The 46141-nt window shown below is 43.9% G+C and carries 24 protein-coding genes and 1 pseudogene; 14 read left to right on the top strand and 11 right to left on the bottom strand.

What is annotated here, in order from left to right; genetic code table 11:
- The 9 genes from Q0502_RS11770 to Q0502_RS11730 form a co-directional block, all read left to right on the top strand.
- On the top strand, positions 1 to 224 hold a 224-nt coding region (locus Q0502_RS11770), incomplete at its 5' end, for a hypothetical protein (protein WP_298650938.1).
- Positions 225 to 272: 48 nt separating this feature from the next.
- Positions 273 to 2084, top strand: a complete 1812-nt coding sequence (locus Q0502_RS11765) for a hypothetical protein (RefSeq protein WP_298650936.1) — start codon at positions 273 to 275, stop codon at positions 2082 to 2084.
- A 15-nt stretch (positions 2085 to 2099) separates the two neighbouring features.
- Positions 2100 to 4226 carry a DUF5722 domain-containing protein gene (locus Q0502_RS11760; RefSeq protein WP_298650934.1) on the top strand — a complete coding sequence of 709 codons (2127 nt, stop codon included), beginning with the start codon at positions 2100 to 2102 and terminating at the stop codon, positions 4224 to 4226.
- Between the two features lie 18 nt (positions 4227 to 4244).
- On the top strand, positions 4245 to 7088 hold the full coding sequence (locus tag Q0502_RS11755; RefSeq protein WP_298650932.1) for a hypothetical protein: 2844 nt from the start codon (positions 4245 to 4247) through the stop codon (positions 7086 to 7088).
- Between the two features lie 125 nt (positions 7089 to 7213).
- Positions 7214 to 9949 (top strand): alpha-L-rhamnosidase, encoded by a 2736-nt coding sequence (locus tag Q0502_RS11750; RefSeq protein WP_298650930.1) that lies wholly within the window; start codon positions 7214 to 7216, stop codon positions 9947 to 9949.
- A 13-nt stretch (positions 9950 to 9962) separates the two neighbouring features.
- A complete protein-coding gene (locus tag Q0502_RS11745) occupies positions 9963 to 12377 on the top strand; it encodes a family 20 glycosylhydrolase (protein WP_298650928.1) in 2415 nt (804 codons plus the stop codon).
- A 104-nt stretch (positions 12378 to 12481) separates the two neighbouring features.
- Positions 12482 to 14794, top strand: a complete 2313-nt coding sequence (locus Q0502_RS11740) for a hypothetical protein (protein WP_298650927.1) — start codon at positions 12482 to 12484, stop codon at positions 14792 to 14794.
- Positions 14795 to 14865: 71 nt separating this feature from the next.
- On the top strand, positions 14866 to 15180 hold the full coding sequence (rhaM, locus tag Q0502_RS11735) for an L-rhamnose mutarotase (protein WP_298650926.1): 315 nt from the start codon (positions 14866 to 14868) through the stop codon (positions 15178 to 15180).
- 85 nt (positions 15181 to 15265) lie between these two features.
- Positions 15266 to 17356, top strand: a complete 2091-nt coding sequence (locus tag Q0502_RS11730) for a hypothetical protein (protein ID WP_298650925.1) — start codon at positions 15266 to 15268, stop codon at positions 17354 to 17356.
- Between the two features lie 205 nt (positions 17357 to 17561).
- On the opposite strand, the gene Q0502_RS11725 is transcribed toward Q0502_RS11730, so the two are convergent.
- The 10 genes from Q0502_RS11725 to Q0502_RS11680 are packed head-to-tail and all read right to left on the bottom strand — an operon-like array spanning position 17562 to position 37256.
- Positions 17562 to 20366: an alpha-L-rhamnosidase gene (locus Q0502_RS11725; protein WP_298650924.1), complete on the bottom strand. Its 2805-nt coding sequence runs from the start codon at positions 20364 to 20366 to the stop codon at positions 17562 to 17564.
- A gap of 55 nt (positions 20367 to 20421) precedes the next feature.
- Complete coding sequence (locus tag Q0502_RS11720) at positions 20422 to 22212, bottom strand: hypothetical protein (protein WP_298650923.1); 1791 nt, start codon at positions 22210 to 22212, stop codon at positions 20422 to 20424.
- Positions 22213 to 22262: 50 nt separating this feature from the next.
- On the bottom strand, positions 22263 to 23234 hold the full coding sequence (locus tag Q0502_RS11715) for a sugar phosphate isomerase/epimerase family protein (protein ID WP_298650922.1): 972 nt from the start codon (positions 23232 to 23234) through the stop codon (positions 22263 to 22265).
- Positions 23235 to 23270: 36 nt separating this feature from the next.
- The gene (locus Q0502_RS11710) at positions 23271 to 24734 is read right to left on the bottom strand and encodes an Ig-like domain-containing protein (protein ID WP_298650921.1); all 1464 of its coding nucleotides are present in this window, start codon (positions 24732 to 24734) and stop codon (positions 23271 to 23273) included.
- Positions 24735 to 24748: 14 nt separating this feature from the next.
- A complete protein-coding gene (locus Q0502_RS11705) occupies positions 24749 to 26050 on the bottom strand; it encodes an alpha/beta hydrolase (protein WP_298650920.1) in 1302 nt (433 codons plus the stop codon).
- 51 nt (positions 26051 to 26101) lie between these two features.
- Positions 26102 to 27748 carry a DUF4998 domain-containing protein gene (locus Q0502_RS11700; RefSeq protein ID WP_298650919.1) on the bottom strand — a complete coding sequence of 549 codons (1647 nt, stop codon included), beginning with the start codon at positions 27746 to 27748 and terminating at the stop codon, positions 26102 to 26104.
- A gap of 9 nt (positions 27749 to 27757) precedes the next feature.
- A complete protein-coding gene (locus tag Q0502_RS11695; RefSeq protein ID WP_298650918.1) occupies positions 27758 to 29533 on the bottom strand; it encodes a RagB/SusD family nutrient uptake outer membrane protein in 1776 nt (591 codons plus the stop codon).
- Between the two features lie 30 nt (positions 29534 to 29563).
- The gene (locus Q0502_RS11690; protein WP_298650917.1) at positions 29564 to 32620 is read right to left on the bottom strand and encodes a TonB-dependent receptor; all 3057 of its coding nucleotides are present in this window, start codon (positions 32618 to 32620) and stop codon (positions 29564 to 29566) included.
- A 53-nt stretch (positions 32621 to 32673) separates the two neighbouring features.
- Positions 32674 to 34518 carry a hypothetical protein gene (locus Q0502_RS11685; RefSeq protein WP_298650915.1) on the bottom strand — a complete coding sequence of 615 codons (1845 nt, stop codon included), beginning with the start codon at positions 34516 to 34518 and terminating at the stop codon, positions 32674 to 32676.
- A gap of 41 nt (positions 34519 to 34559) precedes the next feature.
- Positions 34560 to 37256, bottom strand: coding sequence for an alpha-L-rhamnosidase (locus Q0502_RS11680; protein ID WP_298650914.1), 2697 nt, complete (start codon positions 37254 to 37256; stop codon positions 34560 to 34562).
- A 340-nt stretch (positions 37257 to 37596) separates the two neighbouring features.
- Here Q0502_RS11680 and Q0502_RS11675 point away from each other — a divergent pair, with 340 nt between their 5' ends.
- From Q0502_RS11675 to Q0502_RS11660, 4 genes and pseudogenes are all read left to right on the top strand, one after another.
- Positions 37597 to 41541 carry a hybrid sensor histidine kinase/response regulator transcription factor gene (locus tag Q0502_RS11675; RefSeq protein WP_298650912.1) on the top strand — a complete coding sequence of 1315 codons (3945 nt, stop codon included), beginning with the start codon at positions 37597 to 37599 and terminating at the stop codon, positions 41539 to 41541.
- Between the two features lie 337 nt (positions 41542 to 41878).
- The gene (locus Q0502_RS11670; RefSeq protein WP_298650910.1) at positions 41879 to 43078 is read left to right on the top strand and encodes a glycoside hydrolase family 99-like domain-containing protein; all 1200 of its coding nucleotides are present in this window, start codon (positions 41879 to 41881) and stop codon (positions 43076 to 43078) included.
- A 113-nt stretch (positions 43079 to 43191) separates the two neighbouring features.
- Positions 43192 to 43461, top strand: coding sequence for a hypothetical protein (locus Q0502_RS11665; protein WP_298650909.1), 270 nt, complete (start codon positions 43192 to 43194; stop codon positions 43459 to 43461).
- A gap of 51 nt (positions 43462 to 43512) precedes the next feature.
- Positions 43513 to 43735, top strand: a pseudogene (locus Q0502_RS11660) (arabinose isomerase); the annotation flags it as partial.
- A gap of 8 nt (positions 43736 to 43743) precedes the next feature.
- Here the strand turns inward: Q0502_RS11660 and ilvD are convergent.
- On the bottom strand, positions 43744 to 45471 hold the full coding sequence (gene ilvD, locus Q0502_RS11655) for a dihydroxy-acid dehydratase (RefSeq protein WP_298650907.1): 1728 nt from the start codon (positions 45469 to 45471) through the stop codon (positions 43744 to 43746).
- Positions 45472 to 45598: 127 nt separating this feature from the next.
- On the opposite strand from ilvD, the gene Q0502_RS11650 reads away from it, so the two are divergent.
- Complete coding sequence (locus Q0502_RS11650; protein ID WP_298650905.1) at positions 45599 to 45784, top strand: hypothetical protein; 186 nt, start codon at positions 45599 to 45601, stop codon at positions 45782 to 45784.
- Positions 45785 to 46141: the final 357 nt, after the last annotated feature.

The following is a 46141-nucleotide window of genomic DNA, read 5'->3' as shown; positions in this document are numbered from 1 at the left end:
ATGAGAATATAGAGGCAGACTATAATCAGCCTGTTTCTTTGAAGATCCAAAATGGATATATTGAAGCTGTTCCTGTAACTCCCACACAGCAAAACACAAAACTTCAATTGTTGATTCCAACTCAAAACGGAAAAACCATTACTATGGTCGATTACGCTTCCGTGAATAATTGGGATAACGGGAACCATGTTTGCACATGGTTGCCAATAGATGAAAATCAATAACTTCTAATTTGATTACAAAGGAAAATAATCAGTTAAACACAAACAATTATGTTATTCAATTTAAAAAAAATCATCGGAATAGGCTATTTAATGGCATGGATGGCATATCTCCCGACCAATGCTCAACAGATAAACAGCGACCAGTGGGTCGCTACAGATGGGCTTGGGAGAGAATTGCGCAATTATTCGGATACGGGAAGCCCAAAGGATAAATACGTGGCTATGTTTTACTGGACATGGCATCAGGGGAATGACGACACGACAACCACTGTGAAAAACATCACTGAGATTGTAAGAAATCATCCCGAAGCAATGAAAGATTATAACCACCCGGCTTGGGGCAAACGAAAACCGGGATTCTTTTTCTGGGAAGAACCGTTACTCGGTTATTACAAAACCACCGATCCGTGGGTTCTCCGGAAACATGCTGAAATGCTTGCAGATGCTAAGGTGGATGTCGTTTTCTTTGATTGCACGAACGGGTCCCTGACCTGGGGTGAATCGTATGAAGCATTGATGAAGACATGGGATCAGGCACAGAAAGATGGGGTAGAGGTTCCCAAGATCGCTTTTATGCTTCCATTCGGTCCCGTGCCGCATTCGTTGGTTTCCCTCCGTCAACTTTATAACGACATCTATAAAGCCGGGAGATATGAAAATTTATGGTTCTATTGGAAAGGGAAACCCTGTATCATGGCTTACCCGGATAATTTAACCGACCAACAGGAAGACAGGGAAATAGCCGGTTTCTTCACCTTCAGGCCGGGACAACCGGATTATGTAGATGGGCCGGGGAGGGACGACCAATGGGGATGGTTGGAAAATTATCCGCAACACGGGTATATAAAACAAGCCAATGGAAGTTACGAACAAGTGACGGTGGGCGTGGCGCAAAACGCTGCACCCGAAACCAACGGGCATTGCAGCGCCTTTAATCTGCCGGGATCGCAGGGACGTAGTTTCTCCCAAAGGAATGGGTTCGATCCCAGGGTGGACGGATACCTGTATGGATGGAATTTTCAGGAACAATGGGAAAGAGCGTTTGAACTCGACCCGGAACTCGTTTTCGTCACGGGCTGGAACGAATTTACCGCCGGGCAATGGCTTCCCGAACACAATTGGACCGGTGATCCCTTTTCATTTGTCGATCAATTCGACTGGGAGCACAGCCGGGATATTGAACCCAACAAAGGATGGGGAGACAAGGGCGATGTGTATTACCTGCAGCTGGTAGATAAGGTCAGGAAATTCAAAGGCATGTCTCCCCAGGCCGATGTATCTGCCCCAAAGACCATCACGATAGGAAAATCCTCCGGTCAGTGGGACAGCGTATCACCCGAGTACAATCATTATAAGGGAAACACCTCTCACCGCGACCATCGGGGAAGGAACAACACCTATTATGTCAATACTACCGGGCGCAATGATATCGTGAAAGCCAAAGTAGCGAGAGACAACAAAAACCTGTATTTTTATGTGGAAACGGCCGACAAACTAACATCCCCCAAAGACAGGAACTGGATGATGCTCTTTATCGATGTCGATCGGGATAAATCGACCGGATGGAACGGATATGATATTATCGTAAACAGGCAGAGCCCGGACAAGAAGAAAGTGATCGTGGAGAAAAATGTGGGAAACCGATGGGAATGGGAAAAAGTGGCTGAATGCCCGTATGCAGTAAAAGAGAATCGTCTCGAGATCGAAATCGACCGGGATATCCTTTCACTGAAAAATACGAGGATCAATGTTGAATTCAAATGGAATGACAACATGCAGGAGAACGGCAATATCATGGATTTTTATGTAAACGGCGATACCGCCCCCGGGGGACGGTTTAACTTTGTTTTCTCTGAATAAAAAACTTGAAAGAAAATGATGAAATCAAGATATCCCCTTATTCTATCCACGCTTATCTATCTATTCGCCGGAGGCTGTAATACCGGAGGTTCCGAATACCTGCGCTTCGATCTCTCTACTGTCCACCATATGGAAATAGATTCCCTCGAGGAATACGGGTATAGCATAACCACGAAAGGAGGAGATCCGTACATTTCCCTGAAAGGATTGAACAAACCGTTGGGCAAAGAACAATCGGTACTTACCTTTGAATACAGTTCGGCAGAGGGAATTAATTTTCTGGAAGTTTTCTTCCTTTCAAAGGAAACAGGGTCTTTCGGCTCCAACGTCGCCGGCAGCCAAAAATGCCCCGGAATGGAGCCCACCGGGGAGATGGCGGTCTATTCCGTCGACTTAAGTGAATCCATTGAACACTTTAACTGGAACCCGGAAACAGATTTGCTCCGGCTGGATTTCGGTGATCGTCCCAACGCGGAATTAGTGATACGTAATATTCGTTTCCGTAAACGCAATGAGGCAGAAAATGCGCTTGTCATGGAAAAAGAGGCTTTCAGGAACCTCGACAAGCAAGCGAACGACCAATCAGCAAGTTATTTATCGAACACTTACGAGTCCTTTATTACCCGTGTCGAAGTACAGGATTCCACGGTCCTTATAGAGGGGAATTACCTTTCCGACGGTGGTAAGGCAATGCTTCATGCGGTGAAACCGTGGGAAGATATCATCAAACCTGAACAGTTCAAGGGCGAGGAGCTGCCTCCATCACCTTTCTCCATTGAAATGGAAAGGTATGTGGATATCGATGGGTTTCGTTACGACCAGGCTCTCTCCAAATGGGTCGTGACCAAGCATGGTAAAATTCTTTCGTCGGCCAGGTACGCCGATCATATCAAGCCGGAACGAACCATGCCGAAAGGAGTACTTGCCGGAAGAAAAGGAATTGGAGGGTATCATATCGGCAGAGGACACACCTCCGATCTGACCGATTTCCCGGTTACCAGCATCACGGTCAATATATGGATCACCCGCTTCATGTACCTCGAAGAACAGGAGAACACGATAGCGCACGAGTACGATGGCAAGATATACTATTTCAATACCGCCTCGGTTGAGGGATTCGACCGCACGATGCTTGAAGCGTTAAAGCATAACATTATTGTGGCAGCCATCATCTTGGTTAATCCGGAAAGCCAATCTGCCGACCCGGCCATCGGGCGGTTACTCCAGGATGAACATTTCGGAGGAGAGAGTGCTTTTTATACCATGCCGAATATGACCTCCGTGGAAAGCGTCCATTGTTACGCGGCCGCGCTCGACTTTCTGGCCAACCGTTATAACAGGGAAGACAATAAATACGGACGCATCCACCACTGGATCATGCACAACGAAGTAGACGCGGGAAATGTATGGACAAACATGGGGCAGGACCGGCCGCTGCATGTTTTCCTCAACGCGTATCATAAATCGATGCGCCTGTGCTACAATATCGCCCGCCAATACGATGAAAACAGCGAGGTGTTCGCATCATTCACCCATTCATGGGCTGAACCGGTCCCTGTTGACGGGGATTATTCCACCCTCGACCTTCTGAACGGGTTACTCCGCTATTCGGAGGTAGAAGGCGATTTCCAATGGGGGATAGCCTACCATCCCTATCCGGAAGACCTGAACGAGCCAAAAACGTGGAACGACCGATCGGCCACTTTTGCAATGAATTCGCCGATGGTTACCTTCAAAAACCTCGAGGTGCTGGATAAATGGATCAAGCTGCCTGAAAATAAATACCTCGGCACGCAAAAAAGAACCGTCTGGCTATCGGAAAACGGTACGAATTCACGCTCCTATTCCGGGAAGGATCTTGCCGAACAGGCGGCCGGATTCGCCTATGCCTGGAAAAAAATGAAGTACCTCGATGGGATCGATGCTTTCCAGTGGCATAACTGGATGGACGCGCGCGGGGAATTTGGGCTTCGCATCGGACTCCGCAAATATCCGGACGACGAAACGGACCCTGCCGGGAAAAAACCGGTTTGGCATCTTTATCAGGCAGCCGACACCCCCTGGGAAGACAAAGCTTTCGATCCATATAAATCGATCATCGGTATCAACGACTGGTCGGAAGTGTTACACGAAGTTGAATAACTAATATATAATTCAATCATGAAAACGATAAAAAGTTTCTTTTTACTCTGTTTATTGAGCTCCCTCTGCGGAGTAGGATCCTCCGCCTGGGCTCAGTCAATTATCCTCACCAGTGACCAGCAACTGAAAGATTTGACCGATCCTGACAAGGAGATGGATTTATCTCTCGGCTATAACAAGTACGTCCGGAGTCTGAGGCAGATTTGCGAGGAGGGTAGCCGGCAAGGGTCCAAAGAACTTATCATCGCATTCGATGAGTTTTTCCGGCAATACCGCAACGATACGGGTGATAAAAGACAACTTACACCTGATACCGAGGAATATGTGGATAATATCAAGATCGTGAGTGATTTCGCGAAGCAATACGATATGGGACTTTGCCTAAGCCTGCTGAGCCCTCTGGAACTGGGACCCGCTTACAAGAAGCAAACCGGTAACAGCGGACGCTGGCTGGCTTACAAAGTAGGCTTCCGGGATGCTAAAACCGGTAAATTTCACCTTCCTATCTGGCATCAGGTATATTGGACCAATAACAAGGGTAAATCGCCGGTAACTTTGAAAAGCGTGAAGGCGTATGCCTTTAAGGAAAGCGGAGGTTTCGTCCCTTACCGGGTGGTAAAGCCGGAAGATATTGTCCCGTTAACCCGGATCAGGTACGAAGCGACCGATACGATGAACTACGAAGCACGCGGAGTGGGGCAAAGCATCGAGATGCGGCTGCTGCACGTTTCCGGCGAGGAGCCTGAAGTAGAGGGATACGACCGTGTCATGGTAATGCTTGAATATGAAACCCAGGAGATGGATTACTTCAACGCAGACGCCCCCGGCTTTCTCAAAACGTTGATGAAAAAATACCACGATAAAGGGGTGAATCTGACCGCGCTCTACTCCGACGAGATGCATATCCAGCAAGACTGGAGTTATTTTAGCCACCACGAGAACGGACAGTTCAACTCGCTCTATCTTACCGAAAGCATGTCTGAAACATATACACGGAAGTACGGGCAACCCTTCGACGACAGATACCTGCTGTATTTCGCCTACGGTGCACCTAATTACGAGCCGTTTGCACACTCGGTGCTCAACATTCAGTACGTAATGGGGCCGGCTGCGGAGGATATCCACCGTACCTATCTGCTTCGCGACCGTTATTACAAGTTACTGAACAACGGCGTTGTCGACCTTTTCAACGGCGCCAAAAAGTATGCCGAGTCTCTGTTCAAACGTGAATTGAAAACCGGCGCTCACGCGTCATGGGCAGAGAGTCCCACGATCGACCTGTGGAATACCGAGAAACTACCTGCGATCCCTTCCCAGTACGAGTATACCTCGAACTTCGTCTGGAGCAATACGGTGCATCAGGCGGCAGCAGCCTGTTACGATTACTTCAAATGGGGTGAATACCTGCAACCGACGGGTAACGACTTTGCGGAATGCGGTTGGGGCGATCGTAACTATTACGGTGCGGCCATGGCCACATCCATAGGGGTAGTCAATAAATACCCGAATGCCTACGCGGCTGCATGGGGTTTCCCTGCCGAGGCCCTGAAGCGCCGGATGGCAATCAACTATGCTTTCGGCGCGCAACCGCCCCGTGACATCTCCATGATAACGGGGGGAGTCCATCGTGATGTGGATGTACTGACACTCTACCCGTTAAGCCTGGTAGCCGTGGAGGAACGCTTCGGGAGCTGGATGACCCAATATGGCTATACCAATTATCTTACCGCTCAAAAACTAATGGAATGGGGCGAAGTGTTGTCCGATGGCAAACTAAAGGTAAAAGACAAAACGTACGGTACGTTGGTAGTGCTCTTTGAACCGTTGCCGGAAAAAGGATTACTCGATATGCTGGCACAATTCATGGAAAATGGCGGTAAAGTGCTCTGGTTTGGCACCCCGCCTCTGCTCGACTCACAGGGTAAGGATTGTACCGCACAATGGCAGCAACTGTCGGGAATCCGCTACCAACACGACGGGTATAGAGGTGAAATCGCGGCGGGCAAGGAAATCACTTTCAGCGGGAGTTTTGCCGGCGTATCACCTCAAACCATCCTGACCGATTTCCTTGTGGACCGGATATATCCGGCGGATCCAAACGGGAGTGAGGTTGTTGCACGGTGCGATGGTAAAACCGTCGGGGTAAAAACCGATCACGGGAAAGGAGCATTCTACTATCTTGGATTCCGCCCGCGTGACGACCAGTCACAGAGCCTCGGATATGAAGCCCGCACGCTGTTCGAACTGCTTCATGCAGCCGATGCTTATCCCGCCACGGGGCGTGTGGCGAATGCCAACGATAACCCTTCGGTGGTATCCCGTACTTCGGATTACTTTGTAACGACGTTTCCCAACACCACGACGATGGTAGTACGGCACTATCGCACCCATCGCGAAAATTGGCACGAGGGCTTCTCCCGCGATGCCGAAAGGGATGCACAGGCCCTCGCTGTTAACCCATTGCCTACCGATACCATTGAACTCGATAATATGGCTGTCAACGGACACAGGGTCACGTATAACGGAAAACTTTCAATGGCTTTCAGAACGGATGATAAAAACCACCTGACAGCCTTTATCGGCAACCATTGCAAGGACATTATTATCGATGGCCGTAAATACATTTTTGCCAAACAACCCCTGGCGAAAATTGTCTTTATTCCCGAGACGAAAGAGGGAACGACTGTTTACCAGATACAGATTACGGGGACAGGCCAGGTGGCATTGCCCATCGCGCCGGGCGGTAAAACACCGGTGGTAAAATTAGGGGAAAAGATTATTCCGTCGAAAGTGAAGGGAGAGCAATTATTGCTTGATATCGATGGTACCCTGTCGGGAAAATGGCTTCAGGCAACACATTAAGACAGTTAAATTGACAATATTCAAGATTCATGTTTAAAAAAGATACATACTCGCGTTATAGTAGATTCAGCTATCCAATCATCCTGGTTCTTTTTGCTGCCCTATTCCTGTCGATTTCATGTCAGATGAAGTCAAGCCGGGATATCGTGGTCGACACACTGCAGTGTCGGAATTTAACTAATCCCGAAGGAATCGATTTCCCTTTATTAAGTTGGGAAATATCAACTTCGGAAGAAGGAGTTTTTCAAACTGCCTGGGAAATTGAAATAGCTTCCCGTGAAAATCTGCTGCGAAAAGGAAAAGCGGACGTATGGAAGTCGGGAAAGCAACTTTCCGGCGAACAATTCAACATCAAGCCGGAGTTGCCCTTAAAAGAAGCAACCCCTTATTACTGGCGGGTAAGGATCTGGGACAATTCCGGCAGCGTCAGCGGTTGGAGTGATCCTGCCTACTTTTCTACCGGCCTGTTAAGCGAAGCGTCCTGGGACGCCCAATGGATCACCTACCCACGGTCGGAAAAACAAGCCCTACCCTACTTTCGGAAAGAGTTTAGTTTAGACCGGGGTGTTCCGGTGAAAGCACTGGCCTATTTCTGTGGGCTGGGCGCGGGCGAACTTTACCTCAATGGAAAACAGGTCGATTCCACCCGCTTTTTAGATCCCGCACAAACCGATTACGAACAGTATGCATTATACAGTACGTTGGATGTGACCGAGTACCTGCAAAAAGAGAATAACTGTCTCGGCGTCATGTTGGGTAACGGATGGTTTTCACAAAAGGAGGCCTGGGGAGGCGCCCCGTTTTCGTATGGCGACCCCATGTTCCGTGTTCAACTGATAATGTTTTTTGACGACGACAGCCGTGTAGTGCTCCGAAGCGACGAAACCTGGGCCTGGCAAGAAGGTCCGGTTTCCAAAACAAATATTTATTTGGGAGAAAGTTACGATGCGCGCCGGGAAGTAACAGCCTGGAGTGAACCGGGTATCTCTCCCGACGGTTGGCAACCTGCAATACCAGCTTCAAAAAATATTCCACCCTGCCTGATACCTCAACTGACAGACCCCATCAGAAAAAAGGAAGTATTATCCGCCAAAAAGATTTGGAAAGACCCGTCCGGCAACTGGATTTACGATTTTGGCGGGAACGTGGCGGGAATTCCATTGTTGGAGATTCAACAACCGGAAGGTGCCCATCTCACTATCCGCTTCTCGGAAGAAATCGACACGGACGGAAGTTTGAATTTCGCGTCTACCGGTTGGATTCACCATGGCGATATATTCAAGGACGAATATATCTGTAAAGGGAGTCCGGTTGAACGATGGTCTCCCCGGTTTACTTACCACGGTTATCGGTATGCCGAACTATCCGGGATCTCCGGGGAGCCGGATGAAACAACCCTGAAGCTGGTGGTGGTCCATACCGATATTGAGAACAGTGGCTCCTTCGAGTGCGCGGACGAACAGATTAACAAGCTACACGAGATGGCGGTGCGCACGGTGAAAAACAATCTTCACGGTATACCCACCGATTGCCCCATACGGGAGAAATGCGGATGGCTGGGCGATGTGCATGCCTACGTGAAGATGGCCAATCTGAACTTCCGGATGGATAATTTTTGGCAAAAATACCTGGGGGACATCCGTTCCGGTGCTTCAAAAGAGGAGAAGAATACCTTGTTCCATGAAAGGTACAACAACACATTCTATTTTGACGATAAGCCATCCGGAATACCCTATATGATCGCTCCGGGAAAACGCCTCTGCGGGGTGGCATCGCCCGACTGGGGAACGGTGATAGTACAACTCCCCTGGTGGATGTACGTGTATAATGGAAACAAGGCAGTGCTTGAAGAGTATTACCCCATGATGAAACAATGGACGGAATACGTGGGATCACTGGCAAAGAACGAGGAACGTACGAAGAAATACAGTTCGGAAACAACGTCCATCGTTTATCAGGGACTTGGCGATTGGTGTCCGCCCGCGTATAAATCTGCAGACAATACCCCGGTTGAATTCACCTCCACGGCATTCCATTATCTTGATACCCATATCATGGAGCAAGTGGCCTCTCTGCTGGGTAAAGAAGAAGACGCGAAAACATTTGCCTCAATGAAGGAAGAGATAGCGCGTGAGATCGTGGCTATCCTATACAACCCGGTTGAGAAGACCTTCGGCACCCAAACGGCCGACGCCATGGCCCTTGATTTGGGTTTGGTTCCCGCGGGAGATGAAAAGGCCGTCGCGGACGCCATCGTGCGGAACATGAACGAAAGAAGCGAGGGATTCATGCATACCGGAATATTCGGAATAGGCCGGCTCGGAAGCATGCTCGCCCGTAACGGAAACGTTCAGGCAGCATGGAATATGTTCACGAAAAAAGGAGAAAACAGTTTCGAGTGGATGTGGAAATCGGCAAATGCAACCTCCCTTTGGGAGACCTTGCCGGTAAATGAAATAAGTCGGAAATCTGCCGCGGTAGCATCGCACAACCACCCGATGCAGGCAGGCTACGATGTTGCCTTTTTTGAAGATATCGCCGGGATACGTCCCGACCCCACGGGTTACGGCTTTAAGACCATTCGTTTCGAACCCCTATTTTGCGATTATCTTCCCTGGGCCAAGGCAACCATTCACACGCCCTACGGAGAAGTAACCAGCAGCTGGAAAAATGAAGATAACAGGTTCGATTGGGAAATTTCAATCCCCCCCAATTCAACGGGCCTGGTAACAATCCCGTTCGAAGGAGAATTCACCGTCAACGGGAAAACGTGGGACGATCATCAATTCCCGCGGGTAGAATCGCCCGCAGGGGTTGCGAGTTACACCTTCCCTTCCGGTCGTTTTCACATCACGAATTAACAAACAATTAAGAATGAGGAATACTGATATGAGTTTTCGATTGATTTATTTCGCGTGCGCGCTCTTCCTTTCTGCAATCAATCTATCCGCGCATAACAGCAGTACGTTGCCGGTTGTTCCCAAACCTTTGCACGCAACCGTTTCGGGGAATGTAATCCTTTTCGACAACACCTGGACCGTGTACGTTGATTTGCGGGCGACGATCGACACCGCATATATCTCATCCGTCCTGAAAGAACACGGTGTTCACACTCGTTTTACCGACAAGAAAAGCAATGCCGTATTCATCCTGCACATCGATAATAAAATTTCGAAAAATCCGGAAGCGTATCAATTGACGGTATCGGAGAAAAAAACAATTACCGCTTTGGCATCGGCAGACAACGGGTTATTGCATGCCCTTCAAACCATCCGGCAGATTATTTCCTGGAAGGGTAACCAGGTAGCCATTCCTTCCTGCAAGGTCATGGATGAGCCGGCCCTCTCATGGCGTGCATTTATGCTGGATGAGAGCCGGCATTTTCATGGAATGGAAGCGGTGAAGAAGCTACTGGACGAGATGGCCTACCTGAAAATGAATACTTTTCATTGGCATTTGGTGGATGATCCGGGATGGAGGATCGAAATAAAAACATATCCGAAGTTGACGGCTATAGGATCCAAACGCGATTTCTCGCATCGCGACCTATCGCCCGGACAATGGGATGAAAAGTTTCCTGAGAGAAAAATGTTTTATACCCAGGATGAGATTCGCGAAATCGTGAAATACGCCGAAGTGCGCGGCATAAAGATAATTCCCGAGATTGAAGTACCCGGCCATGCATCCGCCTCTATCGCGGCATACCCCTGGCTGGGAGCCAGCAGCAGTCAACAGGACAAAGGAATCTGGGGCGACCTTTACAACGTGACCGATCCCAGGGTAGAAGCATTCATTCAGGATATACTGAATGAAGTGATCGGGCTATTCCCTTCAAAGATCGTCCATATAGGTGGTGATGAAGCCGATTATACCCATTGGCAGAATAATCCGGGGATCGTGCAGTTCATGAAGGATAACAGCATTCCCACCTTCTCCGACTTACAGGTATGGTCCATCAACCGGTATTCCAATTACCTGGCGTCAAAAGATGTCCGCATGATGGGATGGAACGAGATTACCGGTGACAATATCCGTGGTGAAGCGCATAGGGAGGCGAGCCAAACCGAACAGTTGGCTAAGGGAACGCTGGTTCACTTTTGGGATGGGGACATCAGCCTGGTAAACAAAGCAATTGACAAAGGGTACGACGTGGTGAACTCGAACCGCCATTTCACTTACCTGGATTATCCCTACCAGGTCATCCCTTTGGATAAAGCCTATTCATTCAACCCGATCCCCGAGGGATTAGGAAAAGAAAAAGAGTCGAAGATCGTGGGATTGGGTTGTCAGATGTGGGGCGAATTTACACCGAATCTCACCCGGATATACTATCAAACCTTTCCGCGTATCGCCGCCTACGCGGAGTGCGGATGGACAAAAGCCGAAAACAAGGATTATGAAGAGTTCTGCTATCGTATGAAGAACACCGAACGTCGCTGGCGTAAATCAGGGTACTTCAACCGGCAACCCTCCTATTCAAAGCAGGATGACACCTTCACACTCTGGCAACTGCCCTCGCAAATTAACACGATAGGAAACTCTTACGTAATACGTACCGACGATGGCAAGATCATCGTGATGGACGGGGGCGTAACAGAGGAAGAAGGCTATCTCCGTGGATTTATCGCTGCATTAGGCAATAAAGTCGACTGTTGGTTCGTGACACATCCCCACCCCGATCACATCGGAGCCTTGACGCGTATACTGGAAAAACCCATGGATATCGATATTCGCCAGATCTGCCAATCGACCTTCTCGGACAAACTGTTAGACCGGGAACCTGCTTATAAAGATGCAGCGGTTGCCTATTATGAAGCGGCTAAAAAGTCGGGCGTACAGCTAATCGAAGCCGAACCAGGGATGACATTCACGTTCGGCCAGACCTCGTTCAAAATACTGGGGATTAAAAATGAGGAAATAACGGCCAATCCTTATAACAATTCGAGTATGGTAATAAAAGCGGGGGATGCCGTTAAATCGGTATTATTCCTTGCCGACGTGGGAGCAGAAGCGGGGAATAAATTACTAAACGGCCCCTACCGGAACGAACTGGATTGCGATTACATGCAGGTGTCGCACCATGGACAGACTGGCGTGAGCATGGATTTCTATCGCACGGTGAGATTCCGTGCCTGCCTGTGGCCCACCCCATCATGGGTATACGATAATGATGCGGGAGGAGGTTTCAACACGCATACCCTGACCACGATTGAAACACGCGATACGATGGACGCCCTGAATATCACGGAGCACTACTTGAGTTTTCAAGGATTAACAAAGATCGAGTAGTCAAATTATATATGTCAAGAACTCGTATATGCTACCCATCTTCTCAGATCATCGTGAACCAACTATTCTAAATTCAGAGATTCTGCAATATGAAAAATCTATTTTTGAAATACGTTCTTTTATTATTTATAGCCCACTCTATGACGATGATCGCGATAGGTGGAACACCCTTTGAATCAAAACAAAATTTCGAGTCATTGTTTCCCTCGGAAGATCAGGGATATATCCCCTACCAGGTTCCTCCTGTAATTGGTGCATGGTTCTGGGGAGAAGAACAATTTGCACCCGGCGGTTATAAAGAGTTTATCGACATAGTCAGTATGCACTCTCCCTACAATTTATTGACGACAGGTTTCAGGGTACGCGGTAGGGATATCACCGATATCGATGTGCATAACCAGGTAAAGCTGGCAGTAGAATACGCGAATGAAAAGGGGATTAAAATTGCCTTGGAGCTGGATCCTCGAACAGCTATCCGAAAATTCGAGGCATTATATCCAGACGAGCTTCAAGAGTCATTATGGCTCGAGGAAGTGCCTCTTTTCAGCAGCACCCCGGTTGATGCCGTTGTACGGAGTATTAGCCTCAACGATCATATGACAGGAAGCAGGACCCCTTATATTTCGCTGACAGGTTCTTTGAGGCGTGTATATGCTTACCATAAAACAACGGGGGAAATTGATCCGAAAACTCTGAAAGAGATAACGGATGAATGCGAGGTGGTGTTCTCTTCGAGTGACTCGATGGTAGTCCGCCTTCCCGCTGGCAAAGGAGATAAACCATTACATGCTTGTGTGATAGTCACGTATACGCATCTCGCGCCCGATGTTTTTGCTCCGCATCTGATGGAGTTTACACGCCAAATCCTTCGAAGCTATTCCGATATTCCATTGGCAGGCGCCATGCGTGACGAGTGGGGATTTCCCCCCAGCTTTCCTGCCGACCGGATGGCCTCGGGGAACCATTTTTGGTATTCTCAACATTATGCTGCCGCTTATGCCGAAAAAACCGGGGGAAGGGAATTATTGAAGGACTGTTTATTAATGTTTGCCGGCATCAAAGGGAAAGAGCAGGAAAGGTATCTGGCAATCAATCATTACATGGAACTGAATTGGCAGCAAAATAAAATGTTAGAAGACGATTATTATCAAACCGTGAAAGAGATATTCGGGGCCAATGCGGCGGTGGTTACCCACCCTACCTGGTACCCTTACCCCAATCGTCTGGAAAGCAAGAAAAACGGTTTATATTGGTGGGTTGCACGACGCGATTGGGCACAAACGGATGAAATAACCCCTTTTGGCGTACGAACCGCTCTTTCAAAGAAATGGAACAGCCCGATCTGGTACAACCAGTACTATTCGACCGATGGGGCTAATTATGAAGGAGAAATATGGAGTGCTGCACTTGCCGGGGGAAGGATCAATTACCATCCCTTGTATCCAAGCAGCAAAAATCGTCTGGATAAGCACACGCTACTTTTTACCGATAACCTGGTGCAGGCAGAAAGCAAAGTTCGGTTGTTAAATTTTATCAGTAAAAGCCCCTTGGATTGCCCGGTAGCGGTTATTTTCGGCCATGCTGCCACGATGAATACCATGAGCCCGTCATTCGAAGAGGTGGGGATGGAATTGGTCAACCGTCTATGGCAAATGGGCATTCCCACGGACTTAATTCCCTCGAGTGAAATAGAAGGCGGCAGTGTATACATAGACGAAAACGGCTGGATACGATACGGGCCACAGCGGTACGCGGCGGTCGTACTATATAATCCCGAATTTGAAAAAATAACCACTGCCGATTTTTTTAACTCGGCCTCCCGGGGGCAGAGTAAACTCTTCCGCGTGGGCAATTGGACGATGGATTTCGACGGCAATAGCTTTGATGGCAACACTGTTTTATCGAAACAAATGGTTACGGGTAAATCTTTAGATGTTATTTGCTCGTCAATCAACGCCCAACTGAAAAAACAAAATATTGATCTTCAGACTCCGGCAACACGCTTGATAGAGGGATTCGGACACGTTTCTAATGCTCCTCCGGTACAGGGATCTGCACGTTTAATTGATGGCACGTTGATCCAAGTATCGGGAAAAGATAATCCCGCGGGCGACGTGATCCGTTCGGGCAAGAGAGTTGGAAAACATACCGTGAATTTCGACGCGATCGGGGTTGCCGCGGTCCGTCTCGATAAGAACGGAGAGGTGGAGGCACTGGCGGCAGGTGGGTTAAAGTATTTTAAAACCGGGGACTTTATCATTGATTTGGAAGAGCGTATCGATCTTGCGTTCCGGAAAAACGATCGGGGGGAGATCGAAGGGATCATTCAGGGACATGATCGTGAAATCCCCGAACCGTTGTTAGCAATAACAAAGAACTGGACCTTATTAAAAGTTCCTGTCGCGTATCACGAGTAAGTAATTAATAAACGCTCTCATTAGCAACTATGTGGGAACGATTACGTATTCACATTTAACAAAAGGATAGTATGAAACGAGTAGCATTTAAGATGTTTTTGAAGCCGGGATTTGAAGAAGAGTATGAAAAGAGGCATTCCGCGATCTGGCCTGAACTCAAACAACTTCTGGAGGATACCGGAGTGAATGATTATTCCATATTTTGGGATAAAGAGACGAATATTCTGTTCGCGGTGCAAAAGATCGATGGTGAACAATCATCCCAGGAGATCGGCACAACCCCCATCGTACAGAAATGGTGGGATTATATGGCGGATATCATGGAGGTGAACGAGAATAATTCCCCTGTTTCCATACCTTTAAAGGAACTGTTTTACATGGAATAGAAACTCCGCCAAACTGCTTACCCGGTATGGCGAGTTGTCTATCAAATAGGGATTCGAAGTGAATAATAATTTAAAAAACACGCAAATGGACAAGCTGATAAACATTTTACAACAAACGACAGTCATCTTGTTGATGACAGTACTATTTGGGGCGTGCATAGGGTCACAAGAAGGATCCCGTATTCCCGATCCCAAAGAAATCGACAGGAAGTTCGAATACGGAAATACCTATCCCGACTACCGGGATCTGTACCCGGATACCTGGGTTGCGACCGATGCATTAGGCCGGAAGATGCCTTCCTTCGAGGAGGTAGGCCCTATGAAAGATGACAAGCGAAGGGTGGTGGGAATTTTTTACATTACATGGCACACCCAGGGCTTAAAAAATCTGGCACAACCCTACCGTGCCAATGTAACCGCGATCCTCGAAGAAGATCCCTCCGCCAGGTTCGACGCCGCTCACGCGTTGTGGTATACCAATTCATACCACTGGGGTGAACCGGAAATGGGTTACTTTCTGAGTCAGGATGAATGGGTCATCCGTAAAGACATGTCCATGCTTGCCGATGCGGGAGTAGACCTTTTGGTGATGGATGTCACCAATGCCGTGCGCTACTGGGATGAGTGGGACGTTACCTTTAAGGTAATGCAGGAAATGATTGAAGAAGGCAACAAAGTGCCCCGCTTCTGCTTCTGGGCATTCAACGGACCTGTGATCACGGTGGTGCAGGACCTGTACGACCGTGTTTACAAAGAGGAGAAGTACAAAGATCTGTGGTTCTATTGGGACGGGAAACCCTTACTGCTCTACAATGGAAGGCCTGATTTTGACGCGAACAGAAACGGCATCACGCATCCCAACCCCCATTATGATCCTGCGGCAAAAACCGATCCTGATCATCCTCACTATCAGGATCCCGATTACGCAGAAGAATTTTACCTGGATTACACCAAAGAGGTGAAATCCTTTTTCACGCTGAGGACCATGTGGTGGGGTTACTATGAATGGGGAGGCGAACGATTTGTAGGGACAGAAGATAACTGGAGTTTCGGTTACAGTATGGCTGATCAGAGAGTAAAGGCCATGAAGCCCGGGGAACTTCTCTCTCTGCACGACGGAAAACGGGAACAGGCGGCCGTGACCACAGCCCAGCATCCGGTCACGATGACGGACGAGAATATGGGAGTCGGAAAGTCCTGGTCGCGTGAAAACGGACAACCCCAGCTGAATGAATACGACATGCCGGAACCGACCTATGTTCCGTGGCTGGGTAAAACGGTTGAAAACCCTGAAAGTTATGGCATCTATTTCCAGGAACGGTGGGATGAGGCTATCGCTGCCGATCCTGATTTCCTATATGTCAACGACTGGAACGAATGGACCGCGGGCAAGTACCAACCGGATGGAGGAGGCACTACCCCCTGGCTGGGCCGCGACAATCCTTTTTTCTTTGTAGATCAGTACAATGCCGAATTCAATCGTGGCATCCATCCCATGAAAGGAGGCTACACCGACAATTATTATATGCAGATGGCACAAAATATCCGCAAATACAAAGGTGTAAGGCCAATCCCGGTACAACAGGGATACCAGTCTATCGAAACGGATGGGGATTTTACCGACTGGAAAAAGGTTAAAAACGAGTTCCGGGATACCAGAGGCGACACTTTCCATCGGGATGCTCTCGGCTATGCAGGCATTCATTATACCAATACTTCGGGACGGAATGATTTTATCACGGCCAAGGTGGCTGTTGACAAAAAAATGATCGGTTTTTATGTCGAAACAGCAGAAGAGATCACATCCCATACCGGAAACAACTGGATGCTGTTATGGATCGATTCCGATAATAATTCTGAAACAGGCTGGTATGGTTATGATTTTCTGATCAACAAGAGCATTGTAGATGAGAAAACGACCTCGCTGATGAGGTATGATGAAAACGACAGGGAGGATCCATGGAAACTGGTTGCCCACGTGAATTATCATTATACCGGCACTGGGTTGGAAGTGGTTATTCCACGCGATTTGCTTGGGTTGATGAAGGATCATTTTATCTTTGATTTTAAATGGTCGGACAATCCGGCAGACTTAAACGATCCCATTTCTTTGTGTACCGACGGTGACACGGCTCCTAACCGGAGGTTTAATTACAGGCTGATCTGGGAAAAATAACATTCGATTTTTACTGAAAGCTATATTAAACCCCTATTGACGAAAGTTACCGAGTGGTAATTAAAAAAACCAAAACACCACTTGAAAGACTGGACCAATGGGACTTGATTTGAAGGGTTGAAGTCCGGACTTCAACCCTTCAAATTACCAACTTACACAGTTCGTGGGATACTCCCTTTTTGGTTATACTTGTGGGAGGGTAAAATCAATCAACTACTTTAAACCGGTAATCTCCTGAACCGACTTCAAACACAAAAAACTCCTTTTCCTGTCTTAAAAATTTAATTCCCCGGGCTTTTGAAATATTATCCCCGGTTTCTGTGATCTGTTTCATCTCTTTTGCCGGAATATAAACAACGGCACTACTATTTCCCGGGATAGTAATATCCCATTCAAATGAGTTTTCATTTTTTCTCCACGCGCTTTTTATTAATCCTTGCATAGAATGGTGGGAGGCGGTAACATAATCCAAACCATCTACAACATAGGGTTGCATGTGTATATCACGGAAGCCGATACTTCCCGATAAGTTTTGAATGCCGGCCAAGTACTCGTAAAACCATACGATAAGATCCCCCAGAAGCATTACATGATTATGGGAATTCATGGTGGGATCGGCGGTATTACCGTTCCAAAGTTCCCAGATGGTGGTAGCCCCGTTTTCGATCATATACCCCCAGCTTGGGTAATCACGATTGGTCGCTATTTTATACGCTATATCGCCACGCCCATGGTCGGACAATCCGCGCATAAGCCATTGAATACCCACCAAACCGGTACTTACATGCCCATTAAACTCGTTCATGGTTTTATCAACAATGTTAGAAAACACCCGTTCCCCGAACCCTTCCGGAACCAAACCGAATCGCAATGACACTAAATTGGCAGTGACGGTATTGTTACTGTATTGTGCGGTTTCTTTATTAAAGAACCGGCTATTGTATGCTTCTTTAACGAGGGCTGCCTGATTCGAAAAGTCTGTCGCTTCGTCGGTTTTATTTTGTAATAACGCGAATTTTTCGAGCAAACATAGCATGTGGTAGTAAAATGAGGTTCCCAAAAGGATGCCGTCCGTTCTACGGGCCGGATCCGCGGAGTGTATCATCTCGGGAGACTCGGGAGGCATACACCAATCGCCATATAAATCACGAGGCATGATATTTTCCTCCATAAAATTATCACGCATGTATTTCATCCATTTTTTCATGGAATCATAATGCTTTATAATGGGCCTGTCATCTCCAAATTGCTCGTACAACATATTAGCGATAATTAAATAAGCTCCGGGCCATGTCATGTTGTCGTTGTAGTTTCTCCAGTAAGCAGGTGCCACATCGGGAATACTCCCCTCCTCGGTCTGCGCCTCTTCTATATCATCCAGCCATTTGGCATACAGATTGTGATTGTTAAAGATAAAACTTTCGCCATGTGATCCCGTTGCCCTGTCACCCAGCCATCCCATTTTTTCATCGCGCTGCGGACAGTCTGTAGGCATTCCACGGTAGTTCCCGCGAATTCCCCAATAGGCATTTTTATATATTTGATTAATTGTTGAATCAGAAGTTTCAAAATGGCCGACGGTCTCCATTTCGTCGTAAATAACTTTTCCTTCAAAATCCTTCACGGTGGGAACTCCCGGGTAACCGGTCACTTCAACGTAACGAAATCCATGATACGTGAAAGAGGGTTCCCAAAATTCGTTTTCCGCCCCCTTTAAAGTATATACATCGGTTACCCGAGCGTTGCGGATATTACCCATGTAAACCGTTCCATCGTCATTCAATACCTCCGCAAAACGTAATTTTACTTGCTCGCCCGCGTTGCCGTTCACCTTCATACTTACCCATCCCACCATATTTTGTCCCATGTCGAGGACATAAACACCTGGCTTTGGCTCTGAGATGGACTGGGGTGACAAGGTTTCCATGATCTTTATATTGGGATTGAGTTGCGCTTCAAGGTTACCCCGCGGAGCATTTGTTAAATCGACTTTCAGCCAATTGTAGTCATCAAACCCGGCATCACTCCAGCCGGTCATTTCTTTTCTAGCATCGTATTCTTCCCCGTCAAATTCGTTATTAGCAATAATGGGTCCGTTGGCCGTTACTTTCCACGAGTCATCACTAACAACTGTTTGTTGACTACCATCGGCATAAAAAATCTCAAGCTGGAGGATCATCTTGGGATACCCATAGTTCTGGGTGGGTGGAAGCGGTGGAAAAGAATCATCCTCGATGGTACGCATATTAAAAAAGCGGCCGTTTCCCAAAACAACTCCAATAGCATTGTCTCCTGTAGCGAGAAAATCGGTAACATCAAAAGTGTTATACTTTACACTTTTAGTATAATCGGTTGGCGTGGGAGATAATACCTGATCGCCGATTTTTTCGCCGTTAAGGTGTACCTTATAAAGCCCCAGTCCGGAGATGTAAAGCATTGCCTTATCTATTTTTTCTTCATTTTGAAATTCTTTGCGGAAATAACGAGCAGCTAAGCGTGTCTTTCCTTTCAAAATATCACCGGGAAAACTTCTATCAAGGCCGATCCATGTTGCTTTCCAATCCTCATTATTCGTGAACGCCATTATCCATCGCGCCGGCTGGCTCCAATCGGAAGGACCAAGGTTGGTGGTTGTTTTCACCTTCCAATAACAAGTAGCCCTACTTTCAAGAGGTTTTCCGTTGTAAGAAACATTCGTGGATTTTTCTGAACGAACTAATTTCGAATCCCACAGGTCTCCCTCATCTGCGTTGAGCTTTTCAAGTGAAGAGGCTACCAGTATATGATACCCGGTTTGCTTAACTCCCCTGATATTGGCATCAATTTCCCAACTTAAAGAGGGACTGTCAATATCAATGCCGATAGGATTCTCCATGAATTCACCTCGCAAGTTGCTTACCCCGATTTTTGCTTCCTGAGCACATGCTTGAAGAAGAAATGGGATTGTCACGAAGCATATCATTACCTGGCAGAATGTTCTTTCTTTATGATGCCTATTATTCGTTTTCATTATTCTGATTTTTGACAGGGTTAAGTGTATATTAAATATTGTGTTAAATTCCGTGTTAATAACCGTAGCTGAAATTTAATCTGCCTAATGGAGCGCTATCGCCCGTGACATAATAATCCATTATATCGTTGAACCGGGTTACATTATCAGCCACTTTAAACTCGATGGAGCAGTTATTTTTCGATAAGCCCAGCAACGCGAGGGGAATTGCCAGTTGCAGAACATTTCCCTCAATACTATAATAGGCGTCGCCGGCATACTCCCAATGATATCCTCCTGTGGAGCGTTCTACGGATGTTGTATTAATTTTATCCGGTTTTCGATTTATCACGAACTGATATCCTTCGAAAGAAGGGGGGCCTCCCCCTGTCCTAATGAGAACATTCATCCAATTGATATCTTCACCATTATACGGAGTGATGTCATCCAATGTTTGAATCATGAAGTAGATATTCTTTTCATCATGTACAACTTTAATCTTCGCGATATCGTTACGGTTACTATAATCGGTATATCTGCCTGTAGAAGCAGCATCCACGAAATCCCTACTTATGGCATCGCCTGCAAAGTCAACATAAGTAGCCTGTACGTTGCTCCATATTTCTCCCGGGCTTTCATGAATGTCAATCGTTTTGTTTTGATACTGATAGTGACTGCCTTCCACGAACTTGAACTTTCTCACATTTTTAACAAGTTGCATATAAAAGTTGTCATTGTATCCTCCCTTCATCATTTCTATATCTCTCGAAAATTCGGGATTATATACATCCACGAAAAACACTTCGTTCGCTTCATTTTTATACTTTATGGCCATCCATTCATTGAAAGAAGTAACCAAGACGTTGTTTATTGAATCTTTTTTTTCATGAACGGCATCCCACATGGTTTGAAAATTTGCACCGGCAGCCCACTCTTTTTCAACCTTTCCGGTTGCATTATTATATCCTCTGCTACACTCCGGATGCATACTGCTCGCGTAAATGACCGAATGGCTATGTTGAGCTACCGGTACTGCCACCGAGCCGTTATGATTCCATTGTGGGTATTGCCAACTCATCCAGGGGACAGCATCCGGATTAAAATCACCGTTTGGCCATTGAGATTCTCTGACATCAAAATATGCTATCATTTCCGGTATAATATAATCGGTGAACGAATGGAATTTTGTCATATCAGAAGCATTGGCATTATTCTCCGTTATACCTATCATTAGAGGTTTTCCGTTGGGTTTAAACCACAAGCGCTCGTATAACCCGTCTTTGTAAAAATTTTCGTATATCCGATTTACTGTTTCTCCTGATCGCGAATTGGTATAAAAAACGACTTTAGGCACGTTAAACCCTTGTTTTTGAAATTTCAACAATACTTCGAACAGGTTTTTAGCCGGATTAGGATAAATGAACGTGTTGGTAGCATCAATACAAAGATAATCGATGGCTGCATGGGTGAGTAACTCTATATGGCGAGTCACTACCCATGGGTCATTCATATTATAATATCCGTATAATGGCTCTCCCCAAAAATGAAATTGATTCAAAGGGCTTTCGGGTTCCCCATCGGGATTCAAAAGTGCTGACGGGTTATCACTGAGCAACCTGCTTATATCATAAACTCCTCGATTGTGCTGTCCCAGCCAAAGCGAATAAAATAAACCGACATACTTGGTTTGCTTTTCCGTGGAAGAACAGACTTCAGACCGTCTGCCCAAGGCATCAGTACCGGATAAACCCAGTATCGAATATTCGACCTCATTTACATTTCGATTGTCTTTAATCCGATTTGTTCGTTTAGCCGTACACGACATCAGAACAGCAATAAGAAAGAGTAAGCCAATTGAATTTTTCATACTTTTAAAGAGTAAAGATAGTCACGTCATTCATCCTAATCCATACTGATTTAACTCTGGAATAATACTTTACGCATAAATCGGGAAGTAGCAATAGCATCATTCCTTTCAACCAGTTCTTCTAGTTCTGCATAGTTCTCCTCAACAATTTTTTCGAACTGGCGTACCCACTTGATACTCTCTCCGATGGCATCTATTGCATCTTCGCGATAAGGATACTGATCCATGGACAGCCATCCTTTGTATCCGGTTTTCCTCAAACTTAATAATAAGTCTATATAGACTGTACTGTGCACAGAACCTACAATCATATCATCATCCCATGACCCGTGATTGTCGTTAAAATGCATATGGAAAAGTAAATCTCCGGCACGTTTTGCCAAAATAACAGCTTCGGCCACATTTTCCCCTGCATAAAAACCGTGGCCGGTATCAATACATATTCCTACATTATCACAACCGGTTTCTTTTGCAGCGAGAATCGTATCGGCCATTCTGGCATGGAAAGAAAAGTTACGCGGCTCTTTGGGCTTATACTCTAGAGCATACTTCAAGGCAGGAAACTCCTGGGCCAACCGTGTGGTTCCTTCGCGGAGCCATTCCCGTTTCTGATCATAATTGGTCGTCAACAGGTAATCATAGCCATCCTGAGCCATCCATAGATTGACCACTTTACAGTTCATCTCAAGGGCAATCTCGCTCATTTGACGCAAATAATCGAGTGACTGCTGCCGGATTTCAGGATCGTTGTTGGTAATAGTGCCCCTGGCATATTCTTTTACGGTGAATACATCAGGTATAATTGAAACACAGGTTTTTCCATAGTCTTCCATTCGTTTTTTCATATCCTTCACGTTATCCGGACGAATGTCCCATGTCCCCACCAGTTCAATACCTTCCACATACGGGATTTTAGCCGCCTGAGCTAACATTTCCTCTGTACTTGGATTATCTTTGTAACCTTTACAGAAACGATCACAGGTATTTCCCAAATTACCTAAAATAACTGAATACTTGTACATAATAATTTTTGTTAAGAGTTAATATAAATGCTATTGTTATTCATAAATCTCCGGAATATCAATCAGCGTACGCTCGTACATTTTTTGTCCGCCTTTTTCATTCGGGTGATGATAAATCTGCCAACCGTAACTATTTGAATAATCTTCCCAATACATAAGCGATTTATCTACCTCCCTTCCATCCCCATTAATTGAAGTAGCCATATCAAATTTGCAGCCTTTAAGACCTAATTTTTCTCGCACCTTTTCTATAAGCTCATTATTTTCAATTTGCGATCCACTTTCATTACCTGGAATATTATTGAGAATCGGGATAGCTCCTTGTTCCTTGATATAATTAATCAGCTCTGTTAAATTGGCTTCGGTGTTACCACCATTGGTTCCTATGGTCACCATCACATATTTTGCCTTGATATAGGGCAATTCATTTTGTATGTAATTAAGCACCATCGTGATAGTTCCTCCGCCTCTTCCACTGGACATAGCATTACCGTTCAGCCTGCTGATGACCATCTGCGTCCATGCCTTTGGAAAATCCGTGGTCGGGAAATATCCTTCCGGTTGAGTGATTGAATCTCCGTACATCAACAGGTTAACCGATTTTTTTAACGCGTAGACAGTAATTTGCTTTATCAGTAAAGAGGAGCCTTCCACCAGTCCAAAGCAGTAATGGTCCCATTGCATTCCAACGGCGAATCCTTTTTGCAGAGCACCGGCACCAAATCCTCCTTGACCGTCATTGGTAACTGATATCACAACTTCTTCACGGGTTTGTATATCGATAACACGAACTTTTGCCTGTTGATAAATGTGATAAATCTCAACGATATACTCCCTGTTCCCTTCAAGGAAAGGAACATGCTGCTCACTAACCGGGTCTGTAGCGATAGAAATACGTTTATTGGGTACATCAACAAAAGCATTAAAGTCACCTTCGCTGCTTTTAAAAAGGGCTTTAGCATTATGAGATGGTTTTATATGATACCGGATCATTCGCTCGGCCAATGCATAAAATTTATCGAGTTTCACAACATTTCCTTCTTCAGTTACATTCAACCCTTCCGTGGTATATTGAGCCACACCATTTAACTGTAATTCCTGAATGGGGGTATTGTTGATTTTTATATCGTACAGAATACTTCCTTGTACAGGTTTAGCAGCTTCTATTGTTATAGGAATATCCACGCTAACTGTCTGGTATTTTACAGTAACCACTGCTTCTCCAACAGCAATCGCCTCTACTAACCCATTAACGACAGTAGCCACAGATTCATCAGATGATGACCATTGAAAGGCGGGTTGATGGGCAACAGAAGGAACCGAAAATGCTGTAATCTGCTCTGTATCTCCAACCTGCATGGTCAAAGACAGCTTATTCAGATGAATATTTTCCAGCTTGTATCCTTCCTCTATATTGCTTTTCCCACATCCACCAGAAATTAAAGTTGGGAAGAAAAACAGTATGATATGTAGAAAGACCCTGTATTTGTAGTTTATCATATAAATTTCTGAATTTATCGAGCCGTAATGGTCGCTCTCTCTGAAACTAAATTGAAATGGTTTACGGTTTCCACGCTTATTTTCGTCTTAACGTTTCGTGTTCCCGTAATCACGAACTTCATATCAAGCACTTTCACGGGAATGGTATTATCTCCGTTAGTGTCAAATGATTGATAAGCACCGGTTTCTGGTAAAGTTCCTATAAGAATATCATCTTTGTAGATGTTAAATTTCAATATACCTGACTCCATATCCGCATCGGCTTCCCATGTAACCTCTAACATGGTTTCATTTCTTTTCACCCTTATATTATAAGGAGATGGTGGCGGTGTTTTATCGACGACAGTACCGGTTGAGACAAACTCCTGCCAATTTCTTGCCGTTGATTCATCAGGAAATACGCACATACTGCTTTTGTCGCCGGAGTAGTCTGACTCCTTATATATTTCAAGCGACAATGTATCTCCCAACCACGTATGATTGGGATCGAGATCCTGCAAATCGAGAGAATGATCGTTTGGCAATCGTTGTTTTAGGGTTGCTTCAAAGAAAGGGATTGCCATATAGCGAAGATAACTGAAATTATGGTTTTGACCTTCATTATAGGCAATAGTTACCGGAGCATCCATTTCGCGCAGTTTGTGAAATGTATTCAATGCGGTTGCCCAACAAAGAATTTCCGGTGAACCGTCGTTAGCCCCCGCGTGACGTAAAAGTAACGGAACTTTGGCTGCATCTGCTGTATAGTCCCATTGAGGGTTCCTTGCAGCCGAATAAGAAACAATCGCCAAAATTCGTTCGGGATGATCCCGTAACATCGCAAGTGCCCAATACCCCCCGGCAGAATGCCCCCACAATAACCATGGAGCAGTTTTTAACTCCGGATGCCCGGTTTGAATGGCTATTTGCTCCAGGACTTTAAAAACAGCAGTGGCGCTACCCGAGTTTGGTTCATTCCATACATGACAATCGCCATACAATGCAGTTTCAAGAATTGCCAATTTCCATTTCTCAGCAAATGCCTGATACTGTAAATCATAAGGCCTGGTAATGCCAAACTGCTCCATGGTGCATCCGTGTTGTAAAATAAGTACGCCTTGCAACGGACCGGAAACCTCAGGTATGTACACTCCATATTCGGCACGATTAGCAAAAGGGCAATCCTCCCCTTCCAATACTATTTTAAGAATAGTGTCATTCCTACTTTCCAGGCACTTATTCGGGTTTACCGAAACGACTCCTATACTTAATCCTTTTTGATAAGAGGATAAGATGCATCCAAGCAGAATAAATAATAGAACTTTAGGTCGATTCATTGTTATTAAAATAATGGCAGGCAGGTAATAGCCTGCCATTATAGAAGATAGTTATCTCGTTAGTAATTCAAAACCATTAATATTCATATCGCTCCAGGGAATACCGGTTGCTCCAAAAATATCATGGGTGTTATAGACCACACCAATTGTAACATTCGATGCTTTTTCAACAGTAAACGGGATTGTATTAACCGATTTTTGATTAGCAACCAAATCGCTAAAACCTAACACCTCGGGAGCGGAGGTCACCTTACTGTAATCAGGCATCGTTGTCCCAGTAGCAATTACGCCATACATGTCAACACAATCCGGGCTGGTTGTATGTGCTACGTCGATATTCAAAACATACCTACCTGGTAAAATATGGCATGTTTGATAGATTTTACCGTTTGTAACTAAAGAAAGTCCCCAAACCGCGGCACTCCAAACACAGAATGTTCCACCAGAAGTGTCAAAGCTTATATAAGCATTGTTACTATGCGTCCACCCCGTTAGTTTTTGGAATCTTCCAGCACCTACCAACGGGAATAAGTCCGACCCGTCTCCCTGGAATGGTTGCTTTGAATTCGCTAATACGGGGAGATTTTCTCCGTTTATCCCGCTAACATTTAAATCATTAAACAGATCCATTTCAGCTATTTGCGCACCGGCGATTTCATTATGATTATCAAGAATAGATATTTTGAAATAGCGTGATACAACTGATTCTTGAAATTTGAAAGTTTGTTTATGACTATTTGCTTTGAACCTCCCTTCTGATATTACTGTCCAATTTTCGTTATCATTGCTAATTTCAAACTTGAATCCTTTGGCAAAACCGGTATCTCCCGGTTCTTGTGCCTGAACAAAATGGAACCCATCAAATTTCTTTTCGCTTTGCATATCTACGATAATCCAATGCGGCATGGATTCATTTTGTGAATGCCATAGGGTCGCTGCCTCGTTGTCAATTATATTACTTGCTTTTCTGGAAGGATCTTCGTCAGAAACTGTTAAGATTGTCCAAATCTCCTTTTCAAAGTTTTTCATTGCTGCTTCTTTCGCATCAATTTTAGGAGCAGCAAACTCGTCGATAAAATCAATTGTTGGCTTATATACAGTATAAAAATAATAAGTTTCACTTAAATCAATGTTATCAATAACAATTGATTTATGATCTCCTGGCATCGTTACGCTATCCTGAACTCCAGATAAATTTGTATATAGAACCCTCACCCCTACTTCATCGGGATTTCTGTTATCAAAAAACATTTCTATAGAAGTGGGAGAAATTGTTCTCTGGCTCAACAATTTTCGATTAATCAAATCTTTTTGATAATTTTCTCCATAGATGGTGACTTTTACCCCTTTTGGGTCAGACGTCTCTCCCTTATTATTTAACGTTACTACGCGAAGAATGACCTCCCCTTCCGGTAGTTCCTCTACAATTATAGTTTGCGTAGCCTCGACTTTATCGATTGTAAATTCTTGAAATTTACCGCTTCCGTAAAATATTTTCCCAGACATTGATTCTGCCGGGGCCTGAAATTCTACTTTTGCACGGTATTTTCCGGAATGTGCTATTAAATCACCTACAACCGGCGGTGTATTGATTCCCTCTTCAGTACAACCTATACATAACATTACAGAAGTAAAGAGAATTGAAAATAAATATGTTATATTTTTCATGTTGAATATACTTAATGATTTACTATCCATTTTTTCAAATTATTGCCATGCTTCAGGCTGCGTCATACTTACCAACTTCTTAGCATCTTCCAGGGGTATCGGTAATACAAGATATTTATCTGAATAGGATTCATAATCCCGTATTTTCCTGCGTTCATAATGGAATATTCCATCGTCATCTTTAGTAATTCTCATTCCCGTTATAAAACGATTTGTTTCATTAAGGATCTTCCACCTCCGTTGATCATGGAATCTCCATCCCTCAAGACAAAACTCCACACGACGCTCATTACGAATACGTTGTATAAGGAAATCATAATTCTTCTGAAACCCGGGAACGTCTTCAATTTTAGGCTGTAATGCTCTTTCTCTTATGATATTTAACAGGGTTATTGCTCCATCAAAATCGCCTAATTCACACAACGCTTCCGCACGATTAAGATAGAATTCGGCTAAACGAAAGAACACCCAATGGGTAGGTTCGTTTCCTTTACTCGTTCCCGGCCCCCAATACTTGATTTGTTTGTCTTTGCGACTGTAATATCCGGTGCAAGAACGTTGAGTTTCCTGCGAAATTACATCATTGAATCCATTTCGTCCACCCACGAACGTTTCAACTATAAATGGTTCCGTGCAATTATAGGGCACCCCGTAATCGGCCATATTATAGAGTATATTCACGTAAAAACGGGCATCTCTGTTTGAATAAGGATCCCCTCCCGGCTCTTCGCTATATCCCAGTGCGGCAGCTTCCGGAGTGACAGTAATTTTGGTTCGGGTGGCATCATCATAAGTAACAGGAAAAGCCCCATTCGTCATTTCAAAGCAATCGACCAATTCTTGCGTGGGAGATTCCCCACAATTCCATATATGCGAGATAGATGCATAAGGATAAGTACCCACATCCACTCCATTCGTGTTATTAATATGTGAATTATCGGACCAGGACCGCCAGATGATCTCTGAAACGGGTGTTGTAAATGCACCTACAAATAACTCTTTATATTCATTCATTGGTACAAGGCTATAGTCAGACATGTTTATCACATCTTGGGCTGCATCGGCAGCACGCTGCCATTTATCGCGATCTTTTTCAGGATTGTTGAGGATACTGGCATTATTGAGTAAGACGCGGGCCCGAATAGCGTACGCAATACCCTTATCAACACGCCTTGCCTCACTTGCTGTTTGCCTGTTTGGAAGGATTCCGGATTCAATCACATCCATCAACTCCTCGGATATCTTGCTGGCTATTTCATCATAGGTGGGCCGCTTGAGTTCATTCCAATCTCTATACGTTGCTTCAAATGGCTCCTCAATCCAAGGTAGTGACCCATAAAATTCCAATAGATTCATATAAAACCAGCAGCGAAGTACGCGTGCTTCCGCTATCCAGGTGCTCCGTTCCTGTTCGGTAATAGCAGTTGATTGCGGTAAATACTTGATGGCATTATTCGCAAAGCGAACACCTCTCCAAAAATCAGGCCATAACTGTTCTGGGTTGGTATGCCATGCCCAGTTAATAACAGGATTGCTCAAGGACAATGATCCATTATGCCATTCATAAGCATTATAAGTTGCAGCCCAAAAAGCATTGTCCGTTAACGCCTCTATTGGGTTATGCACAAAAGAAATTTGGTCTCTGGAAAGATAAATTTCTCCGTATGTTTCATCGATAAGACCTTTGCTACGCTCATAATTGCTTAGTATCTCCTCAATTGTAATCTGCCCGTCGGGAGTTTTATCGAGTACGCTTTCGCATCCATATTGGGATGTAAGCCCGATTATAATAAATAAAAAAAATATTTTTTTCATTGCTTCCATATATTATAAGATGAATGTTAACTAAAATGAAATATTTAATCCCATATTATAGGTTTTGAATACAGGATACAAGAGCTCGTTATTCTGCTCCGGGTCTTGATACTTCACTGGGTAGTAATCAAAAGTAAGCAGGTTTAAGCCATTCACATATAGGCGAATAGACGAAGCCCCGATTATTTTAGCTATCCCGGACGGAAATGAATAGCCTAGTTCTACGTTTTTCAATCGGATATAGCTTCCATTTACTTGCCAAAAATCAGCTTGCAATTTACTGGCATTGCTGCCGGGTTCTAAACGGGGATAAGTGATTTTTTGTCCGCTGTCGTACCGTTCTTGGCTCCATGCCTCTTTATGCCATTCGTTGAAGTTATTCGTTTCCCATATTTTTTGACCTGTCAGAAAATAACTTCTTGCAGCAGCACCTTGCCACATCATGCTGAAATCGAAGTTTTTGTGCTGAAAGTTGAGTCCGGCGCCAAACGTCCATTCCGGTACCTCGGGATCCCCAATCGGGACCATATCTTTTTCATCGATTATGCCATCGCCATTTTGGTCTTTATATTTTAAATCACCCAATTTAGGAGCGGCACCCACGCCCGATTGGTCATACCAGTCTAATATATCCTGTTCAGTATTAAAAAAACCGGCGGTTTCATACCCGAAATTTTGACCAAGTCGATATCCGGTACTTCGCAGACGATAGGCGTAATCCTCTGGCAGCAGGACTTCACTTAAATAAATGATTTTGTTCCTGTTAAAGGCACCATTGGCTCTAATATCCAAGCGAGTTTCCTGAGTAAAGGATTTTTGATAGGTAGCTGTCAATTCAAATCCCTTATTTTCTATCACGCCGGCATTAATTTGAGGGATAATTCCCGAAACGTGTACTCCACCCGTTCCGAATAATCCGGTAGGAATTAATCCGGTAGCCGGAATTAGAATATTATTGCGTTTTTCATAAAATATGTCGGCTTCAAGACTAAAGTCATTAAAAAATCTGGTTTCAATCCCCACGTTGTATTTGTTGGCTTTTTCCCACACGAGTTCATGATTGCCAATTTGCGATTCATGACTTCCGCTCCACAAGGTAAGAAAGGCAAATCGTGCTCCTCGCATATTGTCGTTCCCTACTTGGCCGTATGAAGCACGGAGTTTGGCAAAAGAAAGCCAATGATTGGTATCTCTCATAAAATGCTCTTCAGACAATACCCACCCCACTGAAAAGGAGGGAAAAAAGCCCATCTTATGTCCTGGAGCGAATTGTTCCGATCCATTGTATCCAAAATTCACTTCACCCAGGTAACGTCTGTCATAGCTATACGTGGCTCGACCTACCAGTCCAATGTAATTATAGGGCAACTCGATATTAACTACCCGTTGGTAACGGTTTAACAGTATCATTCCTGTAACATCATGTTTGTCAAATGCCCGTGCATAATTTAACGACGCGTCTATGTTAAACAGGTTGTTAAAAGTCTGGTATTGAGCATCCGTTAAAGTGCTGTTCGGGTTTGTTCCCGTGGGCTGATAGGAAACTGAATCGGGGGCCGCGGGATCTTTTACAGCCTCGTAAAGTTGGAAAGTCCGCTGCCTTACTTGCTGATTACTGGAAAATGCATCGTAAGAAGCCACTACCCTGGCCGATAAACCTTGAGTGATAAAGTCTAAACTCTGTTCTACTCCCAACGTGGCAGTTACCTGATTGGTTTGTGTATTTCGGAATCCCGTTCTATTCAACATACCGTAGGGTACATTATTGATATTTCCTCCTTTTAGGGAATTTGTCAACACTTCTCCATCAGGGGTAACGTCATTGTGATAATTGCTCGGTGTTTGCAACAGAGAACCGATAACAACTGAGTATGCATTCACGTCATTCAAGTACCCGGCATTATTTGGAACGACCACCGGATCATTTTTTTTCTGCATATACCCACTGACGTTAAGGAACATTTTTAGTCCTTCGGTTAAGTCAATATCAAAATTTGACCTGAAGTTTACCCTATTGGCTTTTGATTTAGGATCATAATCATAGTCGGGGAATTTTTCGGTTTTGAAGATTCCTTCTTGAAACAGATACCCCACGGTTGTAAAGTAACGCATTTTTTCTGTTCCACCACTTACATTCACGTTTACCCGTTGCATGGGTGAATAATCCCTAATGAATTCTCCCACGAAGTCCCGTACAGGATATAACGCGGGATTATCCCCTAACCGGTAACGTTCTAAGCTATAATTGTCATAGATAGGTGGTCGATTATTTTGAACTTCCACCTGATTTCTCAATAATGCATAGTCATAGGAAGAAACCATTTCGGGAAGGCGGGTAGGTGTTTGCCACGATTGTTCGGTCGTGACATCAATTACGGGTTTTCCTGCTTTACCCCGACGAGTGGTAACAATAATGACTCCATTTGCACCTCGTACACCATATACCGCCGTTGCAGAGGCGTCTTTCAACACCGTAATTGTCTCTACTTCCCGGGGATCGAGTGCCTGAAAATCTCTTTCTACTCCATCCACCAATGTCAAAGGTTCCTGTCCGTTGACGGTGCTTCTTCCCCTGATATAAAAATCCATTGCTTCACCTCCCGGAACCCCGGAACGTTGCAATACAGTCAGGCCCGGTAATCGACCCGCCAATGCAATACCGAGGTTTGACGCGGGTGTTTGCCTTAATCCAACTGCAGATATAGTCGATAATGCTGCAACCACACTCTCTTTTTTCTGCTGTCCATAGCCAATAACAACCATTTCCTCTAATTCAGTGACTGCCTCTTGCATAACAACATCAATGACACGACGATTTCCAACGGTTACTTCCTGGGGCTGATAACCAATAAAAGAAAAAATCAAGATAGCATTATCACCGGGCACGACGATACTATATTTACCATCGATATCTGTAACAGTACCTTGACTTGATTCTTCTACCTGAATAGTTACGCCGGGTAAGGGTTCGTTCTGATTGTCTACAACAACACCCGAGACAGTAAATTGCTGATTTTGTTTAGCGGAGAGGGTGAAAGTACACAACAACGCTAACACAGCCCATAACATACACATCTTTGTTTTCATGATCATAAAAATATAAATATTAAAATACTACTCTAGTCTCTCATTAAAACTGATTAACGATCTATGTGATACATATAGCTCAATCTCCCCATTGGCATTACGCTCCCCGACTTATAGTAATCCATTATGTCCGTGTAATTGGTTACTCCCATGGCTACTTTGAAATAAAACTCAAGGCTGTTGTCCAATCCGATAGCAGAACGGGGAATAGATAGTTGAATTGCATCATTGGTTTTCGTAAACTCCCCCTTCGCGACAGGTGATGTTTTAAACCCACTTTCCAATTTTTCTATAGAAACTTCATTATCCTCGATGTTTCTTCCTATAACATATTCATAGCCTTCCCAACCTTTTAATGAGGGGTCACCTGTGCTTATGAAAATATTCATCCAATTATCATTTCCGTTGTAATCATTGAAATTGTCTTTCCCTTTCAAGTATAAGTATATATGGTCGTGATCATGGACAACTCTGATTTCAATTAACTTATTGACTGGTTCTGCTTGGGTATAACGTACCGAATTCGATCCGCCAAAAGCATCTCTCGCGATAAACTTATGATCTGTATTCCGTGCAATATATTTCACGTTGTTCCACTGTGATAAGCTGGCGTATATATCAATTTTTTTAGGTGTATTTGGCGCGGGTTGCTTATCCTTCACACCCTTGTAACGACGAATATTTGCTATTAGCTGCAAATAGAACGCGTCTTGATAACCACCAGTCATGGGTTCAATATCTCGCGAATACTCCTTATCTACCGCATCACATAACATATATTCCCCATCATAGGGTTGTTTGTACGCGATCCATTCATTCCATCCACCCACAGAAATCACAGGGGGATCAATGGCAATCGCATGATCCCATTGTGATTGGAAAAATGTTCCTTTATCTACATCCAGGGAAATATTTTGCCGTGTTGATGGATCCCATCCACGCCCCCAATTAACCCAGTTTGACCGGCTTAAAGAAAAAGACATCGGCACCATGGGGTGACTCGCCACGGTTACGTTCATAACTCCCGACCGTGTATGTAAAGGCTGCGGAAACGTCCACTCTACCCATGGAAATCCGTCCGGGTAAACCGGATCAAAAGGCCATTGAGGCTTCATAAAATGGAAAAAATTCAGAATTTCAGCAGATAGGGTTCCCGGTTGATAACTGGTGTCATTTCGAGATTCTGCCTCTCTTAAATCATCTTCCGGATTGGTATAAGCGATAATCAATGGTTTACCGTTGACTCTATACCATGTGTCGGGAAACCGATTGGGTTGATACAGTTCTTTGTACAGCGATCTAACCGTTTGGAATGAAAGCGAGTGGGTATAAAACACAACTTTAGGCGCGTCCCATCCCTCTTTTAGCATTTCGTCTATAACCGCGCATACTTTCAAAAACACATTGGCATAGATGACCGCGTTGGTAGTGTCAAAAAATATGAAATCAATACCAGCCATGGTCAACATCTGCATCTGTTTTCGAATTACCCACTCATCTTCCGAATTGTAGTATCCCCATAAAGGTTCACCCCAATAATGCGCTTGTCCATTTGGGCTGATATCCGGATCATGATAATTAAAATCAGTCAGAAGTTTTAAACCGTTTGGCAGTGCCAAAATCCTGGTTGCATCATATATTCCCGTCGCGTAGGGCTGTCCGATCCATGGCCAATAAAATATGCCGACTTGCTTGTCTTTTTTAAACTCTGAAATTACATCAAAACTACGTCCGAAGTGATCAATTCCAACAAGATTGAAACTGTTGTACTTACTGGTTGGGGTGCTTTCAACAGTTTCCTTCTCATCGTTATCCTTATTGCTCTCGTTTTCCTCCTCACTATGCTCTACAGGTAATATCGGCCGTGGCTGGGCACACCCCATGTAATTGCAGTTCAATAATATTAGCAAACAAGTAATAAATGTACCGAGTTTTCTCATTAAATCCTGCTTTTAAATTGATAATTTCCCGAGCCAACTTTTAGAATAACATACCCGTTTTCTTCTTTCAAAAATGAAATTTCATTTATTGAAGATATACTCTTCCCATTTTCAGTAACGCTCTTCGCGTTCCGCGATGGAATATGCATCAAAGCAGTCGTATTGGCAGGTATGGTAGCGTCCATGACAAAGCGATCACCTTGTTTTCGATACGAAACTTTGATTGCGCCTTTAACGGTATCCAACTCCCCTTCTACAAATGTTAAGTCATTCATGATATATGGCTTGATGGTGAATTGTTCAAAGCCGGGGTAAGTAAAGTCGGGAACAATTCCTAAAATATATTTATAAAACCATGAACCAACGGATCCCATCATTGGATGGTTGTGGGAGTTCATGGCATCACCTGTGAGATACTCCCAGCGCTCCCATAGTGTAGTGGCTCCATTTGCCAACATAAATCCCCAACTTGGATAGGTGGTCTGTGTGGCTATTTTGTAGGCGACTTCCGCGTATCCGTTTTCCGTTAAAACTTCCAATAGATATTTAGTGCAAAGGTTTCCCGTGGTAAGGTGATAGTCATGCTTCTTTACATCGTTGACCAAATTGGATAAAACGCGAGGAGCTTTATTTTCATCCACCAAACCCATATAGAGGGCAAAGGAGTTACTTGCCTGATTGTTAGATGCATATCCTCCTATTTCTTCATTCCAGTATTCGCGATTAAATGCCAGGGATATCTCCCCGGATAATCGTTCATAATTGATGGCATCATTTTTTCGATCTATTACTTCCGCCATATCAGACAACAGACGGGCACAATAATACAAATAGCCTGTGGATATTAATTTCCCAGGAGTATCTCTTGAAACACCCGAGCCATTTGGATCCATGAGGAAATCGCGCGGGGGGCACCAATCACCATAGTAACTGTAGTCAACAATGCCATCTCTTGTTCTCGAGTACAAATAATCAACCCAAGCTTTCATTCCTTCAAAATGATCAGAAAGGATGCGTTTATTCCCGTAAAACTCATAGCATTTCTGAGCCAACAGTAAGTAACTGGCGGATACAGGGTCAGCAGGTCTGGCTCCAAATAAGAACGGGGCAACGCACGTAATAGTTCCTTCTTTATCTTGGGTGTCCTGAATATCATCCATGAACTTGGGATAGAAACGCGAGAAATCGAAATTATAGATCGCCTGTTCTATCCTAACAGTAAGGTCATTGAGCCATCCCATACGTTCATCCCTCTGGGGGCAATCGGTCGGTACGCTATGCAGGTTACTGGCTTCTGTATTCACTACCATCCGATGGATATCATTCAGGAGGGGATTGCTACAGTGAAATGTTCCTGTTCTTTTTACATCCGAACGAACCACTTTGACGATTATATCGTCGGGCTGAGGTGGATAGGGGAACCCTTCCACCTGTATGTATCTGAATCCGTGGTATGTAAAAGACGGCTCCCATGTTTCTTCGCCTGTTCCGCTAAGGATATAGCTGTCTTCGGCTTTGGCATTCCTAAGATTCTCCTGGTTAACAAAGCCATTTTCATACAATGTTTCCGCGAACCGGAGGGTAATTTTGGTGCCGGCTTGTCCTTTCACTTTAATTGAAGCCCATCCCGCAAGATTCCGGCCGGCATCAAACACATATACTCCGGGCGAAGGTTCCTTTAATAATACAGGAGTTATCTGGTCCACTATTTTTATGGGATCGATTTTTTGTGCAACCATCTCCCCCACTGGATCATCGGTATTATGTGCCCAGGCCCATTGTTCATTCATAAGTCCCGGGGGAATCCCTGGTTCGTGTAGTTGCGGGATGTCCAGCCGGGCATCGTACTGCTCGCCGTCGAATATGCTTGAATACATCACGGGCCCAGTGGTTACGGAGCGAAACCTATCCGACGTAAGTATCTCGGTCGTGTTGTCCTGATAGTTTATTTCAACTTGGATTCGTAATCTTGCCGTTCCCAACCATCCGGGTGCTACGGGAATAACAATACTATTGGGTTCGGGCAGTAAATGATCGGTGATATCGTAAGTCACATAATATACTCTTTTGCTATAATTGCTTTGAGCCGGATCAAGGACGTGGTTACCCACCTTTTCACGGTTTATGAACAATTCATAGTACCCCAGGCCAGCTATATATGCTCTGGCTTGTTTGATTGGTTTCGGCGGAACAAAAGTGCCTTTAAAGTATAAAACCCTGCCGGGCATACCGGGAGCATAACCGATCCAATTTGATTTCCAGTCATCCTGATCCAACAAACCCATCTCAAAGGAGGAAGGCTCGGACCATTCAGACACGGCATTTGTATTCTGCCATACTTTTACTTTCCAATAGTAACGTTGTCTGCTGGTTAAATCGTCTCCGTTATAGCAGATTCCGCCTGACGCCGATGAATTTACTTTCCCGCTATCCCAAATGTCGCCGTTATCAGAGTGAAGGTTCTCTAAAGACGAAGATATAAGGATCCTGTATGCCGTCTGCAGAACTCCCCGTCGACCGGATTCCAAACGCCAACTGAATTGTGGAGTCTGGTCTATTCCTAAGGGACTCGTTTCATATTCCGACTTTAGATCAGTGACTTTTAGATTCTGAAACTTTTCCTTGCCGTTTAAATCAGAGAGATGGAGTGTAAGTAATAATAAAGACAAGATAAAACAACATTTTTTTGTTTTCATCCAATTAATCTTGATAATTTTTTAAAATTAAATAACTTTCACCGCAAATATAGCCTCTATCCGGAGAGCAACCGTTGTAATAACTGTTCGTTTTTTTGTACATACTGGTTTATTTTCACCAACTCTTGTCATTCTTGTTTTTTTATTGTACAAACTATTCTTACATGAAAAAAATAGTTTGTACCTTAACGTTTGAAAACTTCATTGACCGTATGAAGAGAACTAAATTGATCGGTGAAATATGTGTTTTAAAAAAATACTTTTTATTGCAACAACAATTTTCTATTCATCCGTCATGAACATCTTCAGTGTGTCGGTTCAGGGGCATCCGGTTCAAACAATGCAGAATTCAAACCTTTCGCCCGACATATCGTTCCTTGATGTAAATGCTTTTGCTCAGGACTCATTAGGATATATGTGGATAGCCACATTAGGCGGATTGAACAGGTACAATGGATATGAATATCAGCATTTTTCACATATCCCATCCGACAACACGTCTCTCGGGAACGATTTTGTATTTTCCCTGCTGATAGACTCGTCACAGAATTTCTGGGTAGGTACCGCTAACGGCGTAAGTTCTTTCGATTTGGAGACAAACAAGTTCAATCATTACGCGGGTACCATTACTCCCGTGTATTCCTTTTTTGAAGACCACACCAGACAAATCTGGGCGGCAACGCCGTTAGGTCCGGGTATGATTGACAGCGAGAAACAAACAGTCTCTTTCCCATGGGAACCACAGTTCGTGAATCTGTTCTGGGAAGACGACACCCATCGTTTATGGATGGGATTAAACGAAAGGCAAGGATTAGCTGTTCAAAAGGATAACATGTCTTGGGAATATTATACCTTGCCCGGAAATAGAAGCGTAACTTGTATATACTCCGATCCCCAAGGTATATGGTGGTTAGGAACAAACGCGGGAATTGTTCTTTTCGATCCGGCATCCCATACTTTTAGAAATCCGGAAATTTCGACAATACCTGAAAACACGAAATTAAACAGAACACAAATCAACTTCATCAAGGAGGTGGAGCCTCTAAAACTGTTAATCGGCACTGCAACAGAAGGTTTCTTTTACTATGATCTCTTATCTCAGAAATTGCAGCATAATATGCCCGCGCGTTTTAACCCCTTTTATTCCGCGCAACTGCACACCTGTTACATTGATAAACAGGGGAATGCATGGATAGGAACATACGATAAGGGGTTTGTAATAGGCAACAAGCAGTCGGATTGTTTTAACGTTGATCATGTATTAAGTAATCAATTCAAGGGAAAGTTTGTTACACGTGTAATTGAGGATGAAAGTAATCATTTTTGGATAGCGACCCGTTATGATGGACTATACAAGTACAACCCCTCTGAAGGGTTTATCACATTTGAAAATCAGAATTTATTCCCGGATAAAAATGAATTTCTTGAGGTGATTTTTATTGACTCCGAACAACGGATCTGGATCGCTTTTGAAACGCAATTAATAATAGCCCGTGCAACGCAAAAAGGGCACATTAACATTATCAAGCGTCTGAACATAGAAAATGTAAGAGTTGTAAAAGAAGATCAAGGGAAAAATATATGGCTGGGCACTTGGGAGGGATTATTCAAAACGACTATTACGGATGAGCAAGTAAAGATTGATAAGATATGTTCATCCAATATTCCTGATATTTGTATTCTGAATTCGGGCGATATACTGTTTACCGCGTTTGGGGAAGGGATTTTCAAGATCCGGAATGAGGATCCGGTTCCTCAATTGCTTGATTTTCCGGATGAAATCAACCTAGTAACAAGTACCAGCGTGACCTTGTTTGAAGACTCGCAATATCGTATTTGGATGGGAAGCTACGGAAACGGAGCCGTTTGGTATCTCAATGGCGCGTATAAAAGTTTCTCTAAAGAGAACGGATTACCGAGCAATAATGTACTCTGTTTTCAGGAAGACTTAAACCGGGATATTTGGATAAGCACATCCCATGGGATATCACGACTTAAGATCACGGAGGATGATATCATTATTTCTAATTTTTTTAAGAATGACGGTACTTTGGGCGATCAATACCATGAAAAGGCGGGATGTAGGAGTTCCGACGGGCGAATATTTTTCGCCGGTAACCATGGGCTTACTTTTTTCAAGCCGTCCTCCATTGTCCCCAATCATAACCCACCCTTGATCAATATCGAGGACCTGAAAATATTTAACCGAAGCGTTCAACCGGCATTGAAGGGATCGGTCTTAAGCAAAAACGTCGCACATACTACAGAGATTGTCCTCAATCATAAGCAAACGACCATTTCATTAGATTATGCGGGAATAGACTTTTCAGCTCCCGCTAAACTTACCTATAAATACATGCTAGAGGGTTTCGACAAGCAATGGAATGAGGTGGGTGGTTTTCGCAGAGCCACTTATTCTAATATTCCCCCTGGAAAATACATATTTTATGTCAGCGCGATCAATGGCGATGGCATCGAAAGCGTTTACCCGGCGAGCTTGCAAATTACTGTGAGACCAGCTCCATGGTTCTCATGGCAAGCATGGTTGTGTTATTCTGTTTTGCTCTTGGCAATGATTGTCGTGGTATTACGGTTCTGGTTCAACACAAAAATAAACAGACAATTAATTGAAATGGAGCATAATGAACGAATGCGGGAAAAGGAAGTTTCAAAAATGAAAATCAACTTTTTTACCAATATCTCTCATGAGTTCCGCACCCCCTTGACACTCATCTCCGCTCCTTTGGAAAAACTTTATACAACGGCGAAATTAGAAGATCAGAATTTAAAATTATTGGATACTGTTTATCGCAATGTGCAACGAATGTTGCAGTTGATAAATCAATTACTGGATTTTATAAAAATTGAAAATGGGGTTTTATTATTGAATGTTCAACAGGCAGACATTATTCGGGAGCTTCAAAATATTTACGAATCATTCCTTTATTTAGCGGAAAGAAAAGGGGTAAAACTATTATTCGATCCGCATATTTCCAGCAAGGCTATATGGATCGACACCGATAAAATTGAGAAAATACTGTACAATTTACTTTCCAATGCCATAAAGCACACCCCCGGGAACGGAACAATAGAGATCTTCACCTGCATGCTGGAAAGAGATGAAATCATCCAAAAGTATGGTGAAACCATGGAGACCAATTGCAGCTTGTTTATGGAGGTTACGGTTTCCGATACAGGGCCTGGAATTCCCGAAAATAAACTCCAAGAGCTATTCATCCGATATCGTCAGATTAATGGCTCTTCGGGGCTCAATCATGATTATAGTGGAAGCGGCATTGGGCTGCACTATACCAAAACGCTTGTTGAGAGCCATAAGGGGAAAATATGTGCCCGGCTCAAACCAGAAAAAGGAATGGAGTTTTCATTCATTATCCCTGCAAAAGATGTTTATTCGGAAAAAGAGAAGGTAGAAATACAAAAGGATGCTTTCACCGTAAATACGCCCAAAGTACCATCGATTCTAAAAAGTGAAAGAAGCGGAACAAATCAAAAGCAGCGTTATTCCATTTTAATTGTCGAAGATAATATAGAATTAATGGATTTTATATCGAACTTGCTCTCCGAAAAGTATCACATATTAGAGGCTACGGACGGCGACCAAGGCTGGGAGCTTGTACAAAGTGAATCTCCTGATTTATTGTTAAGTGATGTGCTCATGCCCGGGCTTTCGGGTTATGAATTATGTTCACATGTTAAAAAAAGCCCGGAATACTGCCATATTCCCATTGTATTACTCACCGCTAAAACATCCATGCCCGAGCAGTTAGAAGGGCTTGAGCAGGGTGCGAACGCGTATATCTGCAAGCCATTTAATTCCGATTATCTTTTATTGACTATCCACAATCTATTAAAGAATAAAGAAATATTACGACAGTTTTTTTCCACACCTCAAAAAACAGTCCGGGATCCTCTACCGGTAACTTTAAACAAGCATGACCAGATGTTTATGGACAGGTTAACTCATTTGCTGGAAAATAAATTGTCCGATCCCGATTTAAATATAGACTACATAGCACGGGAACTCGGATTTAGCCGAACTGTTTTTTATCGAAAAATAAAAGGACTCACGGATATTTCGCCGAATGATTTTTTGAAAAATTATCGATTAAAATCTGCAGCAGAAAAAATATTAAACGATATGGCTTCACTCATTGAAGTGGCAGAGCAAACAGGGTTCCGTTCATATTCGTATTTTTCAAAATCGTTCAAAAAACATTTTGGAACAACACCTAAGGAATATCAAAGCAGGGGGAATAATTTCTAAATGAATTTTCTCCGCATAATTCTTGGAAGAAGCTGGTTGTGATCTAACGACAACCAAGAAAGCTACCCGATTATCTCTGTAATGAATGGTGGAGAAAGGATGTAGCCCCACCTTGAAATAAACAAAAATTACAGTCTATATATCATTTTTTGTAGTTTTAATAAAAATACAACCATTATTTTTGGTAAATTTAATGAATTGTTTCTCTTTACCTCATACGACTAAATATTACAAAATTGTCAAAACTGGCTCAAACTGATCTGGAATAATCAATAAGTAATCATGAAAATTAAAGTTGAATATAGTCCCTTGAATAACTTACTTAATACTACAATATATGAACTTCAGAAAATCATTCTTTATCGGAACAATAATATTTTGCGTAATCTTTGGATTACCAACGTGCAAAAACACGTCTAAAGAGAATGGTCCCCCGGAATCGGAATACACCGTGGCGGCTTTTTACTGGCCTGCATACCATTACGAACCCCGTGTGGAGTTTCTCTTTCCTGAAAAGCAAGGAGAATGGGAAATTATTTACAATGCTGTACCCAAGGAGAAGGGACATCAGCAACCAAAAGTTCCCCTCTGGGGATATCCCGATGAAGCAAATCCTAAAGATATGGATTTGAAAATATCCACAGCGCTCGAATATGGTGTGAATACATTTATTTTCGACTGGTATTGGTTCGAAAAAGCACCTTTTCTGGAAAGTTGTATCAACGAAGGGTTTCTTAAAGCAAACAACAACAGGATGAACTTCTATCTTATGTGGGCCAATCATGATGCCACAACATACTGGGACGTAAATAATCCCCGTGTAGACTCTGTTTACTGGGACGGAGAGGTAGACAGAGAACAGTTTGACATCATAGTGGACCGGGTGATTGCAAACTATTTCAAAGAACCCTCCTATTTAAAAATTGATGGGGAACCGGTTTTCTGTATCTATGAGTTGAATACGCTGATAAATGGACTGGGAGGACCGGAAAAGACAAGAGAGGCGCTCGATTATTTCAGGCAGAAAACTGTGGCAGCCGGTTTTCCCGGACTCCATTTACAGAGTATTTTGTGGGAAGCGCTACCCTCGACCATTGAAGGGGTCCCCGGTGATCCGATCAGAAGTCAGGATGATGTATTGAGCTATTTCGGTTTTAAAAGTCTGACTAACTACTGTTGGGCACACCTTCAGAACCCTGATGGCGACTATGAGGTATGGGGAGATGCTTCCACCGGTATGTGGGATCGTTTTAAAGATCAGTTTTCCATGACCTACTTCCCTAACGTTACGGTAAGTTGGGACGCCAATCCCCGATTCCCTTTCAAAGCAGGATATATCAATAATTCGACACCTCAAAAATTTGAGAAATACCTGATAAAAGCCAAAAATTATGTCAACCAGAATGATATTAAGCCGAAAATGATCACCATCAATGCATGGAACGAATGGTCCGAGGGGAGTTATCTGGAACCTGACACCGTCTGGGAATACGGTTATCTGGAAGCCGTAAGAAATGTATTTGGCAGTGTCAATTAACTAGCTAGTTACCAGCATAATTACATAAACATATGAACCCAATTATCAATGGCAGTAACGAACAGTGGATGAGACTCTATATCAACAGTGACAGAGATCGCACTACCGGATAGATGGGATATGACTTTCGAATCAACGAAGGGAAGAATTTGCAACGCTATACCGATGGCCGGTGGAAAACGATCAGCAATGCTATGGTCAAAACAGAAGGGAACAGGCTAATGTATAGTTTTCCCCTGGAGATACTTTCCGATCATCAGGGAAAACTTAATTTCGAGTTTAAATGGTCTGACAATATGCAAATGGAGGACCCGATGGATTGGTATCTCAATGGCGATGTAGCTCCGGAAGGACGATTTAATTATGTTTATGAGACAAAGTAAAATCTCTATCGATGCCCATTCAGATAGAAAATCAGGGAATTTAAAAGAACTTTTGTTATCGACGATTCCTGTTCTTCGTATGAAATCGAAAGGGCTGCACAAACCTCCGTTGCGTTGGACAAGTTGGTAGAAAAGCACAGATTGGGTTCAATGACGACATTATAATGCCCGCATAAACAGAAACGAGTATGAGAACATCATCACGTCTGTGATAGCAGGGAATACTTTATTAACCGGAAAAAATATACCTATAGCCGGAGAATATGAAATTAAAAAGAACTTCTACTCGTCCGTTACACAACCGTGCGATGCATCTTTTACCAGTTTAGCATACTTGTACAGCGTGCCGTTAGTCACTTTTAAAGCAGGTTGCTTCCATGCTGCGCGGCGTTTGTCAATTTCTTCATCGGAGATTTTTACATTGATGGCGTTTTCTACTGTATCGATCTCGATAATATCATCGTCGTGAACCAAACCGATTAATCCTCCTTCGAAAGATTCAGGTGTAATGTGACCCACAACAAATCCGTGGGTGCCGCCGCTAAAACGCCCGTCGGTGATTAAAGCAACGGTTTTGCCTAAACCGGCACCAATAATGGCTGAGGTCGGTTTCAGCATTTCAGGCATACCGGGGGCGCCTTTCGGCCCTTCGTTCTGGATGACTACAACATCGCCCGCCTTTACGCGTCCGTTGGCAATCCCCGCGATAAGATCTTTTTCTCCGTCGAATACCCGTGCCGGGCCTTCAAATCTTTCACCTTCCTTGCCGCTGATCTTGGCAACACTCCCCTTCTCGGCAAGATTGCCATATAAAATCTGTAGATGCCCGGTGGGTTTAAGTGGTTTTTCGAGTGGAGCTATTATATCCTGCGTTTCAAAATCCAAGTCGGGAACTCCTGCCAGATTTTCTGCAATTGTCTCACCGGTTACAGTCAGGCAGTCGCCATGCAGCAATCCTTTTTGCAATAAATATTTCATCACGGCCGGGATACCACCTTTTTTATGCAAATCTTCCATCAAGTACCTGCCACTGGGCTTAAAATCGGCAAGTACGGGTATTTTATCACTGAAAGCCTGAAAATCATCCAGCGACAGCGGAACACCTACGCTTCGCGCCATAGCTAAAAGATGCAGAACGGCATTGGTGCTTCCACCCAAGAGGATAACAATCGTAATCGCGTTTTCAAATGCCTTTCGGGTCATAATGTCGCGCGGTTTAAGGTCTTTCTCCAATAGTAAACGGATATACTTTCCTGCTTCCAGGCATTCTTTTTTCTTCTCTTCACTTACAGCCGGATTACTGCTGCTGTACGGCAAACTCATCCCCATCGCTTCTATGGCGGATGCCATGGTGTTTGCCGTGTACATACCACCGCAAGCTCCCGGGCCGGGACAACTTCGTCTTACTATTTCTTTAAAATCGTGTTCATTGAGTTTACCGGCAATTTTTTCACCCAATGCTTCAAAAGCCGATACAATATTCAAATCCTCTCCTTTGTAATGTCCCGGAGCAATGGTGCCTCCATACACCATAAGGGCAGGCCTGTTCAACCGCCCCATGGCTATTAATGAACCCGGCATATTCTTGTCACACCCCGGAACAGCAATAAGAGCGTCGTAGTACTGTGCTCCGCAAACCGTTTCTATCGAGTCGGCTATCACTTCCCGGCTTACCAACGAATAACGCATACCGTCCGTTCCATTGCTCATTCCATCACTCACCCCAATTGTGTGAAATATCAGTCCTGCCAGATCATTTTCCCACACCCCTTTCTTTATTTCAGCGGCCAAATGGTTGAGATGCATATTACAGGGATTTCCGTCGAAGCCCATACTTACAATGCCTACCTGGGCTTTTCTTAAATCTTCTTCGGCTAAACCCAATGCATAGAATTGGGCTTGTGCTGCCGGTTGTGTAGGGTCTTGTGTGATTGTTTTTGAATATTTATTTAAATCCTTCATTTCTTGTTTTGTATATAAAAAACTGTAGTCAGCTTTGTTTTCATTCATCCACATTTGTTTTTTAGGTTGTCACTGGTTGTATCACTTGTATGGATATAATTCTAACAGATATCGCGCGCTTTTGTTGAATTTAGTTAGAACTTAAAAGTCGATTATTGCCGACCTTTTCCAACGTATGAAGTTCATGGAACATCGGGGAAGCGGATTCGGTAAAGTTATTGATGCAACAAAAGCTCTTCCGGCTTATACAGATAAGTTCATGGCTGAATTTGAAGCGAATATGAGAACATCATCAACTTTGTCGTATCCTATCTGGGATTGCCGCCAGAATCCCGAAACGAATGAAAAGAAGATCAAATAAAAACCATTCAAACACAAAATGGTATGAAACAAGCATGAGAACCATTCTCACACAAGAAAATGGTTAAAGCAAGTTCCATACACCAAAATAAAAAAAGTGAAATAATGGTATGAAAAACTCACGGGCAAATGTGGGGTTGGAAATACCGATTCCCTGATTCGGAAAATTAACGACATAATAGCATGAATAAAAGAAGCTCCCATACTATCCATAACACTATTTTAACATGAAATATCATTTTCCACAGTTTTCATGTCATTTTTCACGGCTGCAAGGGATATTTTTCATCTAATTTTACAATATATTTAAAATCGAATCGGTTTTAAACATAAAATAACATGACACAAATAAATTCTA

This window comes from uncultured Proteiniphilum sp. (assembly GCF_937873925.1).
Classification (GTDB): Bacteria; Bacteroidota; Bacteroidia; order Bacteroidales; family Dysgonomonadaceae; genus Proteiniphilum.
Note: the sequence above shows the minus strand (reverse complement) of the source record. Positions and strands in the feature narration are given on the sequence as shown.

What these genes read in the sequence shown, in the direction of transcription:
- Q0502_RS11705 (WP_298650920.1), bottom strand. Translation starts at nt 26,050, where the DNA reads ATGAATCGACCTAAAGTTCTATTATTTATTCTGCTTGGATGCATCTTA.
- Q0502_RS11715 (WP_298650922.1), bottom strand. Translation starts at nt 23,234, where the DNA reads ATGTACAAGTATTCAGTTATTTTAGGTAATTTGGGAAATACCTGTGAT.
- Q0502_RS11725 (WP_298650924.1), bottom strand. Translation starts at nt 20,366, where the DNA reads ATGAAAACGAATAATAGGCATCATAAAGAAAGAACATTCTGCCAGGTA.
- Q0502_RS11745 (WP_298650928.1), top strand. Translation starts at nt 9,963, where the DNA reads ATGAGGAATACTGATATGAGTTTTCGATTGATTTATTTCGCGTGCGCG.
- Q0502_RS11720 (WP_298650923.1), bottom strand. Translation starts at nt 22,212, where the DNA reads ATGAAAAATTCAATTGGCTTACTCTTTCTTATTGCTGTTCTGATGTCG.
- Q0502_RS11755 (WP_298650932.1), top strand. Translation starts at nt 4,245, where the DNA reads ATGAAAACGATAAAAAGTTTCTTTTTACTCTGTTTATTGAGCTCCCTC.
- Q0502_RS11695 (WP_298650918.1), bottom strand. Translation starts at nt 29,533, where the DNA reads ATGAAAAAAATATTTTTTTTATTTATTATAATCGGGCTTACATCCCAA.
- ilvD (WP_298650907.1), bottom strand. Translation starts at nt 45,471, where the DNA reads ATGAATGAAAACAAAGCTGACTACAGTTTTTTATATACAAAACAAGAA.
- Q0502_RS11700 (WP_298650919.1), bottom strand. Translation starts at nt 27,748, where the DNA reads ATGGATAGTAAATCATTAAGTATATTCAACATGAAAAATATAACATAT.
- Q0502_RS11730 (WP_298650925.1), top strand. Translation starts at nt 15,266, where the DNA reads ATGGACAAGCTGATAAACATTTTACAACAAACGACAGTCATCTTGTTG.
- Q0502_RS11690 (WP_298650917.1), bottom strand. Translation starts at nt 32,620, where the DNA reads ATGAAAACAAAGATGTGTATGTTATGGGCTGTGTTAGCGTTGTTGTGT.
- Q0502_RS11750 (WP_298650930.1), top strand. Translation starts at nt 7,214, where the DNA reads ATGAAGTCAAGCCGGGATATCGTGGTCGACACACTGCAGTGTCGGAAT.
- Q0502_RS11670 (WP_298650910.1), top strand. Translation starts at nt 41,879, where the DNA reads ATGAACTTCAGAAAATCATTCTTTATCGGAACAATAATATTTTGCGTA.
- Q0502_RS11665 (WP_298650909.1), top strand. Translation starts at nt 43,192, where the DNA reads ATGGGATATGACTTTCGAATCAACGAAGGGAAGAATTTGCAACGCTAT.
- Q0502_RS11710 (WP_298650921.1), bottom strand. Translation starts at nt 24,734, where the DNA reads ATGATAAACTACAAATACAGGGTCTTTCTACATATCATACTGTTTTTC.
- Q0502_RS11760 (WP_298650934.1), top strand. Translation starts at nt 2,100, where the DNA reads ATGATGAAATCAAGATATCCCCTTATTCTATCCACGCTTATCTATCTA.
- Q0502_RS11765 (WP_298650936.1), top strand. Translation starts at nt 273, where the DNA reads ATGTTATTCAATTTAAAAAAAATCATCGGAATAGGCTATTTAATGGCA.
- Q0502_RS11680 (WP_298650914.1), bottom strand. Translation starts at nt 37,256, where the DNA reads ATGAAAACAAAAAAATGTTGTTTTATCTTGTCTTTATTATTACTTACA.
- Q0502_RS11675 (WP_298650912.1), top strand. Translation starts at nt 37,597, where the DNA reads ATGCAGAATTCAAACCTTTCGCCCGACATATCGTTCCTTGATGTAAAT.
- rhaM (WP_298650926.1), top strand. Translation starts at nt 14,866, where the DNA reads ATGAAACGAGTAGCATTTAAGATGTTTTTGAAGCCGGGATTTGAAGAA.
- Q0502_RS11650 (WP_298650905.1), top strand. Translation starts at nt 45,599, where the DNA reads ATGAAGTTCATGGAACATCGGGGAAGCGGATTCGGTAAAGTTATTGAT.